Here is a 56,807-nt window from a genome sequence, read left to right on the forward strand (position 1 = left end):
TCAAGAAAAGGCCTTCCGCCTGCTCAACGTCAGCCCCGTCGCCTGTACCCAGTAATCGACTCGCTCGCGCGCACATAACCGTGCGAAATCAAAGCATTAGCGCGCCACGAGCTCAAAGTTCGGACTAGACTGGACGTGGTCTTCGTCTGGCTGACCGGTCCCTCGCGACGGTGCAGCGCCAGGAAACAAAAAGGGCCGCCCGAAGGCAGCCCTGATTGTTTGCGGCGCAATCGCCGGAACGTAAGACTCAGCCGTCGATACCCTGCGACTGCAGGTACTCGTCATACGTACCCAGGTAGTCGCTCAGCGTGCCGTCCGTGCGCACTTCGATCACGCGCGTGGCCAGGCCACTGACGAACTCGCGGTCGTGCGAGACGAAGATCAGCGTGCCCTGGAACTTGTCCAGCGCAATCTGCATCGACTCGATCGACTCCATGTCCATGTGGTTGGTCGGCTCGTCCAGCGCCAGCACGTTATGGCGGCCCAGCATCAGCTTGCCCCAGATCATGCGGCCCTTCTCGCCGCCGGACAGCACCTTGACCGACTTCCGGATGTCGTCGGCCGAGAACAGCAGCCGGCCCAGCGTGCCGCGCAGCGAGGTCTCGTCGTCGCCCGCCTGCGTCCACTGGCTCATCCAGTCCATCACGTCGCGATCTGCCGGGAATTCCTCGTACGTGTCCTGCGGCATGTAGCCGACGTTGGCGTTCTCGGCCCACTTGACCGTGCCGCGGTCCACTTCCACGCCGCGCTGCACGCCGGTCTGCACCGCCCCGTTGAGCAGGCTGCGCAGCAGCGTGGTCTTGCCCGCGCCGTTTTCGCCGATGATCGCCACGCGCTCGCCAGCCTGGATCGCCAGCGACAGGCTGTCGATGATCTTGCGGTCGTAGGTCTTGGTGATGTTCTCCACTTCCACGGCCAGGTTGTGCAGCTTCTTCTCGAACTCGAAGCGGATGAACGGGTTCTGGCGCGACGACGGCTTGATGTCCTCGACCTTGATCTTCTCGATCTGCTTGGCGCGCGAGGTGGCCTGGCGCGCCTTGGACTTGTTGGCCGAGAAGCGGCGCACGAAGTCCTGCAGCTCGGTGATGCGCTCCTTGGCGCGCGCGTTGGCGGCCATCTGGCGCTCGCGGGCCTGCATCGACGCTTCCATGTAGTCGTCGTAGTTGCCCGGGTAGACCTTGAGCGTGCCGTAGTCCATGTCGGCCATGTGGGTGCAGACCGAGTTCAGGAAGTGGCGATCGTGGGAAATGATGATCATGGTGGAGTTGCGCTCGTTGAGCACGGTCTCCAGCCAGCGGATCGTGTTGATGTCCAGGTTGTTGGTCGGTTCGTCCAGCAGCAGCACGTCCGGGTTCGAGAACAGTGCCTGCGCCAGCAGCACGCGCAGCTTCCAGCCAGGGGCGACGTCGCTCATATTGCCCTGGTGCTGGCTGGTGGGGATGCCCACGCCCAGCAGCAGTTCACCGGCGCGCGACTCGGCGGTGTAGCCGTCGTACTCGGCGTACTTGGCCTCCAGCTCGGCGGCCTTCATGTAGTCTTCGTCGGTAGCCTCGGGGTTGGCGTAGATGGCGTCCCGCTCCTGCGCGGCGCCCCACATCTCGGTGTGGCCCATCATCACCACGTCCAGCACGCGCATGTCTTCATAGGCGAACTGGTCCTGGCGCAGCTTGCCCAGGCGGATACCCGGCTCCAGCATGACGTTGCCCGACGACGGCTCGAGGTCGCTGCCGAGGATCTTCATGAAGGTGGACTTGCCGCAGCCGTTCGCGCCGATCAGGCCGTAGCGGTTGCCCTCGCCGAACTTGACCGAGATATTCTCGAACAACGGCTTGGGGCCGAACTGCATGGTGATGTTTGCGGTAGAAAGCACGTCTGGAACCTTGTCTGGAGATTGTGGCGCCGCGGCGCTGGCCGCGGCTTGCCGGTTTTGCACACGAGGCGCACCCCATGCCGCTCAGGGGCGGGCCTTGCCGGAGATGCATCGCGCTGGCCCGGAGTATTCCGGCGGCCATGGCTGGCGATGCGGCACGGGCCGCGCCCGGTTCATGTGTGAACCCGGCAGGAAGTCAGGAAATAACCCTACATTCTATCATCCGGACGCATTCCTTGCGACCCGGACGCGCGGTATCGGGCCAACCGCCGCTCAGGCCAGCGGCGGCAGCACCGGATAGCCCGAGAAAGCCATGCTGAAGCCGTCGGCACGTGCCGCCAGCCGCACCTGGGCACCGACTGGCAGCGTCAGCTTGCGCGCGCAATGGCCGAACGGCAGCCCGGTCAGCACCGGCACCGGCAGCTGGTCGCGCAGGTAGGCCACCACGGCGTCCATGTCGTAGCCGTTGTCATAGTCGGTGACGCGGTAGTTGGAGAAGTCGCCCAGCACGATGGCGCGCTGCGCGCCCAGCACGCCGGCCTGCTGCAACTGGATCAGCATGCGCTCCACCCGGTACGGCGGCTCGTTGATGTCCTCCAGGAACAGCACCCCGCCCTCTACCTGCGGCATGAAGGGCGTGCCCAGCAGTGTGCACAGCATGGCCAGGTTGCCGCCCCAGAGCGTGCCTTCCACGGTGCCGGAGAACGGCTGGCCGCCCGACTGCGAAGCGGCGATGTCGACGCTGTAGGCAGGGTTGCGCAGGATGCCTTCGAAATGCTCCCACATGAAGGTATCGACCAGATCGGCGCCAAAGTCGGCCAGCAGCATCGGCCCGGCAAAGGTGACGCCGCCCGTGGCCGCCAGGTAGGCCAGTTGGAATGCGGTGAAGTCGCTGTGGCCGACGATGGGCGTGCCGCTGGCGCGGGCCTGTTCGGCGATGCGGGCAAAGTCCAGTTGCGCCAGCAGACGCGCAATGCCATAGCCGCCGCGCACCGCCAGGGTCAGTTCGTGCTGCGCGCCCGTGCCGATGGCGTGCAGGTCGGCCAGCCGCTCCGCATCCGTGCCGCCGAAGCGCAGGTAGCGCCGTGCCAGCACGTCCGGGTTGGTCATGTGGTAGCCATGGTGCTTGAGCCAGGCACACCCGCGCGCGGCGATGGCGATGTCGTGCGGATACCCGGACGAGGCGATCAGTCGGACTTCGGTATGCGGCGGCCTGCTGTTCGGCGTACTCATGCTTCAGTGTCGGTGTCGTTGTCGTTGTTCGTGCCGGAATCGGTGACTGGCGCGGCGGCGCCTTGCTGTGCGGCCTTCTGCGCCGCCTTCTGGGCGCGGCGCCGGGCGCCGAAGAAATCCTTCAGCATCTGGCCGCAGGTATCGGCCAGCACCCCGCCGGCGATGGTGGTCTGGTGGTTGAGCTGCGCCTGCTCGAACAGGTTGAGCACGCTGCCGGCGGCGCCGGTCTTGGGGTCGGTCGCGCCGAACACCACGTGGCGCAGCCGCGCGTGCAGGATCGCGCCGCTGCACATGGCGCACGGCTCCAGCGTCACGTACAGCTCGCACTCGGGCATGCGGTAATTGCCGATGACCTGGGCGGCGGCGCGCAGTGCCTGCATCTCGGCATGCGCGGACGGGTCCATCGAGCGGATCGGCAGGTTGTGGCCGCGCGCGATGATGGTGTCGTTCCACACCACCACGGCGCCCACCGGCACTTCGCCGGCGGCTTCGGCCAGGCGGGCTTCTTCCAGCGCGGCGCGCATGTAGCGCGCATCGCGCTCGGCGGCTTCGGCCGGGTCATCAGGCAGTGCGCGCGGCGCGCGCACGGGCAGAGGCGGCGTCTCTGTCATCGTCCCCGCTCAGTCCTGCGCCGGCAGCACGGCTGGTGCGCTGACTTCCGCCCAGCAATTGGGCGTTTCGAACAGCACCAGCCTGGTCAGCTGCAGGTGATGGCCGAAGCAGTCCTTGAACACCGGCGCCAGGATGTCGAATGCGACCTGTGCCAGGTTCTCGACCGTCGGGATCGCATCCAGCACCACGGTCTTGTGTCCTTCCATCGATTGCAGGAAGTTCAGCAGCGCGGTGTCGCCACGATAGATCAGGAAGGCATGGTCCCACTTGTTGACCAGGTGCTCGTTGGCGAGCGCCTTGATGTCGCCGAAGTCCAGGATCATGCCGTCATCCGACGCGCCTTCGCGATGCAGGACCTCGCCCGACAGCGTCAGGTCCAGCCGATAGCGGTGGCCGTGGATGTTGCGGCACTGGCCGCAGTGGTTCGGGATGCGGTGGCCGGAGTCGAACTCCAGCCGGCGGGTAATGGAAACTTGTTTGCTCATGTGTACCGGCGCCATGCCAGCCGCCTGCGTTGGAACGGACGCTGCGCGCGCATCCGATGCCTGTATTGTGTACGTTTTGCCGCCCGTTGGGCGAGCGATGGATACCTGCCGCTCAGCGGATGCCCAGCAGCTTGTGGGTCTGCAGCGACAGCCGCCAGCGCGGATGGCGCTGGCAGAACGCCACCGCGGCGGCGGTATTCTCCCTCGCCAGCGGGCCATCCATGGCTTGCACCAGGAAATGGCGGAAATCAAGTTTCTCGTATGCGGCAAAGTCCTGCCCGTCCTGCGGGATCACCACCTTCAGCTCGTCGCCGCGCGTGACCACCAGTTCCGAGCCCATCTTCGGGCTGACACAGACCCAGTCGATACCCGGCGGCACGGCAATGGTGCCGTTGGTCTCGATCGCGATCTCGAAGCCTTGCGCATGCAGCGCGTCGATCAGTGGCGCATCGAGCTGCAGCAGCGGCTCGCCCCCGGTGCAGACCACCAGCGGCTTGCCGCCGGCGCCCTGCGGCCATTCCGAGGCGACCACCGCGGCCAGCTCTTCGGCGGTGCGGTACTTGCCGCCGCGAGTGCCATCGGTGCCGACGAAATCCGTATCGCAGAACTGGCACACCGCGCTGGCACGGTCTTCCTCACGGCCAGTCCACAGGTTGCAGCCGGCAAAGCGGCAGAACACCGCGGCGCGGCCGGCGTTGGCGCCTTCGCCCTGCAGCGTATAGAAGATTTCCTTGACGGCGTAAGTCATGCGTGGGGGTCTCTCTGGGACCGTAAACGGACAATCGGCAGCGCTTTGCTGGCCGGGGTTCAGTAAAGGGTGGGCAGGGCCGGTGCCGGATCTCGCGTCTCGATGTGGACCGCAGGGTATCGATCGGGCGGCATTGCTGACGGCACGCACGGATCTCATCCGTGCAAGGCTCCGGGCGCTGCCGGAGGGGCCGTCCTGGCCTGTCGCTGGCTGCGTCCGGCGCTGGACCGGACGTACTGCAAGTATACCAGAGGGCTCAGGGTTTTCGCTTAGCCGCCGCCGGGGCGCGGCCGGGCTCGCCTGCCAGGTTGGCGGCGAGGAAGTCCAGGAAACAGGCAATCCGTGCCGACAGCTGCGTATTCAGGTAATACACCGCGTGGATCGATTGCCGCACCTCCACGGTGTGGTCCACCAGCACCTGCACCAGGTCGCCCGCGCGGCGGTCGGCCTCGGTCATGAAATCGGCCAGGCACACCAGCCCCTGGCCCGCCAGCGCCAGGTGGCGCAGGGTTTCGCCGCTAGAAGCCGCCAGATGTGGCTGAATCGGCAGCTCCATGCCCGCTTCGGTCCGCAGGGGCCAGCGGTTCAGCGCCTCTGGCTGGGTGAAGCCCAGCAGCGTATGCCCGCCCAGGTCGGCCACGCCGCGCGGCCGACCGTGCGCTTTCAGGTAAGCCGGGCTGGCCAGCACCCGCAGCCGCGAGGTGCCCAGCGCACGCGCATGCAGCGTCGAATCGCGCAGCGCGCCGATGCGGATGGCCACGTCGGTGCGGTGCTCGATCAGGTCGATGATCTGGTCGTTGGTGTTCAGTTCCAGCTCGATGTCGGGATACAGGCGCCGGAACTCTCCGACCAGCGGCACCACCGCATGCAGCATGAACGGCGATGCCGCATTGACACGCAGCTTGCCGGCCGGCCGCTGGCGGCGCAGCGCCATCTGCTCCTCGGCAGTGTCGGCCGCGGCCAGGATGCCGCGCGCATGGGCCAGCATGGCGCCGCCCTCTTCGGTCAGTTCCAGCCGGCGCGTGGTCCGGCGCAGCAGCGTGGTTTCCAGCTTGTCTTCCAGGCGGCTCAGCGCGCGGCTGATGCCCGACACGGTCTGCCCGAGCTGGTCGGCAGCGGCCGTGATCGAGCCGCTATCGACCACGGCGACAAAGGCGGCGAGTTCTTCCAGGGTCAGCTTCATTCTTGAATTTTAGTCAAATATCTTCTGCAGATCACCGGGTTTTTCTGCAAAAGCATCCACGGCACACTCCGCCCTGTTCCTGGTTCCTTTTGCCGTTGTTGCCCTTACCGGAGGCTGCATCATGCCCATTGCCCTGTTCGCGCTGACCATCAGCGCCTTTGCCATCGGCACGACCGAGTTCGTGATCGTTGGCCTGATCCCCACCATTGCCGCCGACCTGCACGTTTCCCTGCCGTCGGCCGGGCTGCTGGTCAGCCTGTATGCGCTCGGCGTCGCTGTCGGCGCGCCCGTGCTGACCGCACTGACCGGGCGCATTCCGCGCAAGCTGCTGTTGTTGTCGCTGATGGCGCTGTTCACGCTTGGCAACCTGCTGGCATGGAAGGCGCCCGGCTATGAATCGCTGGTGCTGGCACGCGTGCTGACCGGCCTGGCGCACGGCGTGTTCTTCTCGATCGGCTCGACCATTGCCACCGGGCTGGTGCCGCGCGAGAAGGCCGCCAGCGCGATCGCCATCATGTTCACCGGCCTGACCGTGGCACTGGTGACCGGCGTGCCGCTGGGCACCTTCATCGGCCAGCACTTCGGCTGGCGCGAGACCTTCCTGGCCGTCTCGGCGCTGGGCGCGGTGGCCTTTGTCGGCAGCCTGCTGTTCGTGCCGCGCACCATCGCGCACACCCCGCCGGCGTCGCTGATGCAGCAGGCCCGCGTGCTGGCCGAGCCGCGGCTGCTGCTGGTGTATGCCAAGACCGCGATCGGCTACGGCGGTTCGTTCATCCCCTTCACCTTCCTCGCCCCGATCCTGCAGGATGTGTCCGGCTTTGACGCCGGCGCGGTCGGCCTGGTGATGCTGGTGTATGGTGTCTCGGTTGCCGCCGGCAATATCTGGGGCGGCCGCCTGGCCGACCGCCACGGCCCGATCCCGGCGCTGAAGCTGGTGTTCCTGCTGCTGGCCCTGGTGCTGTTCGTGCTGACCTTCACCGCGCCGCACCGCTGGCTGGTGGTAGGGACCGTGCTGGCCTGGGGTGCCGTGGCCTTTGGCAACGTGCCCGGACTGCAGGTCTACGTGGTCAAGCAGGCGGAACGCTTCACGCCTGACGCCGTGGATGTGGCCTCGGGCCTGAACATCGCCGCCTTCAACCTCGGCATTGCCGGCGCGGCCTGGGCCGGCGGGCTGATCGTGACCCACCTGGGCCTGATGCAGACTCCGTGGATCGGCGCGCTGGTGGTGCTGGTGGCGCTTGCCCTGACCGAACTGAGCGGGCGCCTGGACCGCGCCGCTGGCTTCGATGCCCGCAGCGGCGGTGTGCCGGCCAGCGCCATGACGCACTGACCCGCACCTGGTACTGAAACTTCCCGAACACCCTGCAAGCTTAGGAGAACATCATGCAGATTCCCGCCATCGGCCTCGGCACGTTCCGACTCAAGGGCCAGCAGGTCGTCGACTCGGTGCGCACCGGCCTGGAACTGGGCTACCGCCATGTCGACACCGCCCAGATCTACGACAACGAGGCCGAAGTCGGCCAGGCCATCGCCGCCAGCCGCGTGCCGCGCCAGGACCTGTTCGTCACCACCAAGATCTGGACCGAAGCGCTGGGCCGCGACCGCCTGCGCGCCAGCCTGGAGCAGAGCCTGGAAAAGCTGCAACTGGACCAGGTCGACCTGACGCTGATCCACTGGCCATCGCCCGGCGATGCGATCCCCGTGCAGGAATACATGGAGGCACTGGCCGAGGCGCGCGCCGCCGGGCTCACCCGCGCGATCGGCGTGTCGAACTTCACCATCGGCCACCTCAGGCAAGCCATCGATGCCGTTGGCGCCGACCAGATCGCCACGCAGCAGATCGAGATGCACCCGTTCCTGCAGAACCGCAAGCTGGCCGACTACACCCGCGCGCAGGGCATCCACATCACGGCCTATATGCCACTGGCCTACGGCAAGGTGATGCAGGACCCGGTGCTGCAGCGGATCGCGCAGGCGCACAGCGCATCGCCCGCGCAGGTGGCGCTGGCATGGCTGCTGCAGCAGGGCTACGCGGTGATCCCGTCGTCGACCAAACGCACCAACCAGGAGAGCAACCTGGCGGCGGCATCGCTGCGGCTGTCGGAACAGGAGCTGGCAGCCATTGCCGGACTGGACCGCGGCGAGCGGCTGGCCAACCCAGGCTTTGCGCCGAAGTGGGACTGAACGCTGGCCCAGCCTGATGAAAAAGCCGGGCGCGAAGCCCGGCTTTGCCTTGTCTGACCTGCTCGGCTTACTTCAGCCCCAGGTAATCACGCTTGCCGATCTGCACACCTTTGTGGCGCAAGAGGTCGTAGGCCGTGGTCACATGGAAGTAGAAGTTGGGCAAGGCAAAGCCCAGCAGGTAGGACTTGCCGTCGAACCGCACCGGCCCCTGGCGCAGCTTCAGCTCGATCACGCGCTGTTCGCTGCCTTCCAGCTGCTCGGGCGTAATCTGCTCCAGAAATACGATGGTGCGGGCGATGCGGTCCTCGAGCTCGGCAAACGTGGTTTCGGTATCGGCAAAGGAAGGTACCTCGATGCCCGCCAGCCGCGCGGCGCAGCTCTTGGCGGCATCGCTGGCGCGCTGCACCTGCGACGACAGCGGGTCCATATCGGCAATCAGCCGGGTCTGGATCAGGTCGGCCGGATCCATCCCCTGTGCCTGCGCATATGCGGCGCCCTTGGCGAGGATCGCGTCGAGGTTGCCGAGCGCGCGGATAAACGGGGGAATCGAAACGTCGTACATCGAGATTGCCATGGGGGTCTCCTGTGCAGGGCTTGGCTGGCTTGTCTTGGTGGCTCAGGCATTCGAGCCGTACCGCAGCCGCGAGCATAGACCGGATCGGCATTCGCTGCCTGACCATGCCGGCATACCCACGGCGGGCAGCGGGATATCCCGCGACACCTCACCCACCGACGCCCGGAAGCGGCGCGCCGGCAGCGGGCAACCGACAACCGGCAACCTGATTTAACATATCCGGCCATCGCCCCGCCATCTTGCGGCCTTGTGGCCGCGCCCCACATGAACGCGCCGTTCCCTCTTCGCACGGAATGCCCGCCCGGCGCCTGCATCTGCGGGCGCGAAGCGCTGCTGAGTGACCCCAACGCCGACTTGCGCGTGCTGCGGCTCACCCGTGCCGAGGAAAAGCGGCTGGTCGAGCGGCTGGAAAGCCTGACCAGCCTGGCCGAACTGCAACGGATGGAAAGCCTGATGCAGACCCAGCTGGGCATCGTGCTGACCATTACCCCCAGCGCCCGCGGCGTGCGGACGGTGCGCGGCATCAGCATCCAGGTGCAGGAGCAGCCCGGCCTGTGCCGCAAGATCCGCCAGTCGATCCCGGCCGCCATCCGCCGCAGCATGGAAGAACATCCCGAGATCGCCTACGCGATCGTGGATGCCCACGACCTGCTGGGCGGAATCTGATCTGAACGGGACCGCGGGTCGGTTCAGGCGTTGCTGTCCGCAAGGCGCAACGCATGCTCGCGGACATCTACCGGCCATACCGCAATCTGCTGCGCAAAGCCCGCCACATCGCCCGCGAACAGCGCCCGCGTGGCTGCCTCGAAGCCGGGCAAATCCCCCGCTATCGCCATCATGAAGTGATAGGCCCGCTCGCTCGCAAGGCGGCTGCGGTCCTTGTCGGCATTGTCGCGGCGCGCCTGCTCGACCAGCTTGCGCAGGGCGACGGACGCCCCGCCCGGCTGGGCTGCCAGCCATTCCCAATGGCGCGGCAGCAGCGTCACCTCGCGCGATACCACGCCCAGCTTCGGGCGCCCGCGGCCTCGGGGCTCGGCCACATCCGCGGCGTCGTCGTTTTCGCCGTCCGGCTGCCGCCGGGATTCAAGCTGCGCCGCGCGTTCGGCGGTCCGCTCAAGGACTGCGGCTTCCGTCCCGCTGGTATCCAGGTCGATCGAGCGCCCGGTGCTGTCGTCGAACACCAGCACGGGGCCGCCCGCGCCAGCTTCTAGCGCGCGCTTGAGTGCCAGCGCATTGGCTGGCAGCGAGCCTGTGGCGATACGCCGGTGGCCGTCAAAGGTCGTGTAGTTGTGCAGCGTTGTGTTGGTCATGGGAATGCCCAGGGAAGATGACCCCAAAATATTACCCGGATAAAATAAAATATCAATATCATCCGGGTATAAATCGCATGCCGCTTCGCCTTCCGTTCACCTGGGCTCCAGTTACCACCCATCCGACGTTGCCGCCAGGCGATCGGGCAGCCCAGGCCTGATCGCGCCGAACGTCGCTTGAGCACCAGAAGCATCCAATGCAACACTTTCATCCAGCGACGTTCTCGCTGGATGTCAGAAATTAATATAGAATTCTGACATTCGATATCGATTTACACAGAAGGCGATGAACACGCTCCCCGAAGCCGTGCTGCTACATGCTCATTCCCTGCCAGAGGGAGGCATTGTCTCGCCCAAGGAATTCCTTCATTTGGGAACCCGCGCCGCGGTCGATCAGGCTATGTCGCGCCTGACCAAGGCTGGCAAACTGCTGAGAGTGGCCCGCGGCAGCTATGTGGTGCCCGTTTCCAGCCGCTTCGGAACCCGTGCGCCTGCCCCGGAAAAGGTCGTGGAGGCGCTTTCCGCTCACAGCGGTGAAGTCGTCGTTGCGCATGGGGCCACAGCGGCGAATGCCCTTGGCTTGACGCAGCAGGTGCCGATTCGCGAGATCTACCTGACCTCCGGGCGCAGCCGCACGCTGCAGTTCGGGCGCTCCGAAATCATGGTGAAGCACGCCCCCCGCTGGATGTTGGCATTGGGCGCAGGACCTGCCGGTGCAGCGGTTCGTGCCCTGGCCTGGCTGGGACCACTGCACGCCCGTCGGTCACTGGCAACATTGCATCGCTCCCTTCCCCCGTCGGAATGGCAGACGCTCGCAGCCACCCGTGCGGCGCTGCCATCCTGGATGGCACGCGCCATCGGCGAGGAAGCGGCGCATGGCTGATGCCTTCCTGCGCCTCAGCGCCGATGACCAGCGCGAAGTATTGGAGATCGTCCGGGAACGGACCCAGCGTCCCACGCTACTGCTCGAAAAGGACGTTTGGGTCGTCTGGGCACTCAATGCCCTCTTCAACTCCATCCTCGCCGGCGACCTGACCTTCAAAGGTGGGACATCATTGTCCAAAGCGTATAAGGTCATCGATCGCTTTTCCGAAGACATCGACCTCACGCTCGATATCCGCAAGCTGCTTCCGGATCTGACTGGCGGCGCCGGTTTCCTGCCGCCAAGTCGAAGCCAGGCTTCGAAATGGACCCGCGCGGTCCGAGCCCGGCTACCCGGGTGGCTCGCGACAGCGGTACTGCCCGTCCTGGAAGCTGCGCTGGCACGTGACCAGTTGCACGCTACCCTGGAGATCGGCGGCGAGGACAAGGACAAGCTCCTGCTGCACTACCCAGCGGTCAAACCCAGCAGTGGCTACGTGCGAACGGTGGTAACCCTGGAGTTCGGTGGGCGCGCCACGGGCGAACCGCACCAGGCGCTGCCGGTGACATGCGACATGGCCGGGTATGTCCAGGGCATCCTCTTTCCGACCGCCACCCCAGTCGTAATGAGCGTCGCCCGGACCTTCTGGGAAAAGGCCACCGCAGCACACGTCTACTGCGCGCAAGGTCGAATCCGCGGCGAGCGATACGCACGCCATTGGCATGACCTGGCAGCGATCGCAAGAAGCGGGCATTTCGCGGATGCCCTGTCAAACCGGCAAGTGGCGATGGCCGTGGCCGAGCACAAGTCCTTCTTCTTCCCTGAAAAGGATGCTGAGGGTGGCACCCTCGACTACAGGACAACAGTAAGCGGTGGGATATGCATCGTTCCTGAAGGCGCTGCCAGGGAAGCGCTGCGGGAAGACTACGCGGCCATGATCGGGGATGCCATGATGCTTGGCGATCCACTGGATTTCGATCAGCTCATGCACGCGTGCGCTGAAATTCAGCATCAAGCAAACAAATTGGCCACGATTGGTTAAGACACCCGAAATGGCATAAACCAAGGAGTGCGCAACTGGCGGCGAGCCCCCCCCCCCGGGGTCCGCCGGTCTGGCTGAACTCGACCATGGCCACGATATCGAAGCGCCGGGTACTTGCCATGTCAGCCACCCTGGCCAAAGTCGAGCAGTACCTTGCAGCAATCGCGCGGATTGCGCTCGGCCAGCGCGAAGGCGTCGGCGACATCGCGGAAACCGACGTGGTGGGTGACAATTTTCCCGGGATTGACCAGGCCTTTCGCGATCCAGTCAATCACCGTCGGGAACATCGCGCAATTCAGCCTCGAGGCATACAGCGTCAATTCCTTCTTGGTGAGTTCCTGCTGCGGGATCGCCGATGGGGTTGACGAAAAGCCCAACACGCCGATGCGCCCGGCCGGCGCCGCAATGCGCACCGCCTCCTCCAGGATGGCCGGATGGCATACGGCATCGAAGATCAGCGTCGGCCCGCCTTCCACGCCTCGCGCCGCCAGCGCCTGTTCGACGGGTTCGCGCGCGGTGAGCGTTTCGAATGCTTCATTCGGTATCTACTTTCCGAGATTCACGGGAACGATTTACGAACTACTGTCGGCGCCCATCTCCTCTCTGGAGATCGTAGCCGGATACGTTGGGGCAGCCGCTACCAAATCCGTGCTGCTTGGCATCAAGCATGCTCGTTACGGCCGGACTCTTCGTTCCGCTGCAGCTCGCTCATCCATGGTGGACGATAATTTTCCTGTTGCTGATGTCCCTCACATTCAGCCTTCTGGGCTTCATTATCGGCATCTGGGCTGACGGTTTCGAAAAGCTGCAAATGATTCCGCTGCTGATCATCACCCCGCTGGGTTTTTTAGGTGGCAGCTTCTATTCGATCGATATCCTGCCACCCTTCTGGCGAGCCGTAGCCCTGTTCAATCCAGTGGTCTATCTGATCAACGGTTTTCGCTAGAGCTTTTATGGGATAACAGACGTAAGTGTCGGCCTGAGTCTGGCGATGATCCTGGTCTTTCTGATGATATTGGCTGCGATCGTGGCGTGGATTTTCAAGACCGGGTATCGCCTGAAGGCGTGACTGGTTTGTCGCCGCCGCCCCCGTCTACCAGGCGAACTATCGACTTCAACAGCCGCCCGGACAATGACTGGATACGGCGCCGTAACCTGGCTAGCGCAGCGGAGTAATTGAGTACCGATCATGGACCTGCGTAGACTTCGATATTTCGCCGCTGTCGCTGAGGAATTGCATTTTGGCCGGGCCGCTGAGCGTATGCATGTCGTCCAGTCAGCGGTGAGCCATCAGGTAAAACTTCTGGAAGAGGAGCTGGGATTTCCGCTCCTGGAGCGCTCACGCCACAAGGTTCGGCTGACGGTCCCCGGCGAAATCTTCTTGCCCGAGGCGCTTGATCTGCTTCGTCGGACTGATGAAGCGGTGCATCGTGCGCGTTCGTCGGCTGAAGGTGCGGTCGGCCGTCTGGCCATCGGCTTCGTGGACAACGTGCTCTGGTCGATATTGCCGCCGATGCTTCGGGACTTCCGCAAGCAGTGGCCGAGCATCAAGTTGACATTGCATCCGCTCGACCGGGCGGAACAGATCGAGGCACTCCGCACATCAGTCATTGATATCGGAATCATCCCGTCTCCCTCGCCCGGTCATCCGCTCAAGACCGTCGCACTCGAAGCGGCCCCCTTGATCGCGGCAATCCCGGACGGCCATCCGCTCGCCTCACGGTCCGCGCTGTCCATCGCCGACCTCGCCAACGAGCCGTTTGTTCTGTTTCCCCTGAGGATGAACAGCCGGATTCTGGAAGTCATCATCGCGTGCTGTGCTTCTGCCGGGTTTACGCCACGCGTCACGCAAGAGGCCGGACAGCTCCAGACCCTGCTTGCGTTCGTCAGCGCGGGCCTTGGGGTCACGCTGGTGCCGCAGTGGGTAGCACGCGTCCAGCAGCCAGGGGTCACCTACATGACCGTCAATGACCTGTCGACGCCTTATGAGTTGATCGCTGCATGGAATCCCGGCACGGACAATCCGGCGGTTGCGCACTTTCGAGAGATTGCGACCTCAATCGCCGGCCAGGCGCTTCACCAGTCGCCAGGCTGATCGCGCGCGTCACGCCTTCCTGGCAAAAAATAAGGCGCCTCGAAGGCGCCCTAATTGGTCGATCGGAAATGACCGTCAAGTCACTCCCACTCGATCGTCGCCGGCGGTTTCCCCGACACGTCATACACCACCCGGTTCAGCCCACGGACTTCGTTGATGATCCGGTTCGAGCAACGCCCCAGCAGCGCATACGGCAGGTGCGCCCAGTGCGCGGTCATGAAGTCGGTGGTCTGCACCGCGCGCAGCGCGACGACGTAGTCGTAGGTGCGGCCGTCGCCCATCACGCCCACGGACTTGACCGGCAGGAACACGGCGAAGGCCTGGCTGGTCAGGTCGTACCAGCTCTTGCCGACCTGGTCCGGCTCGCACAGGCCCGCGGCGGCGTCCTGTTCGGTGGCGATGGTCTTGCGCAGTTCCTCGATGAAGATGGCATCGGCGCGGCGCAGCAGGTCGGCGTAGTCGCGCTTGACCTCGCCCAGGATGCGCACGCCCAGGCCCGGGCCCGGGAACGGGTGGCGGTAGACCATTTCCGGCGGCAGGCCCAGGGCCACGCCGAGCTCGCGCACTTCGTCCTTGAACAGGTCGCGCAGCGGCTCCAGCAGCTTCAGGCCCAGCGTTTCGGGCAGGCCGCCGACATTGTGGTGGCTCTTGATGGTGGTGGCCTTCTTGGTCTTGGTGCCACCCGATTCCACCACGTCCGGGTAGATGGTGCCCTGCGCCAGCCACTTGGCGTTGGTCAGCTTCTTGGCCTCGGCCTGGAACACTTCAACAAACTCGCGACCGATGATCTTGCGCTTCTGCTCGGGGTCGGTGACGCCGGCCAGGTGGCCGAGGAACTGGTCCGAGGCGTCGACATGCACGACCTTGGCGTGCAGGCGGCCGACGAACATTTCCATCACCAGCTTGCCTTCGTCCTGGCGCAGCAGGCCGTGGTCGACGAACACGCAGGTGAGCTGGTCGCCGATGGCGCGGTGGATCAGCGCTGCGGCCACGGACGAATCGACGCCGCCGGACAGGCCCAGGATGACCTCTTCATCGCCGACCTGTTCACGGATCCTGGCAACTGCTTCCTCGATATGGTCGTGCATGACCCAGTCAGGCTTGCAGCCGGCGATCTGCAGCACGAAGCGCTCCAGCATCTGGCGGCCCTTGACGGTATGCGTGACCTCCGGGTGGAACTGCACGGCATAGTAGTGGCGCGCCTCGTCGGCCATGCCGGCGATCGGGCAGCTCGGCGTGGAAGCCATCAGCTTGAAGCCCGGCGGCAGGCCGGTGACCTTGTCGCCGTGGCTCATCCAGACCTTGAGCATGCCGTGGCCTTCCGGCGTGCGGAAATCCTCGATGTCCTTGAGCAGATCGGTATGGCCGTGGGCGCGCATCTCGGCATAGCCGAACTCGCGCTGGTCGCTCCACTCGACCTTGCCGCCCAGCTGCACGGCCATGGTCTGCATGCCGTAGCAGATGCCCAGCACCGGCACGCCCAGGTCCCACACGGCCTGCGGCGCGCGCAGCTGGTGGTCTTCATAGGTGCTGGCGTGGCTGCCCGACAGGATGATGGCCTTGGGGGCGAACTCGCGCACGAACGCGTCGGTGACGTCGTTCGGGTGGATCTCGCAATAGACGTGCGCCTCGCGGACGCGGCGGGCGATCAGCTGCGTGACCTGCGAGCCGAAATCAAGAATGAGGATTTTGTCGTGCATGATGGGCCGATGGCGTGTCTTCCGGGACGGGCTCGGTCACGACTTCCGTGCCGGGGCCATAGCCCGGCGGCGGCGTGATGACCGGCTCGCGCCGGTATTCTGGGGTATTTGTTTGGCGCGCCACGGGGGCGACGCCGGGTTCCTTGCGGACTTCCTTCCTGTTTTCCAGTTCCTGCAGTGCGCGTTCGGCCTTCAGTTGCCGTTCGCGGTCGCGCACGCGCCTGGAAGCGGGGATCTGCACCAGCGCGAAAAACGCCAGCACCACTGCCATCACCGGTAGCCAGATCTTGCCCGCGCCGACCAGCGGCAGTTCCATGAACACCATCCAGGCAATGATCAGGATGGCACTGGCCAGGTTCACATAGCCGGCCGTGCGCGCAACCGGCACGGTCAGCTGGCCATTGAACGTTGCCTGCCACAGCAGCACTGCCAGGCCGACCAGCGCCACGCCCAGCAACTGCCCGAACAGGGCCGGCTGCGGCTGCGGCAATTGCAGCGCCGCATACAGCGTGGTAAACGGGGACATCAACAGCAGGATGCCCAGCAGCAGGTCCACCAGGGCATCGAAAAACAGCACGGCTCGCAGCAATACCTTCATTGGCGCTCCTCGTCATGGGCCCGGCCAATGGTGCGGCTGGCTGGTGCGGCCCACTGCAGGCAACCCACTGTCAGGCAACACCGGCTTGGCGAGCGGCCGGCCCGGATGGCATTCCGGTCAGGCGAAGGCGCCGCCCGCGGCAGTGCGCCCTCGCCCCGACGATCTCGCGGCCGCGCACCGCCGCCAGGCGACGGGCGCAACCACTGCGCGTCAGTCGATATGGTAGTTCGGCGCTTCCTTGGTGATCTGCACGTCGTGCACGTGCGATTCACGCATGCCGGCTGCCGTGATCTGGACGAACTGGGCGCTCTCGTGCCAGTCGGCAATCGACTGGCTGCCGCAATAGCCCATCGAGGCACGCACACCACCGGTCAGCTGGTGAATGATCGCCATCACCGAGCCCTTGTACGGCACGCGCCCTTCAATCCCTTCGGGAACCAGCTTGTCGACGTTGGCGGTGTTGTCTTCCTGGAAGTAGCGGTCTGCCGCGCCATCCTTCATCGCACCCACCGAACCCATGCCGCGGTAGCTCTTGAACGAACGGCCCTGGAACAGGAACGTTTCGCCCGGCGCTTCCTCGGTACCCGAGAACATGCCGCCCATCATCACGGTGTGGGCGCCGGCCGCCAGGGCCTTGGCCACATCGCCGGAGTAGCGCACGCCGCCGTCAGCGATCAGCGGCACGCCGGTGCCCTTGAGCGCTTCGGCGACGTTCGAAACCGCCGTGATCTGGGGCACGCCCACGCCGGCAACGATACGGGTGGTGCAGATCGAGCCCGGGCCGATACCGACCTTGACGCCGTCGGCGCCATGCTCGACCAGCGCACGCGCGGCATCGCCGGTGGCGATATTGCCGCCAACTACCTGCACCTGCGGGAAGTTCTGCTTGACCCAGCGGACGCGGTCCAGCACGCCCTGGCTGTGGCCGTGCGCAGTATCAACCACAATCACATCGACGCCGGCCTTGACCAGCAGTTCCACGCGCTCGTCGTTGTCCGGGCCCACGCCGACTGCGGCGCCCACGCGCAGCTGGCCGCGGTCGTCCTTGCTGGCCAGCGGATTGTCCACTGCCTTCTGGATGTCCTTCACCGTGATCAGGCCGCGCAGCTCGAAGGCCTGGTTGACCACTAGCACGCGCTCAAGGCGGTGGCGGTTCATCAGGCGCTTGGCTTCTTCCAGCGTCGCGCCTTCGGCCACGGTCACCAGCTTTTCGCGGGGCGTCATCTTGGCGCGCACCGGGGCGTCGAGCTCTTCCTCGAAGCGCAGGTCGCGGTTGGTGATGATGCCGACCACGGCCTTGCCTTCCAGCACCGGAAAGCCGGAAATGCCATGTTGCTGCGACAGGGCGATCACATCGCGGATCTTCATGTCCGGCGAAATGGTGATCGGATCACGCAGCACGCCCGACTCATAGCGCTTCACGCGCGCGACTTCGCGAGCCTGGTCAGCGGGCTTCAGGTTCTTGTGGACGATGCCGATACCGCCGGCCTGCGCCATGGAAATCGCCAGGCGGGCTTCCGTCACTGTGTCCATCGCCGCGGATACCAGCGGGATGTTCAGTTCAATGGAGCGGGTCAGGCTGGTGCGGAGGGAGACATCCCGGGGAAGGACGGCCGAATAGGCCGGGACGAGCAGCACGTCATCGAATGTGAGTGCTTTCTGGACAAGACGCATAGCAAATCCTCTAGGCGCAAAACCGAATTATACAGGAATGCGCGCTTTGCTGATGCACTGCAATGGGCTTCAGAACCCGTTCCACAATGAAGAAGGGGCGCGAAGGCTGCTGCCGGGCCGCAGGGCTAGGCGTGGCCGACGCGGCGTGGTTATTCCACGCAATCCAGCCGCAACAACGCCATGCGGCCCGGCAGCAGCCTTCCCTTCGGGTTCAAGCCAGGCGCGGCGCACGCGTTGTTACGGGCCTTGACCTTGGAATGACCAAGGCCGGCGGCCCGCCGCCTAGCCTGCGCCGCGCCTGGCTTGAACGCGCTCCCTTCTTCATTGTGGAACGGGTTCTCCAAGCGGTCTGCTATGCTCGTCGTCCTTTTATCCGGGCGAAGCGAAGCATGGGAATCGGCGTATTGTGCGGGCTGCTGGCAGGCGCCTTCTGGGGCATGGTCTTTATCGCCCCCAAGCTGCTGCCCGTGTTTTCGCCGTGGGAACTGGCCATCGGCCGCTACCTGGCCTACGGGCTGGTTGCCTTCGTGGCCGCCCTGCCACTGATGAAGCGCATCGCCCGCAAGCTGACCCGGGCCGACTGCGTGGCGCTGCTGCGCCAGGCCTTTACCGGCAACCTGCTCTACTACGTGCTGCTGGCCTTCGGCGTGCAGCTTGCCGGGGTGGGCCCGACCTCGCTGATCATCGGCATCCTGCCGATCTCGGTCACCATCATGGGCCGGCGCGACCAGGGCGCGGTGCCGCTGGCGCGGCTGGTGTGGCCACTGCTGGTGGTGGCCGCGGGTATCGCCTGCATCAATATCGACCTGTTCGGCGGCGCCCAGAGCGCGCATGCGGCGGCGGCCGGCGCGGCAGTGCGGCCGGTCTGGCAGAAGCTCGCCGGGGTCTGCTGCGCGGCGGGTGCGCTGGTCTGCTGGACGCTCTACGCGGTGGACAACGCGCGCTACCTGCAGCGCAACCCGCACTACAGCGGCAATGAATGGTCGGCGCTGTACGGCTTGTCGACCGGCGCGGTATCGGCGGTGCTGGCCGTGATCGGCTGGCTGCTGGCAGGCGACACGCTGAGCGCGGCCGACAACGGCCGCGACTGGCAGTGGTTCTGGATAGTCAATGCCGCGGTGGCGCTGGGTGCGTCGCTGATCGGCAACAACCTGTGGAATATCGCCAGCCGGCGCCTGCCCCTGACGCTGTCGGGCCAGATGATCGTGTTCGAGACGCTGTTCGCGCTGGCGTATGGCTTTGTCTTCGACCACCGCTGGCCCCGGCCGCTGGAAATCGCCGCCATTGTGTTGCTGATTGCCGGCGTGGCCTGGTCCGTGCGCTTGCACGCCACCGACAAGTCTGCGTAGACTAGCGAACGATGGCGCGGGGGTCACACGCGCCACGAAAAACAGCATCACCCGGGGTCAAACCGGCGCTACGCACCTGATACCGGGCGGGCGCCAAGCCATCGCCGCGGCTGTCCTGCCGCGGCATTGCCATGCGCGCAGCCGGCGGCCCAGCACGATTCCAGCCGCACCAGTAACTTCCGAGTCACTTTAAGACGCCTCGCCATGAAACGATCGTCCGCGCTGTGCCTGCTTGCCGCCGCCACCGTCGCCGTTCCCGTCCAGGCCCTTGCCTACTGGCAATGGCGCGACGCCAACGGCCACATGGTCTACAGCGACGTGCCGCCGTCGGCGGAGGCAGCCAGGGTGCTGCGCGCTCCAGGCCGCAATGCCGGCGAGTTCCAGCCGGTGCAAGCCGCCAGCGCCCCGACCGCAGCCCCTGCCGCCCCGGCCCCGGCAAAAGCCTCGGCAAAGCCCGCAGCAGCCCCGGCGCCGACAGCCGAAGAAGCCTTCCGGAAGCGCCGCGAGGCCAGCCTGAAAGCCGCCGCCGAAGAGGCCCAAAAGGAAAGTGAGGCGGCTGAACGCGAGGCCCGCTGCGTCCAGTTGCGCAACCACGCCAATGGCCTGCAGCAAGGCATGCGCGCGGCTGTTGCTGGCCCGGACGGTTCGCTGCAGCGCCTGACCAGCGAACAGCGCGAGGCCGAGATCCTCAAGACCAACGCCAGTCTCGAGCAGAACTGCAACTGAAGCCAAAGAAAAGCGGGGCGCATGCGCCCCGCTTTCCATGGCGGGCAGTCCCGGCTCAGCCGCTGCCGCGCAACCATTTCTGGCCTTCGCGGGTGCCGCCCGCGCGCTGCTTCTGCACCCGCCTGCGGCGCGCCTGCTTGGGATCGGCCGTCAGCGGCCGGTAAACCTCCACGCGGTCGCCTTCACGCACCACCGTCTCCGGCGTCTTGAGCTTGCCGAAAATGCCAACCCGCATGGTGGACGGATCCACCTCCGGACAGGCCTGCTGCAGCCCGGAACCGACGATGGCCGCTGCAATCGTGGTTCCCGCCGGCACGTCGATCTCTTTCAGGAAGACGGCATCCGGCCGCGCATAGCAGACCGCAACATGCACTGTCCCCGCGCCGGCTTCAGTTGGTGCCATACACCACCTCGGCCCGCTTGACGAAGGCATCGACGAAGGTATTGGCGATCATGCTGAAGACCGGGCCGATGATCTTTTCCAGCAGCAGGCTGGAAAATTCATAGTGCAGATGGAATTCGATCTTGCAGGCGTCTTCGCGCAGCGGCGTGAAGCGCCACGCGCCGTTGAAGGTCTTGAACGGGCCATCGGCAAAGGTCATGTCGATGCGCGTGGGGCGTTCCTGCGTATTGCGCGTGTGGAAGAACTGCTGGATGCCTTTGAAGTGGATATGGATCTTGGCGTCGAGCATGGTATCGGTCTGCTCGAACACCTCCACGCCACCGCACCATGGAAGGAACTTGGGATAGTCCTCCACGCGCGTGACCAGGTCGTACATCTGCGCGGCGGAGTGGCCGAGCAGCACGGATTTATGGACGTCTGCCATGTATGGGAAAATCTGGCTTGCGGCCATGCCGCACGCGATGCGCGGCAGGCATGCGCCTGTGCCGGGGCTGGTTTGCTAGAATCCCGATTTTAGCCGACACGCGCGCCGCGCGGCATCCTGCCATGCGGCGCTGCAGCGAATCGGCCGAATTCCACCCTACCGCACCCCACCCGCACGCATGACCATTGCAGATAACAAAAAGGCCTTCTTCGACTACTTCATCGAGGAGCGCTATGAAGCCGGGATCGTGCTGGAAGGCTGGGAGGTCAAGGCAATCCGCGCCGGGCGGGTGCAGATCAAGGAAGGCTACGTGGTGGTGCGCGACGCCGAGATGTTCCTGATCGGCGCCCATATCAGCCCGCTGCAAAGCGCCTCCACCCACGTCAATCCCGACCCGGTGCGCACCCGCAAGCTGCTGCTCAAGGCCGACGAGATCAAGAAACTGATCGGCAAGGTCGAGCAGCGCGGCTACACGCTGGTCCCGCTGAACCTGCACTACACGCGCGGCCGCGTCAAATGCGAGATCGGCCTGGCCAAGGGCAAGAAGCAGTTCGACAAGCGCGAGACCGAGAAGCAGCGCGACTGGCAGCGCGAAAAGGCCCGCATCATGAAGGGCGACGCCAAGGACTGAGCCCCGGCGCCGCGCTGGCCGCGGCGTACCCGGCCAGTCCATTCAGAAAGCCCGTTCAGGCAGCCTTCTGCTGCCCCTTCACGATCTGCAGGGCAGACGCGATCATGCTGCTCATCTCGCCCAGATTGCCCGGCACGATCAGCGTATTGCCCTGCTTGGCCAGGTTGCCGAACGCGGCCACGTACTCCTCGGCCACCTTCAGGTTGACCGCGTCCATGCCACCTTCGGTGCGGATCGCATTGCCGATCTTCTGGATCGCCTGTGCATTGGCCTCGGCCACCGCCAGGATCGCGCTCGCTTCGCCCTGCGCCCTGTTGATGGCGGCCTGCCGCTCACCCTCTGACTTCTGGATCGCCGCCTCGCGCGCGCCCGTGGCCAGGTTGATCTGCTCCTGGCGCTTGCCCTCCGATGCGGCGATCAGCGCGCGCTTTTCGCGCTCGGCGGTGATCTGCGCCTGCATCGCATGCAGGATCTCCTTGGGCGGAGTCAGGTCCTTGATCTCGTAGCGCAGCACCTTCACGCCCCAGTTGGAGGCCGCTTCATCCAGGGCGTTGACCACGCTGTGGTTGATGAACGCGCGCTCCTCGAAGGTCTTGTCGAGCTCCAGCTTGCCGATCACCGAGCGCAGCGTGGTCTGCGACAGCTGCGTGATGGCCACCACGAAGTTGCTGGAGCCATACGATGCCTTCATCGGGTCCGTGACCTGGAAGTACAGCACGCCGTCCACCTGCAGCTGGGTGTTGTCCTTGGTGATGCAGACCTGGCTGGGCACATCCAGCGGGATTTCCTTGAGCACATGCTTGTAGGCGACGCGGTCCACGAACGGCACCACGATCGACAGCCCCGGCGTCAGCGTTGCATGGTAGCGGCCCAGGCGCTCCAGCACCCAGGCATGCTGCTGCGGCACGATCTTGATGCCCTTGGCAATCAGCACGATAACGGCAATGAGGATGATCAGCGGCAACAAACCAAGCTGAAATGCGAGCATGTAACGACCCTCCAGGCAGAACACAGCAGTACGGAGCCGCCAGACGGCGGCAGGCGGATCGCAGCGCGGCAATTGCCGCGCTGCGCAATAAGAACCTGCTTCAGCGGGGAGACACCACCAGCGTGCTGCCGCGCACCGCAACGATGCGGTAGCGGCCCGGCGCGGCGGCGCAATCGGGCGCCAGCTCGACGTTCCAGTCCGCGCCACGGTATGGCACGCGGGCACACCGGTTGGCGTCCCAGGCCGGCACGTCGAGCTCCTGGCCGATATCGAGATTGACGTTGGGATCGGAGGCGGCATTGCCGCGCCGCAGCGTGCCGAAGCGTGTGCGGCGCAGCGCGGCGATCAGCACCGCCGCGACCAGGGCCGCGACCAGCGTCTGCGCGGCCGGCGACAGGCCCAGCAAGGCCCCCACCCCGCCGGCGGCCAACCCCACTGCCACCATCAGCAGGTAAAAGGTGCCGGTGTTCAGCTCGACGATCACCAGCACGACCGCTGCCACGAACCAGATGTAGTAGGCCATCCAAGCTCCCGTTCGTCCAGGACTTCCCGAAAAGTAAAAACCCCGCAGCGCCTTGTAGCGTCTGCGGGGCAGTAGCAACACCTGACGCAGGGCCGGTGCCTGCCGGCTGCCAGAAGGCGCCGGCAATTTCGTTATTGTGACGTCAAATGCTTCAGGAAGCCAGCTTTTGCCAGGTCTCGACCACCGAGTCCGGGTTCAGCGAGATCGATTTGATGCCTTCCTTGGCCAGCCACTCGGCAAAGTCCGGATGATCCGAAGGACCCTGGCCGCAGATGCCGACATACTTGTCCAGGCGGATGCACGCCTCGATGGCGCGCGACAGCATGAAGCGCACTGCCGGGTCGCGTTCGTCGAAGTCCTTGGCCAGCAATTCCATGCCGGAGTCGCGGTCCAGGCCCAGCGTCAGCTGGGTCAGGTCGTTCGAGCCGATCGAGAAGCCGTCGAAGTACTGCAGGAACTCTTCAGCCAGGATCGCGTTGGAGGGCACTTCGCACATCATGATGATGCGCAGGCCGTTCTCGCCGCGCTTCAGGCCGTGCTTGGCCAGCAGTTCGATGACCTTGGCAGCCTGGCCGAGCGTACGCACGAACGGCACCATGATCTCGACGTTGGTCAGGCCCATTTCGTCGCGCACGCGCTTCATGGCCTTGCATTCCATCTCGAACGCTTCGGCGAAGTCGTCGGCGATGTAGCGCGAGGCGCCGCGGAAGCCCAGCATCGGGTTTTCCTCGTCCGGCTCGTAGCGCGAACCGCCGATCAGCTTCTTGTACTCGTTGGACTTGAAGTCCGACAGGCGCACGATCACGGGCTTCGGGTAGAAGGCCGCGCCGATGGTGGCGATGCCCTCGGCCAGCTTGTCGACGTAGAACGCGCGCGGGCTGGCATGGCCGCGGGCCACGCTTTCCACGGCCTTCTTCAGGTCGGCATCGACTTGCGGGTAGTCGAGGATGGCCTTCGGGTGCACGCCGATGTTGTTGTTGATGATGAATTCCAGGCGGGCCAGGCCGACGCCGCAGTTCGGGATCTGCGCAAAGTCGAACGCCAGCTGCGGGTTGCCGACGTTCATCATCAGCTTGACGTCGATTTCCGGCATGTCGCCACGCTGGACTTCGGTCACTTCAGTTTCGAGCAGGCCGTCGTAGATGCGGCCTTCGTCGCCCTCGGCGCACGACACCGTCACCAGGGTGCCGTCCTTCAGCATGTCGGTGGCGTCGCCGCAGCCGACCACGGCCGGCACGCCCAGTTCACGCGCGATGATGGCCGCGTGGCAGGTACGGCCGCCACGGTTGGTGACGATGGCCGCGGCACGCTTCATCACCGGCTCCCAGTTCGGGTCGGTCATGTCGGCCACCAGCACGTCGCCGGGCTGCACGCGTTCCATCTCGGACGGGTCGTTGATCACGCGCACGGGGCCGGTACCGATCTTCTGGCCGATGGCGCGGCCGCTGGTCAGCACGGGGGCGGTGCCCTTGAGCTTGAAGCGCAGTTCGGCCTTGCCGGCGGACTGGCTCTTCACCGTTTCCGGGCGGGCCTGCAGGATGTAGATCTTGCCGTCCTTGCCGTCCTTGCCCCACTCGATGTCCATCGGGCGGCCATAGTGCTTCTCGATGATCATCGCGTACTTGGCCAGCTCGGTCACGTCGGCGTCGGTGATCGAGTAGCGGTTGCGCAGTTCGCCCGGCACGTCGACGGTCTTCACGCGGCCGGCTTCGCCCGGCTTGGTGAATTCCATCTTGATCAGCTTGGAGCCGATCGAGCGGCGGATGATGGGGTACTGGCCGGCTTGCAGCGTCGGCTTGAAGACGTAGAACTCGTCCGGGTTGACCGCGCCCTGCACCACCGTTTCGCCCAGGCCGTAGCTGGAGGTGATGAAGACTACGTCGGGGAAGCCGGATTCGGTGTCGATGGTGAACATCACGCCCGAAGCGGCCAGGTCCGAACGGACCATGCGCTGGATACCGGCCGACAGCGCCACCACGTCGTGGGCAAAGCCCTTGTGCACGCGGTAGGAAATGGCGCGGTCGTTGTACAGCGACGCGAACACGTGCTTGATCTTGTCGAGCACGTCGTCGATGCCGCTGACGTTGAGGTAGGACTCCTGCTGGCCGGCGAACGAGGCGTCGGGCAGGTCTTCGGCAGTAGCCGACGAACGCACCGCGAACGAGGCTTCGGCGCCTTCGCGCTCGGCCACGCGGGCGTAGGATTCGCGGATTTCCTGTTCCAGGCGCGGCTGGAACGGCGCGCTGGCGACCCAGCCGCGGATCTCGGCACCGGCCTCGGCCAGGGCCTTGACGTCGTCGACGTTCAGGGTCTTCAGGCGCTGGGAAATGCGCTCGGTCAGGTTGTTGTGGGCAAGGAAGTCGCGGAAGGCGAGCGCGGTGGTGGCAAAGCCGCCGGGAACCCGGACGCCGGCTTCCGCCAGCTGGGAGATCATCTCGCCCAGCGACGAATTCTTGCCGCCGACGATTTCCACGTCAGCCATGCGCAACTGCTCGAACGGCAGCACATAGGCGCCGTTATCTGCCTGGTTAGTCATGAGAGCCTCAAAACAAAGTAGAAAACTTGTCGCGCATGTCCGGTATGTTCTTGGTGTTCTGTTCCCGGACTGATCGCTTGGCTAAGCAACCCCGAACTGGCGCTGCGGACCTGGCGCTACGGCTCTCATCGCGTAGCGCACATTGTCGACAATTCCGGGCGCGGTTTGTTGCACCGGCGGGCACCCTGCGGAATTGCTTAGCGAAAAGATCGCCGCTATTCTACCGTGCTGCGCCGCACTTTTCTGCGGAAGATTGAATCTATTTAATAAATGCGCCATCCCTGTGTGCGCCATCCCCATGTCCCTGCCAGAAGCGCCCGGAACGGCGACACCCGGGCCTCAGCCTGGAACGCAGCCTGAATCCCCCTCCGCTCCCGCGCCACATGCCAACGAGCGCCCCGCGATCCGCACCGTGTTCATCGTCTCGGATGGCACCGGCATCACGGCGGAGACCTTCAGCCACTCCATCCTGGCCCAGTTCGAAATGCGCTTCCGCAAGGTGCGCATGCCCTTCGTCGATACCCCGGAAAAGGCACATATCGCCGTCGGCAAGATCAACGAAGCGTTCCACAACGAAGGCGTGCCGCCCATCGTCTTCACCACCCTGGTCAACCAGGAAGCGAACAAGGCACTGCGCCGCGCCAAGGCGATGATCCTGGACATGTTCCAGACCTTCATCGAGCCGCTCGAGAAGGAACTGGGCCTGAAGTCCACCCATGCCATCGGCCGCTTCCACCAGAATGCGGACACCGAGGCCTACAAGAACCGGATCGAGGCCATCAACTTCTCGCTGGCCCATGATGACGGCCAGTCACACAAGAACCTGGAAGAAGCGGATGTGATCCTGGTGGGCGTGTCGCGCAGCGGCAAGACCCCGACCAGCCTCTACCTGGCCATGCAATACGGGCTCAAGGCAGCCAATTACCCGCTGATTCCCGACGATTTCGAACGCGGCAAGCTGCCATCGGCGCTGTACGCGTTCAAGACCAAGATCTTCGGCCTGTCGATCGACCCCCAGCGCCTGAGCGAGATCCGCAACGAGCGCCGTCCCGGCAGCAAATACGCCGCGCTGGAGAACTGCCGCTACGAGGTCAACGAGGCCGAGGCGATGATGCGGCGCGAAGGCATCAAGTGGCTGTCTTCGACGCACAAGTCGATCGAAGAGATCGCGACCACGATCCTGCAGGAGATCAAGGTCGATCGCGACAACTACTAAAAAAAAGAAGCGGCCGCCGGGTAGGGCCGCTCACAAGACGTGTTGAGAGCGAGTGCGCTCCTACCGGGAATCTGCAACGATCGTGCCTGCCGGGCGTAGGCGCAGCATTGCGCACGGTGTCGGGCTGGCGTGACGCCAACGCCGCCGTGCAAGGTATGTGGTGTTGGCCGGCGCCGCTCACCCGCCCCCAAAGGGATGGCGCCGGACCAACACCGGCGCCCAGCTTGTCCGCCGGCGCCGCTTCAGCCGGCGCGCCGTTGGCGCACAGCCTCGAACATGCAGATCGCGGTGGCCGCGGCCACATTCAGCGATTCCAGCCCGCCGGGTTGCGGGATGCCGACCTTGCGCGTGACATGCGCCATCCAGGCGTCGCTGACCCCTGCCCCTTCATTGCCGACCACCCAGGCCACCGGCGCGCGCAGATCGGTATCGAACACCGCGGCGTCGGCGTGCGACGACGTCGCCAGCAGCGGCACTGCCAGACGCGGCGCCAGCGACTCCAGCGTGCAATGCTCGACGATATTCAGGTGGAAGTTCGCGCCCATGCCGGCGCGCAGCGTCTTGACCGACCAGGCAAAGGCGCACCCCGTGGCCAGGAAAGCGTGCCGGATGCCCGCCGCGGCAGCGCTGCGCAGGATCGAGCCGACATTGCCCGCGTCCTGCACACCGTCCAGGATGATGCAGTCTTCGTCGATTCGCGCCGGCAGGTGGCCAACCGGGGTCTCGATCACCAGCATCAGGTCGATGCCATTGACCACGCCGCTGATCTGCGTGAACAGCATATCGGCCAGCACCACCACGCGCGCGGCATCGACCTGCGCCAGCAGCGGCGCCACTTCGGCGTGGTCGTAGTGGCGCTCCGACACCACGCAGGTGACGGGCTGGCCGCGCGCGGCGACGTAGGCCTGCGCCAGGTGCACACCGTCGAGCAGCGACTGGCCGGCCTTGCGGCGCTGGTGCGTGGAACCGGCAAGCGCCTTCAGGTGCTTGAACAGCGCGTTGTCGCGCGAGGTGACGTGCTTCACGATGCGGAGAGGATCAGGGTGCGCTTCACTGCGCGGCCGCGGCAGTGACCGTGGCCGGCAAGGACGCGGGGGACTGGGTGGTTTCGGCGGCCGTGGTCATGGCGATGAACATGGGCCGCTGGGCCAGTGCCTCGCGCACGGGCGCAAACGACCGGCGATGGTGCGGCGAGGCGCCGAACTGCGCCAGCGCGGCGAGGTGCTGCGGGGTGGGATAACCGGCGTGCGAGTCAAAGCCGTACTGCGGGTAGGTCTCGTGCAGCACCATCAGCTCGCGGTCGCGCGCCACTTTGGCGAGGATCGATGCCGCGGAAATCGCCTTGACCAGGGCATCACCCTTGACGATGGCTTCCACCGGAAACGCCACCTGCGGGCAACGGTTGCCGTCGACCTGCACCAGGTCCGGCGCGAGGCCGCTGGCGGCCAGGCCCTGCACGGCGCGCTGCATCGCCAGCATGCTGGCGTGCAGGATGTTCAGCGTATCGATCTCCTCGACCGTGGCAAAGGCGATATGCCAGCCCAGCGCACGCTCGCAGATCTTCTCGTACAGGGCCTCGCGCTTCGCGGCGGTCAGGATCTTGGAATCGGCCAGGCCGCGGATCGGGCGTTTCGGGTCCAACACCACGGCAGCGGCATAGACCGGTCCCGCCAGCGGGCCCCGCCCGGCTTCATCGACGCCGCACAGGCGTTGCACTGAGGATGCGGCCGGCGCCAGGTCCAGGCCCATCTGCGGCGAAGCTGCATTGCGGCGCGCCATCAGACGATCCCCCGGCTGTGCATCAGGTCCACCACCACATCGGCTGCCAGTTGCGCGGTATTGCACTTGAGCGTCTCGTGCATGCGGGTGAAGTGCTCGTACAGGAAGGCCGTGTTGCCCTCGTCATTGAGCTGCAGCAGCGTTTCGCGGGCCAGCGCCTCGGGCGTGGCATCGTCCTGCAGCAACTCGGGCACGACAAAGCGCCCTGAAAGGATATTAGGCAATCCCACGTAGGGCAGATAACCCTGGCGTTTCATGATCTGCGCGGTCAGCCAGGGCACCTTGTAAGAAATCACCATTGGCTTCTTGTACAACGCCGCTTCCAGCGTGGCGGTGCCGCTGGCCAGCAGCACCACGTCGGCCGCTTCCATGGCCTGGTGGGATTTGCCGTCGACGATGGTCAGGCGCAGTTCCGGATACTGCGCATGCAGTTCCTCGACAATGGCGCGCAGCGGCGCGCTCGCCGCCGGCAGCACAAAAGCCAGGTTCGGGTCCATGCGCTGCATGCGTGCCATCGCCGCAAAAAAGGTCGCGCCGAGATTGCGCACCTCGGACTGGCGGCTGCCTGGCAGCACCGCCACCACCCGATGCCCGGCAGGCAGGCCAAGTTCGGCGCGCGCACCGGCCACGTCAGGCACCATCGGGATGACGTCGGCCAGCGGATGGCCCACGTAGGTGGCAGGGATGCCGGCCTTGGCGTAGATCTCGGGCTCGAACGGGAACAGGCACAGGATGTGGTCCACCGCGCGCGCGATGGTGCGGATGCGCCCGCCGCGCCAGGCCCAGATCGACGGGCTGACAAAGTGCACCACCGGAATGCCGGCGCGGCGCAGCGGCACTTCCAGGCCGAAATTGAAATCCGGAGCATCAACCCCGATAAAGCACAGGGGCGGGTTGGCCAGCAGCCATTCGCGCACCGCGCGCCGCGTCGCCAGGATCTCGCGCAGCGAGCCCAGGACCTCGACATAGCCGTTGACCGACAGCGTTTCCATCGGCCAGCGCGAGGTGAAGCCCTGCGCCATCATGCGCTTGCCACCGATGCCGGCGTACTCGACCGTATCGCCCAGGCGGGACTGCAGCCCGCCCATCATCAACGATGCCAGCAGGTCCCCCGAGGCCTCGCCGGCCACCATGGCGATGGTGCCGCGCTTGCCCGCGGCGCTACCGTTGCCCGTGGGCAAGCCACCCCGAATCGCGGCGTCCACCATGTGCGTCCGGTCTCAGCGCACGATGCCGCGCTGCGTGGCGGCAAGGAAGTCGACAAACGCCTGCAGCGGCGTCGCGGTGCCGGCATCGACCTGGGCCAGCAAGGCGGCGATCTCGTTGCGCGCCTCGTCGAAGCTGAGGTCGGACTTGTAAAGCAGCTTGTAGGCCTGCCGCAGTGCGGCGATCTGGCCGGCGTCGAAGCCACGGCGGCGCAGCCCTTCGACGTTGACGCCGTGCGGCGTGGCCTTGTTGCCGTTCTTGTCGCTGGCCGCGATCACGAACGGCGGCACGTCCTGCACCAGCGCCGAAGCGCCGCCCAGCATCGCATGGGCGCCGATGCGCACGAACTGGTGCACCCCGCTCATGCCGCCCAGGATGGCCCAGTCGCCCACTTCAACGTGGCCGGCGATCTGCGCGTTGCTGGAAAACACGGTGTGGTTGCCGACCATGCAGTCATGCGCGATATGCACATAGGCCATGATCCAGTTGTCGTTGCCGATGCTGGTCAGGCCACGGTCCTGCACCGTGCCGGTGTGGATCGTGGTGAATTCACGGATGGTATTGCGGTCGCCGATCTCGAGCCGGGTCGGCTCGTTGCGGTACTTCATGTCCTGCGGCATGCCGCCAACCGACGCATAGGGACCGATCTGGTTGCCCTCGCCGATCGTGGTATGACCCTCGACCGTCGTATGCGAGCCGATCCGGGTGCCGCTGCCGATCCGCACATCGGGGCCGACGATGGAGAACGGGCCGACGCTCACGTCGGCTGCCAGTTCTGCCTTCGGGTCGACCAGTGCGGTGGGGTGGATTTGCGTCATGCGTCCTGTCCTGTGGTGTGTCTGGTGAAGGATGGGCCAATGCGCGGGGCAAAGGTTCCCGTCCGGGCCGTCAGCCCCCGTCGCACGGGGGCGCGGCAGTCAGCCGGCGGCGTTGCCGCCGGCCGCTGGCGGCCTCACTCGGCCTGCTTCACGGTGCACATCAGCTCCGCCTCGCAGGCGACCTTGTCGTCGACCGTGGCAAACGCCTTGAACTTCCAGATGCCGCGGATATAGCGCTCGACCGTCACGTTCATGTGCAGCTGGTCGCCCGGGTACACCACCTGCTTGAAGCGGGCGCCGTCGATGCCGACGAAGTAGTACAGCGCGCCTTCCTTGCGCTCCATATCGGCGCCGAAGGTCAGCAGGCCAGCCGACTGCGCCAGCGCTTCCAGGATCATCACGCCAGGCATTACCGGCTGTTCCGGGAAATGGCCCTGGAAGTACGGTTCGTTGATGGTGACGTTCTTCAGCGTCTTGATCCGCTTCTGCGCCTCGAACTCCAGCACGCGGTCCACCAGCAGGAACGGGTACCGGTGCGGCAGCAGTTTGAGGATCTTGCGGATATCGATTTCGGCCGCGCTCATGATGATTTCTCTTTAGTCTTGTGAGGTTTGGGACCCGGCGGCCTGGCCGCGCAGGCGGCGTTCCAGCGCCACCACCCGTTCGCGCAGCTTGCTCAGGCCGCGCACGATGGCTGCATTGCGTTCCCACTCGCCGTGCGGCAGGAACGGGAAGACGCTGGTGAAATGCCCCCCGGGCTTGGTAATGGATTTGGTGATCGAGGTGCCGCCCGACACCGTGGTGCGGTCGGCAATGTTCAGGTGGCCGGCAAAATTGGCCGCACCGCCGATCACGCAGAAGCGCCCGATGCGCGTGCTGCCCGATACCGCCGCACAACCGGCAATGACCGTATGGGCCCCGACATGCACGTTGTGCGCGATCTGGACCTGGTTGTCGATCTTGCAGCCGTCCTCGATCACGGTGTCGGCCATGGCGCCGCGGTCGATCGCGGTATTCGCGCCGACCTCCACGTCATTGCCCAGCACCGCGCGTCCCGTTTGCGGGATCTTTACGTATTCCACGCCGGTCGCGCTGATGTCCGGCGCAAAGCCGAAACCATCCGCGCCGATCACCACGCCGCTGTGCAGGATGGCGCGAGCGCCAACCACGCAGTGGTGGTAGACCGAAACATTGGCATAGAGCAGCGAATCGTCGCCGATCTCCGCCCGCGCGCCGACATAGCCGTTGGCCAAGATGCGCACGCGCTCGCCCAGGCGCGCGCCGGCTTCGATGACCACGTTGGGGCCGATGTAGCACGAAGCCGGCACTACCGCGTCAGGCGCCACGGTGGCGCGCGCATCGATGCCGGTACGGGGATCGGTGTTGGCCGCGCGGTCGAAACGCTGCGCCACGCGGGCAAAGCATACGTAGGGGTTGCGCGCCACCAGCCAGTTGCGGCCGTCGGCCCTGCCCTCGGCGCGCACGCGCTCGAGGTCGGCGGCCGAGACGATCACGGCGCCGGCCTGCGAGTCCAGCGCCTGCTGCAGATAGAGCGGATTGGACAGGAACGAGAGCTCGCCCGGCCCGGCCTGGTCCAGGGGGGCCAGGCCAGCGATCGCCAGGTCGGGGTCACCCACAACCTGCGCGCCGTTCTCGGTGGCGAGCTGACCCAGTGTGGGTGTCTGCATGGCAGTACTTCCTGATGAAAAAACTGGAATGAAGGAACAGCGGCGGCTTACTTGCTGCCGGCGTTCAGCGCCTTCATCACGTCGTCGGTGATATCGATGCGCGGGTTCACGTACACCGCCTCCTGCACGATCAGGTCGTACTTGCGCTGTTCGGCCAGCTGGCGGATCACGCGGTTGGCGCGCTCGAGCACCTGGGCCAGTTCCTCATTACGACGCTGGTTCAAGTCCTCGCGGAACTCGCGTTGCTTGCGCTGGAACTCGCGGTCCTGGTCAGCCACTTCGCGCTGGCGGCGCTGGCGGTCGGCGTCGGCCAGCACGGCCGTGTCCTTGTCCAGCTTGTCGGCCATGGCCTTGATCTTCTGGGCCAAGTCCTGCAACTCACGGTCGCGCTTGGAGAATTCCTGCTCGAGCTTGACCTGGGCCGCCTTGGCCGGCTGCGAATCGCGCAGGATGCGCTCGGAGTTCACGGCGGCAATGCGCGCCTCCTGGGCCGAAGCCGGCACCGCGGCGCAGATGGCAGCGGCAGCGAGCGTGGCGGCGCCCAGGGATTTGACCAGTTTGAATTTTGTAGTCATGAAAACAGATCCTTTTTCAGAATCAGAATGCCGTGCCGATCTGGAACTGGAAGCGCTGAACCTTATCGTTCACGTCCTTCTTCAGCGGGAAGCCCATGCTGATCTTCAGCGGGCCGATTGGCGACAGCCACGACATGCCGAAGCCAGTCGAGTACTTCAGCTCGCTGAAGAGCAGCGGCTGACCTTCCTGATAGACGTTACCAAAGTCAAAGAACGTAAACAGGCGCAGCGTACGGTCCACGCCCGAGCCCGGCAGCGGGAAGATGAATTCGACGTTGCCGATCATCTTGGAGGCGCCGCCCACCGGGTTGCCGTTCTGGTCCTTCGGACCCAGCGTGCTGGTCTGGTAGCCGCGCACCGAGCCGATACCGCCGGCGTAGAAGTACTTGAACACCGGGAACGGCGTATTGCCGTAGCCGTGGCCGTAAGCGACTTCACCATTCAGTGCCAGCGTGAAGGCCTTCGAGATCGGGTAGAAGTACTGCTGCTGCACGCTGGCGCGGTAGTACTGCGTATCGCCGCCCGGAACGCCGATTTCCAGGTTGGCCTGGGTGTACGGGCCCTTGGTCGGGACCAGCGCGCTGTCGCGGCGGTCACGTGCCCAGCCGATCGTGAACGGGAAGTTGTTGATGCCGTCGCCGCTGTTCTTGCCGATCTTCCTGAGCCAGTCTGTGTACTGGCTCGGCGTATTGACCGACGTAAACACCTGGGTCCGTTCGTAGCCGATGCCGAAGAACACCGTATCGACTTCCGAGAACGGCACGCCGAACTTGAAGCCGCCGCCCATCGACACGATCTTGTAGTCCTGGTCGCCCGTGTAGTACAGCGGGCGGGAGGTACGGTAGTAGACGTCGGTCGAGCGGCTGATGCCGTCGACCGTGAAATACGGGTCATACTGCGTCAGCGCGATGGTACGGAACGACTTGGCGGTGTTCACGTCCAGGCCCAGGCTGGTGCCTGAGCCGAACACGTTGTCCTGGCGCAGGCCAGCCTGCAGCACCAGCTTGTCGGTGGACGAGAAGCCCACGCCCAGGCTGATCTGGCCGGTCGGCTTTTCAGTCACGTTGACGTTCACATCGACCTGATCGGGCGCGCCCGGCACGTCCTCGGTGGTGATGTTGGTGTCGGTGAAGTAGCCGGTACGGTTGATACGCGCCTGCGACTGCGTCAGCTTCTCGCTGTCGAACCACGAGCTTTCCATCTGGCGCATTTCGCGGCGCACCACTTCGTCGCGGGTCTTGCTGTTGCCCACCACGTTGACGCGGCGCACGTAGACGCGGCGACCCGGGTCGACCATCAGGGTCAGCGCGACTTCACGCTTTTCCTTGTCGATCTGCGGTTGCGGGTTGATGGTGGTGAACGCGTAGCCGTAGGTGCCCAGCAGGTCGGTGACGGCCTTGGTGCTCTGTGTCAGCTTCTCGGACGAGAAAATATCGCCCTTCTTCAGCTGCAGCAGTTTTTCCATTTCCTCCTGCTTGCCCAGCAGTTCGCCCGCCAGGCGCACGTCGGACACCTTGTACTGGTCGCCTTCCTTGATGTTCAGCGTCAGGAAGATGTCCTTCTTGTCCGGCGTGATCGACACCTGGGTCGACTCGATCGCGAACTCCAGGTAGCCGTGGTTCAGGTAGAACGAGCGCAGCGCTTCCAGGTCGGCGGTCAGCTTCTGCTTCGAGTACAGGTCGTTCTTGGTGTACCAGGACAGCCAGTTCGGCGTGGACAGCTGCATCTCGTCGCGCAGCGTGCCTTCCTTGAAGGCCTTGTTGCCGACGATATTGATCTGGCGGATCTTGGCGACCGGGCCCTCGTCCACGTTGAACACAACCGAGACGCGGTTGCGGTCCACCGGCGTGATCGTGGTCTGCACGTCGGCGGCGTAGTAGCCGCGCGCGACGTACTGGCGCTTGAGCTCCTGCTCGGCCTTGTCGATCAGTGCCTTGTCGTAGTAACGGGCTTCGGCCACGCCGACGGCACGCAGCGAACGGCGCAGCGTGTCCTTGTCGAATTCCTTGATGCCGACGAATTCGAGCTGCGAGATCGCCGGCCGCTCTTCGACCTGGACCACCAGCACGCCTTCCTCGGCGCGGATCTGCACGTCCTTGAAGAAGCCGGTATTGTAGAGGGCACGGATGGCGTCGGCGCCCTTGTCGTCGGTGAAGGTTTCACCGACGCGCACTGGCAGGTAGCCAAACACGGTACCCGGCTCGACGCGTTGCAGTCCCTCAACGCGGATGTCCCTGACGACAAACGGATCGGCAGCCCAGCCCGCCGGGCTCCAGGCTGCAATAACGGCACTCGCCAGCAAGCCCAGCGAAATGCGCTTATGTCTGATCAATGTTGATCCCCTCTTTGATTCCATCCAGGATTGCGCTCCGATGCCTCATTGGACTGCGCCTGGCAAATGGCGTCCCTGGCGACGGTGTCCGACGACACCACCGCACCCTTGCCGACATGCGTTTCTAGCCGTTCGCCAGAAACATTCGGCTGACGTCATTGAACAAAGCGAGCGAAGTCAGGAGCAAGATGCAGGCGATGCCGACCTTTTGCAGCATTGCCTGCCAGTGGTCTGGGACGGGCCGGCCAGTCAAAAATTCCACGCAATAATACAGCAAATGCCCCCCATCCAGAACCGGAATGGGTAACAAATTGAGTACGCCAAGGCTTACGCTGACCAGGGCCAGGAAGCTGACAAAGGCCTGCAGGCCAAGGTTCGCGGCGCGCCCGGCGTAGTCCGCCACGGTCAGCGGCCCGCTCAGGTTCTGCAGCGAAGCCTGCCCCACCAGCATCTTGCCCAGCAGCTTGAGCGACAGCGCGCTGGTGTCCCAGACCTGGCCGGCCGCGCGTGCCAGCGCCTCGTCCGGCCGGTAGCGCACGGTTTCCATCTGGACCGCCTGGCTGAGCGCCGCGCCCAGCTTGCCTGACGGCGCCGGGCTGGCGCCGCTTGCATCCCTGGCGCCCTCGCGCGGCGCGGCGGTATCAAGGGTGACCGGCACGTCCAGGCGCTTGCCGTCGCGCTCGATGCCCAGTGTCACGGCCTGGCCCGGCTGGCTGCGCACCGCCTTGATCAGGGCGCCGGCCTGCGTGAGCGGGCTGCCCTGCCAGGCCACGATGCGGTCGTCCTTCTTCAGTCCGGCGCGCTCGGCGGCCGAGTCCGGCAGCACTTCGGTAATTGTCACCGGCCCGCCTTTCAGGTTCAGGCCGAGCGTGGCCAGCGGATCCTGTTCCGGATTGCCGCCGGTATTGGGCAGGCGCGGCAGCGTCACGTCGCGCTCGGCCCCGTCGGCGCCGCGCACGCGCAACACCGCGCGCGTATCGCCAAAACCTTCGGCAAAGACAGCCATGCGCAGGTCATTCCAGGAACGCACCGCCTCGGTGTGCCCGTTGGCGGTCAGCGACAACACCCGGTCACCTTCGCGCACGCCGGCCTGCGCGGCCATGGTGCCGGCCGCGGGCGCGGCCACCACCGGCACCGGCTCGCGCATGCCGCCGGCGAACAAGGCGAAATACAGCACGATCGCCAGCGCAAAATTGGCCAGCGGGCCGGCCGCCACGATCACGAAGCGCTTGCCCACCGGCTGGCGATTGAAGGCACGCGGCAGTTCGGCCGGATCGATCGGCGCGTCGCGCTCGGGATCGATCTCGCGCTCGTCCAGCATCTTGACGTAGCCACCCAGCGGAATGGCCGCCACCGTCCACTCGGTCCGGTCGCGGCTTTTCGAGATCCAGCGCAAGAGGGGCCGTCCGAAGCCGATGGAGAAACGCAGCACCTTCACGCCGCAGGCGCGCGCGGCGAGATAGTGCCCCATTTCGTGCACATAAATGAGCACGCACAGGGCAACGACGAAAGCGAGTACGGTTTGCATGAGGCGTCGGGACGTCGGTAACGATGGCTGGGCTGGCAGGCTGGCACCCCGGGGTCCGAAGGGACCGGGGCCGGCGTAACCGCTATTGTCGCAGATGCGGCAGGCCGCCCCGTCGCATCAGCGGACCGTTGCCCGCGAAGCCACGCCGGCGCGGGCTGCCTCGCGCGCCCGTGAATCGGCCGCCAGCACGGCTTCAAGCGTATCCGCGGAGCCGCCAGGTGATCCCTCAAGCACCTCACGGACGATGCCGGCAATGTCGGTAAAGCGCACCCGGCCGTCCAGGAATGCCTCGACCGCCACTTCATTGGCGGCATTGAGCACCGCGGGCGCCACGCCTGCGGCACGCAGCGCGTCAAAGGCCAGTCCCAGGCACGGGAACCGGACCAGGTCCGGCTTCTCGAAGTGCAGGCCGCCGGCCACCGTCAGGTCAAGCGGCGTCACGCCCGCATCGATCCGTTCCGGGTACGCCAGGCCGTAGGCAATCGGCGTGCGCATGTCCGGGTTGCCCAGCTGTGCCAGCACCGAGCCGTCGGTGTAGGCCACCATCGAATGCACGATGCTCTGCGGGTGGATCAGCACCTCGATGCGCTCGGCGGGAGCGGCGAACAGCCAGTGCGCCTCGATGACCTCGAGGCCCTTGTTCATCATCGTGGCCGAGTCGACCGAGATCTTGCGGCCCATAACCCAGTTGGGATGGGCACAGGCCTGGTCGGGGGAGATATCGTGCAGCGTGGCCGGGTCGCGCGTGCGGAACGGCCCGCCCGACGCGGTCAGCAGCACCTTGGCCACGCCGCGGCCGTAGCGCGGATCGTCGGCCGGCAGGCACTGGAAGATGGCATTGTGTTCGCTGTCGATCGGCAGCAGCGAGGCACCGTGCTCGCGCACCGCATCCATGAAGATGCGGCCGGACATCACCAGCGCTTCCTTGTTGGCCAGCAGCACGCGCTTGCCTGCGCGCGCGGCCGCCAGCGTCGGGCGCAGGCCGGCGGCGCCGACGATGGCGGCCATCACCGCGTCGGTCTGCGCATCGGCCGCGACGGATTCCAGCGCGGCTTCGCCGTAGCTGACCTCGGTCTTCACGCCGGCGTCGCGCAGCAGCATTTCCAGTTCGCGCGCCGCCTCGGCCGTTCCCACCACGGCGCGCGCCGGGCGGAACTCGATGCACTGGTCGGCCAGCTTGCGTACCTGCCGGTGGGCGGTCAGCGCATGCGCCGCGTAGCGGTCAGGATGGCGCCTGATCACGTCCAGTGTGCTTTCGCCGATGGAGCCGGTGGCGCCCAGGATGGTAATGCGATGCATAGCAGACGGCTTCAGAGAAAAATTAGCATCAGGGCGGCCAGCGGGAACACCGGCAGCAAGGCGTCAATACGGTCCAGCACGCCGCCATGGCCGGGCAGCAGCCGGCTGCTGTCCTTCATGCCGACCTGGCGCTTGAGCAGCGATTCGAACAGGTCGCCGACCACGCTCGCCGCGACCAGCAGCGTGGCCAGCACGGCCACGTAGGCCAGGCCGCCACGGTCGCCCATCACGGAGAACCACGTCGGTGCAAAGGCATGGGTGGCGGCCAGCGCCAGGCCGATCACCAGCGCCAGCAGCCAGCCGCCGATGGCGCCCTCCCAGGACTTGCCCGGGCTGATGCCAGGCGCCAGCTTGCGCCGGCCGATGGCCTTGCCGGTGAAATACGCGCCGATATCGGCCGCCCACACCAGCACCGCCGCGGTCAGCAGCACGCCGATGCCGGCGCCGCGCAGGATCATGGTGGCATGGGCGAACGCGGGCAGCATCACCAGGCCCAGCACCGCGCCCAGCGCCGTAAACGCCGGCGTCGCGGTACGCACGCCGCGCGCCAGCAGCACCACCGCCACGCCCCAGCACACCACCGCGGCTTCCAGCAGCCAGGTCGTGGCGTGGCGCAGCGGCACGTCATGCCAGGCAATGGCGGCGATCAGGCAGGCCAGCGCATAGACATAGGGCCACGGCCCGCGCAGCCCGATCAGGCGGCCGAATTCCCAGCCGCCCAGCAGCACGATCACGCCAACCAGCCCGGCCAGCGCCGCGGGTGGCGCCAGGAACAGGATCGGCAGGATCAGCAGCAACAGGCACAGGGCGGTGATGACGCGGGTGAGGAGCATGCGCTGCAGTCCCGTGAGAGGTTGGAGTAGCCAGGCTCAGGCCGTACCCGAAAGTCCCGGAGCGACCAGCTGCGCGCTGGTGCGGCCAAATCGGCGTTCGCGATGACGGTACGAGGCAAAGGCCTTGTCGAGTTCCGCGGCGTCGAAGTCCGGCCAGAAAACGTCGGTGAAATACAGCTCGGAATAGGCAAGCTGCCACAGCAGGAAATTGCTGATGCGCTGTTCGCCGCCGGTGCGGATGAACAGGTCCGGCTCCGGCGCGTAGGCCATTGCCAGGTGCGGCGCCAGCATCGACTCGTCGATCGATGCCGGGTCCAGCATGGGCGAGCGCGCCAGCATCTTGCGCATCGCCTGCAGCAGGTCCCAGCGCCCGCCGTAGTTGGCGGCGATGGTCACGGTCAGGCCGGTGTTGCCGGCCGTGCGCGCCTCGGCATCGCTGATCAGCTTCTGGATGCGCGGGCTGAAGCGGCTCAGGTCGCCCACCACCCGCAGGCGGATGTTGTTGGCGTGCATCTTCACCACTTCGCGCCGCAGGGCCATCATGAACAGCCGCATCAGGAACGAGACCTCGTCGGCCGGACGGCGCCAGTTCTCGGAGCTGAACGCGAACAGCGTCAGGTACTGCACGCCCCGGGCGGCACTGGCTTCCACCACCGCGCGCACCGCGTCCAGCCCACGGGTATGCCCGGCAACGCGCGGCAGGTGCCGCTGGGTCGCCCAGCGGCCGTTGCCATCCATGATGATGGCAACGTGGCGGGGCACGTAGGAGGTATCGGGGACGTCGAGCGTTGAACTGATGTGCTGCATGATGGCAGACGGTCACTGACTGTCCCGGCTATGCCGGGACGGGGTCAGACCGTCATGATCTCCTTCTCTTTCTCGGCGACCATCTTGTCGATCTCGGCCACGTACCTGTCGGTCAGCTTCTGCACTTCATCCTGGCCGCGGCGCTCGTCGTCCTCGGAGATGGTCTTGTCCTTGACCAGCTTCTTGAACTGCTCGTTGGCATCGCGACGCAGGTTGCGCACGGCAATCTTGGCGCCTTCAGCCTCGCCCTTGACGACCTTGATCAGCTCCTTGCGGCGCTCTTCGGTCAGTGCAGGCATCGGCACGCGGATCACTTCGCCCATGGTGGCCGGGTTCAGGCCCAGGTCGCAGTCGCGGATCGCCTTCTCGACCGCGCCCACCATCTTCTTTTCCCAGGGCTGCACCGTGATGGTACGCGCATCGGCCAGGCCGACAGCCGCAACCTGGCTGATCGGCACCATCGAGCCGTAGTAGTCCACCTGGACATGGTCGAGCAGCCCGGTGTGGGCACGGCCAGTGCGGATCTTCGCCAGATCGGCCTTGAAGGCTTCGATCGACTTCTGCATTTTCTGCTCGACGCTCTTCTTTGTGTCGGCGACGCTCATTTTTACCTCCGGAAATCAGCCAACCATGATCCCCCTGGCGGGGATCGAAAATGAATCATTCTACTCTTTGCCCGGCCGGATACCAGCGCTGCGGCGCGGTATCCGTTCCCGGACTCACACATGCACCAGGGTACCCTCGTCCTCGCCCAGGATCACCCGCTTGAGCGCACCCGGCTTGACGATCGAGAACACCTTGATCGGCAGCTTCTGGTCGCGGCACAGCGCGAAGGCGGTGGCATCCATCACCTGCAGGTTGCGCGAGATGGCCTCGTCGAAGCTGATGGTGGTGTAGCGCGTGGCGCTGGGGTCCTTCTTCGGGTCGGCGGTGTACACGCCGTCCACCTTGGTGGCCTTCAGCACGATCTCGGCCCCGATCTCCGCGCCACGCAGCGCGGCGGCGGTATCGGTGGTGAAGAACGGGTTGCCGGTGCCGGCGGCGAAGATCACCACCTTGCCCTCTTCCAGCTGGCGGATCGCGCGCGGGCGGATATACGGTTCGACCACCTGGTCCATGCGCAGCGCGGACTGCACGCGGCCTTCGATACTGGCATGGCGCATCGCGTCCTGCAGCGCCAGTGCGTTCATCATGGTGGCCAGCATGCCCATGTAATCGGCAGTGGCGCGGTCCATGCCGGCGGCGCCGCCCGCGACGCCACGGAAGATGTTGCCACCGCCGATGACCACCGCCACCTGCACGCCGAGCTTCACGATCTCGGCAATGTCGTTCACCATCGCTTCGATGGTGGAGCGGTTGATGCCGAAGGCATCGTCGCCCATCAGGGCTTCACCGGACAGTTTCAGAAGGACGCGCTTGTAGGCTGGCATATTTACCCTCGGACAGGAGCAAATCGCTCGGTTGAGACGATCTTGAGACGTATGTTTTGGCACCGGCGGCACGGATCATCGCGCCGCCGGCGGAAGAAAGCCGGTTTTCGTGGTGCCCCGGCCTGCGCCTGGACCACCACGAAAACAGACTGTTGCGGCGCAGCGCGACTTTCGCCGCGCGCCACCACTTATGCAGAGGGGCACCTTACGGCGCCCCTGCGGCATTATAGGCGCCTGGACCAGCCCGAACGGGCAGTCCACGGCACCCCGGACATCAGCCCTTCTGGGCAGCGGCCACCTGGGCGGCCACTTCAGCGGCGAAGTCGTCCTGCTTCTTCTCGATGCCTTCGCCCACCACGAACAGGGTGAAGCCCTTCACGGTCGTGTTGGCCGCCTTCAGCATCTGCTCAACCGTCTGCTTGTCGTTCTTCACGAACGGCTGGTTGAACAGCGAGACTTCCTTCAGGTACTTCTGCACCGAACCCTCGACCATCTTGGCAACGATCTCGGCCGGCTTGCCCGACTCGGCAGCCTTCTGCTCGGCGATGCTGCGCTCCTTGGCGATCAGGTCGGCGGGGACCTGCTCGGCGGACAGCGACACCGGCTTCATGGCGGCCACGTGCATGGCCACGTCCTTGGCGGCGGCTTCGTCGCCGTCGAACTCGACCATCACGCCGATGCGGGTGCCGTGCAGGTACGAAACCAGCTTGCCGCCGTTGGCGTAGCGGGCAAAGCGGCGGACCGTCAGGTTCTCGCCGATCTTGCCGATCAGGGCGGTACGGGTGGCTTCAACGCTTACGCCGTCGATTTCCAGCACGGCCAGGGCAGCCACGTCAGCCGGGTTCTGCTTGGCGATCAGTTCAGCAATCTTGGCCGAGAAGGCCAGGAAGTCGTCGTTCTTGGAGACGAAATCGGTCTCGCAGTTCAGTTCGACCAGCACGCCGGTGGTGCCGTCGATGAACGATGCGACCACGCCTTCGGCGGTCACGCGCGATGCGGCCTTGCTGGCCTTGTTGCCCAGCTTGACGCGCAGCAGCTCTTCGGCCTTGTTCAGGTCGCCGTCGGCCTCGGTCAGGGCCTTCTTGCATTCCATCATCGGCGCGTCGGTCTTCGCGCGCAGTTCTGCAACCATGCTTGCGGTAATTGCCGCCATTTGTCACTCCTTGAATGGTTCGCGCCGGCTGCCGTCAGTCGCCCGCGGCACCCGGTCGGTGGGTCTACAGCACACCCGCGGCAGATGCTGCCTGCGGCGGATGACAACAATTCAATATTCAAAAAAAGGGGGCGCCAGATGTGCCCCCTTTTTTATTGCCCTTCCTGCCGGCTGCCGGCGTACCCCGGCTTTCGCCTTGCGCGCAGCCCGTGGTGTCGGGCGGCAAGCGTTGCTTGTCTGTCTGGTGACGATGCGCGCTAGCGGTTCCTTTCCGGCAACGGGGCGGCGGGCAATCAGCCTTCCTGCACTTCGACGAATTCGTCGTCGCCGCGGGCGGCTTCAACCACTTCCTGCACGGCGTTGGCACGGCCTTCCAGGATCGCGTCAGCCACGCCGCGCACGTACAGGGCCACGGCCTTGCTCGAGTCGTCGTTGCCCGGGATCACGTAGTCGATGCCTTCCGGCGAGTGGTTGGTATCCACCACGCCGATCACCGGCACGCCCAGCTTGTTGGCTTCGGTCACGGCAATCTTGTGGTAGCCGACGTCGACCACGAAGATCGCGTCCGGCACGCCGCCCATGTCCTTGATGCCGCCGATCGACTTTTCCAGCTTCAGCATCTCGCGCTCGAACATCAGCGCTTCCTTCTTGCTCATGGTTTCCAGCGCGCCGGCTTCCTTGGCGGCTTCCATGTCCTTCAGGCGCTTGATCGAGATCTTGACCGTCTTGAAGTTGGTCAGCATGCCGCCGAGCCAGCGGGCGTCGACGTAGGGCATACCGGCGCGGCCAGCTTCTTCAGCCAGGATTTCGCGCGACTGGCGCTTGGTGCCCACGAAAAGGATGGTGCCGCGATTGGCTGCCAGCTGACGCACGTACTTCATTGCGTCCTGAAACATCGGCAACGTCTTTTCGAGGTTGATGATGTGAATCTTGTTGCGATGGCCGAAGATGAAGGGGGCCATCTTCGGGTTCCAGAAGCGGGTCTGGTGGCCAAAGTGGCAACCGGCTTCCAGCATTTCGCGCATGGTAACGGACATGTAAATTCTCCAAAGGGTTAGGTCTGAAGCCCGCCCCGACATTCCTGAAAAGGAACACCCCGGATAGGCGGGCCAGCGATTTCAAACAACCGCAGGAAAAATCCTGCAAAATACCTGAACTGGTGGATGCAATGCTGCGCCGCAACCAGACAGCCCGCTATTGTAGCAACAAAAGTGCCGCCCGCTCAAGCCGCCCCTGAGGCCGCGCGGCGCCCCGCCACCTCGCGAACCCGGCTGAATGCGGCCCCGCATAAGCTGCGATCTGGTCCCGATGGTGCGATAATCCCACATTGATCTTTCGATTCCGGCGCGGCCAGTGGCCTCGCCATCACTTTCTGGCGACGCAGCATGAGCATTTACCTGAACACCGCCGAAGACATCGCCCAGATGCGCGTGGCTTGCCGCCTTGCCTCCGAAGTCCTCGACTACATCACGCCCTTCGTGCAGCCGGGCGTCACCACCGGCGAACTGGACCGCCTGTGCCACGCCTATATGCGTGACGTGCAAGGCACCGTGCCGGCGCCCCTGAACTATGCGCCGCCGGGCTACCCGCCCTTCCCCGGCGCGATCTGCACCTCCGTCAACGACGTGATCTGCCACGGCATCCCGGGCGAGCGCGTGCTCAAGAGCGGCGATGCCATCAACCTGGACATCACCGTTATCACCAAGGAAGGTTACTACGGCGACACCAGCCGCATGTTCATCGCCGGCGAGGGCTCGATCCTGGCCAAGCGCCTGGCGCAGGTGACGTATGAATGCATGTGGAAGGGCATCGCCCAGGTTCGCAACGGCGCCCGCCTGGGCGACATCGGCCATGCCATCCAGGTGCACGCCGAAGCCGCCGGCTACAGCGTGGTGCGCGAGTACTGCGGCCACGGCATCGGCAAGAACTTCCACGAAGATCCGCAGATCCTGCACTATGGCCGCCCGGGCACCGGCGCCGAGATCAAGGCCGGCATGATCTTCACGGTGGAGCCGATGATCAACGCCGGCAAGCGCGATATCCGCACCATGCCCGACCAGTGGACGGTGAAGACCCGCGACCGCAGCCTGTCGGCGCAGTGGGAGCATACGGTGCTGGTCACCGAGACCGGCTTCGAAGTGCTGACAGTGTCCGCCGGCACGCCGGCCCCGCCGGCCTTCATCACCGATTCCGTGGCGGCCTGAAGCCGCACTGAAGCCAGGGGGCGCCTGACCGGGCGCCCTTCTTTTTCCAGCCGTGCCCACGAACCTTTCCGCTACCTCCATGGACACCACGCCGGAACTGCTGCTGGCCGCGCGCGTGCGCGACAAGCTCAAAGCCGACAAGCAGGCGCTGTTTGCCGACTTCAACGCGAGTGCCAACGTCGGCACGCTGATCACGCGGCTGCGCCGCGCGGTCGACGCCGCGTTGGTCGAGGCGTGGCGCGGGCTGGAAATGCCAGCGGGGGCGGCACTGGTGGCGGTGGGCGGCTACGGCCGCGGCGAACTGTTCCCGTATTCGGACGTCGACGTGCTGCTATTGCTGCCCGCCGAACCCGACCGTGACACCGCCAGCCGGCTGGAACGCTTTATCAGCCTGTGCTGGGACCTGGGCCTGGAGATCGGCTCAGCCGTGCGCACGGTGGACGATTGCGTGCGCGAATCGCGCCAGGACGTCACCATCCAGACCTCCCTGCTGGAAGCGCGGCTGCTGACCGGCAACCGCAAGCTGTTCGAAGCGCTGCGCACTCGCTACCAGGCCGACCTGGACCCGGCCGCCTTCTTCCAGGCCAAGCTGCTGGAAATGCGCCAGCGCCACGCCAAGTACCAGGACACGCCCTACTCGCTCGAGCCCAACTGCAAGGAAAGCCCCGGCGGCCTGCGCGACCTGCAGGTGATCCTGTGGATGACCAAGGCCGCTGGCCTGGGCGACAGCTGGAAAGAATTGTTCGAGAAGGACCTGCTCACGCGCCGCGAAGCCCAGGAACTGGCCCGCAACGAGCGCCTGCTGAAGACCATTCGCGCGCGCCTGCACCTGGTGGCCGGGCGCCGCCAGGACGTGCTGGTGTTCGACCTGCAGACCGCGCTGGCCGAATCCTTCGGCTACCGGCAGAACGCCAACAAGCGCGCCAGCGAACAGCTGATGCGCCGGTACTACTGGGCCGCCAAGGCGGTCACGCAGCTCAACAGCGTGCTGCTGCTCAATATCGAGGCGATGCTGTTCCCGAGCGAGTCGCAGGTGACGCGCGTGCTCAACGAGCGCTTCGTCGAGCGCCAGGGCATGCTGGAAATTACCAGCGACGACGTGTACGAGCGCGATCCCCACGCCATCCTGGAAACCTTCCTGCTGTACGAGCGCACCCCCGGCGTGAAGGGCCTGTCGCCGCGCACGCTGCGCGGGCTCTACAACGCGCGCACGGTGATGAACGCGAACTGGCGCAAAGATCCCGAGAACCGGCGCCTGTTCCTGGCGATCGTGCAGGAGCCCCAGGGCATCACCCACGCGCTGCGCCTGATGAACCAGACCAGCGTGCTGGGCCGCTACCTGATCAACTTCCGGCACATCGTCGGCCAGATGCAGCACGACCTGTTCCACGTCTACACCGTGGACCAGCACATCCTGATGGTGGTGCGCAACATGCGCCGCTTCGCCATCGTCGAGCACACCCACGAGTTCCCGTTCTGCAGCCAGCTGATGGCCAGCTTCGACAAGCCGTGGGTGCTGTCGGTGGCGGCGCTGTTCCATGACATCGCCAAAGGCCGCGGCGGCGACCATTCGAAGCTCGGCACCGTCGATGCGCGCCGCTTCTGCAGACAGCACGGCATTGCGCGCGAGGACGCCGACCTGATCTGCTGGCTGGTCGAGAACCATCTCACCATGAGCCACGTGGCGCAGAAGCAGGACCTGACCGACCCCGAAGTGGTCCACGCCTTCGCGCGCGTGGTCGGCAATGAACGCTACCTGACCGCGCTCTACCTGCTGACCGTGGCCGATATCCGCGGCACCAGCCCCAAGGTGTGGAATGCCTGGAAGGGCAAGCTGCTGGAAGACCTGTACCACATCACGCTGCGCGTGCTGGGCGGCGCGCGCGTGGACTCGCATTCGCTGTGGTCGCAGCGCAAGGAGGACACCATCTCCGAACTGCGCCTGAAAGCCTTCGACCCGGCGCTGGGCAAGTCCTTGTGGGCGCAGCTCGACGTGGCCTTCTTCCTGCGCCACGATTCGCACGATATCGCCTGGCTCACGCGTCACCTGTACAACAAGGTCGACAGCCCCACGCCGGTGGTCAAGGCGCGCGTCTCCCCCGCCGGCGAAGGCCTGCAGGTGGCGGTCTACGTCAAGGACCAGCCCGACCTGTTCGCGCGCATCTGCGGCTACTTCGAGCGCAAGGCGTTCTCGATCCAGGACGCCAAGATCCACACCACACGGCATGGCTACGCGCTGGACACGTTCCAGGTCACCGACCCGGGCATGGCCGGCGACGGCGGCAACTACCGCGACATCATCGCGCTGGTCGAGCACGAACTGTGCGACCGGCTGCATCAGCAGGGCGCCCTGCCCGAGCCCACGCAGGGACGGCTGTCGCGCCAGTCGCGCAGCTTCCCGATCAAGCCGCGCGTGGACCTGCGCCCGGACGAGCGCGGCCAGTATTACCTGCTGTCGCTGTCCGCCAACGACCGCACCGGCCTGCTGTACGCCATCGCCCGCGTACTGGCACGGCATCGCGTGTCCGTGCACACGGCACGCATCAACACCCTGGGCGAACGCGTCGAAGACGTGTTCCTGGTCGACGGCAGCCGCCTGGCCGCCGACAACCGATTGCAGATTCAGCTTGAACAGGACTTGCTCGCCGCCCTCGCCATCTGAGGCGGGCGGGCAGCATCAACATATGACCGACAGCAATTCGCCGAAGCGCAAGACGCTAGGCATCAAGGCCGCCAGCGACACCGGCACGGCCGCGCGCAAGACTGGCACCCGCCCCGTGCGCGTGTCCGACCTGAACCGCAAGCGCGTGCAGGCCGTCTCCGAAGGCATCAAGCGCGCCCAGCAGCGCTCGGGCGGCAAGTCCGGCGGCCGTCCGGCCCAGGGCGAAGCGCAGGCCGGCGCAGGCGAGCCGCGCAAGCCCCGCGCGCCGCGCCCTGCTGACGGCGAACGCCAGGCCCGGCCGCGCCGCCCGGAAGGTGGCGAGGCGCGTCCGCGCCGCTTCGGCGACGACGACAACCGTCCCCGCCGCACTGGCGACGATCGCGGCGAAGCACGTCCGCGCCGCTTTGAAGGCGGCGAATCGCGTCCGCCGCGCCGCATTGGCGACGACGACAACCGTCCCCGCCGCACTGGTGACGATCGCGGCGAAGCACGTCCACGCCGCTTCGAAGGCGGCGAATCACGTCCGCCGCGCCGCTTTGGCGACGACGACAACCGTCCCCGCCGCACTGGCGACGATCGCGGCGAGGCACGCCCGCGCCGCTTCGAAGGCAGTGAATCGCGCCCGCCGCGCCGCTTCGGCGACGACGACAACCGTCCCCGCCGCACTGGCGACGATCGCGGCGAGGCACGCCCGCGCCGCTTCGAAGGCAGTGAATCGCGCCCGCCGCGCCGCTTCGGCGACGACGACAACCGCCCGCGCCGCACTGGCGACGATCGCGGCGAAGCACGTCCGCGCCGTTTCGAGGGCGGCGATGCACGCCCGCCACGCCGTTTTGGCGACGACGACAACCGTCCGCGCCGTTTCGAAGGTGGCGACGCCCGCCCGCGCCGCTATGGCGACGACGACAAGCGCCCGCGCCCCGCGCCCTCGGGCGAGCGCCGCCGCGAAGGCACCGCTCCGGCACGTCGTTTCAGCGACGCCGCCGACCGCACCCGCTCCGCCGGCCCGGCACGCCAGCAGGCACCGGCGGCGCGCCAGGAAAGGCCCGCGCCCGCCCGCGCCGAGTCCAGCCACGACGACGGCCTGGTGCGCCTGTCCAAGCGCATGTCCGAACTGGGCCTGTGCTCGCGCCGCGAGGCTGACGAATGGATCCCGCACGGCTGGGTGCTGGTCGACGGCAAGCCCGTGACCGAACTCGGCAGCCGCATCCGCCCGGACGCCGAAATCGAGATCATGCAGGAAGCGCGCTCCGAACAAGGCGAGCGCGTCACGGTGCTGATGAACAAGCCCGTGGGCTACGTCTCCGGCCAGGCCGAAGACGGCTACGAGCCGGCCGCGGTGCTGTTCACCGCCGAGAACCAGTGGGAAGACGACCCCACGCGCAAGCGCTTTGCCCCGTGGCAACGCAAGAGCCTGGCACCCGCCGGCCGCCTCGATATCGACTCGACCGGCCTGCTGGTGCTGACGCAGGACGGCCGCGTCGCCCGCGCGCTGATCGGCGAAGATTCGACCGTCGAGAAGGAATATCTGGTGCGCGTGGTCTGGCACTCGCCGCAGGGCCCAGTCGAGCGCAACATCAGCGCGGAATTCCCGGCCGACGATCTCGAACTGCTGCGCCACGGCCTGTCGCTGGACGGCGTGCCGCTCAAGCCGGCCAAGGTGAGCTGGCAGAACGAGGAGCAACTGCGCTTCGTGCTGCGCGAAGGCCGCAAGCGCCAGATCCGTCGGATGTGCGAACAGGTCGGGCTGCAGGTGGTGGGCCTCAAGCGCGTGCGTATGGGACGCGTGGTGCTGGGGGATCTGCCGCCGGGTAAATGGCGGTTCCTGGGGCAGTTTGAGAAGTTTTGATGTGGAGGGCGGCCGGAGTGGCCGCCCTTTTTGGTTTACCGCTGCTGTGGCGCCGAATTGCCCGAACGGGGCACGGCAAGCGCCGAACTCGAATGGGCCATGCCTCGCGACTCCTGTTTCATCTGCCGAGGGTTGTTGCGCCGGATTCAGCGCTGGCACCAGTCGGCGTCGGGCTGTCGAGAAACCGGACAGACTCCAGAATCGCCTGGATCCGGTCAAGATCACTGCGCGTCTTGCGATCTGCCAGCCATTTAACCGGCGTGTTTCCACACAACGCGCGGGCATTATGGATCAGGCAGAAGTGGAAAACGCGAGCCCGGCGCCGCTCGTCACCGGTCGTGTCATCCTCGGTGTATGCCATCCCGGTCCAGTTTGCCCCCTTCAACGGGACTGTCCGAACGTTCGCCAGCTTCTCGAATGGAACAAACTCGGGGCCGTTAACCGGCCCGTACCTCTGCCAGTGACCACCAACGTACTTCGCGTTCAGGGCGGAAGTAATCCGTTCTTCGGTGGCATCTACACAGAATACGCCGAAGCCACCAGCCAGAAAGGCCATCGGACCGGTTATGGGAAGGTAGTACGCCCCCTGTTGTGGTGGCGAGCTATCAGGGCGAGGCACCCGAAACTCCCCACCAAACATGCTCGCGATGCTGAAGCGACATGGACCGAGAACGTGTTCTGCCGTCGCCATTGTCCGCTCGGTCAAATCCTGATTGGGGTCCCGCGCTGCGGCGATACTAATGGATTGTGCGGCCGCAAAACCTGTTATGCAGAGACCAAGGATTAAATTCTTGCATGCCTGAGCGCGCCCTTCACTTTTCATCGAACAGGGCACTCTTGCGTCGAGAAACCAACTTTGTCTCCCGGGGTCAACATTTTTGATGCCTTGTGAGCCAGATCCAATACATCAACTCCAAATTGATTTTCTACGGAAACGAAATTCTGATCCAAGCTGAATGAAGCATCATAAACCCCGCCACCATACAACTGCCGCATAATGACTAAGGGACGCCGTTTTATCCTGATAATTGAAAGACGAGTCACCTGAGGGACGTTCGGATCAATAGCTATTGGTGCGCCGAACAAAATCAATAGCGAGTTATCAAGACTAAACACCCCGCCCGAGACGTTATGATCCATTCGCCTCGAAACGAAACGTCGCGAGCTGCGATCGATTACCAATACCCCTGCGCCATCAACTTTGGCCACGTATAGACCATCACACGATACGATGGAGGGCGCGGCTTGCGCAAGCCCGAAACAAAGAAAGAGGATTGCAGCAACGAGACGCGTCATTTCGAGTCCCCTAGTATCCCATACGCCTTCTTGGTCTCCTCCCATCGTAAGGGGCGACTTTTTGCGTCATACGGGTTCACAATTCTTGATACGGCGCGGGAGGCCAACTCATTTACCCCCGCATCAGCCGCTTTTGCTACATTTCTATATGCGCAGTAGAAACCGGCAGTATCGACACAAGTGAAGGGGTCGTTGCCAGCGATCTCCGGATGATCTATTACGGGGCCAGGTTTTTTTATTCTCAAACCATTTATGATCATAGGACTTTCCGTCCAGCCACCCTCGGAATAGCCAGTATTGAGAATAGTTATATTTTCCCGTGAGCTACTTGAAACCCCTTCCCCTAAACTTCACGCCATCCCCGGAATCAGTGTTACCAAGTACAGTCATACCTTCGTAAGAAAATATGCAATATCCGATGGTGCCGCAGGCGGAGATTTTAGATATCCTTCCGTCTCCGTCGCTATGGATGCATGGTTAGTTTTGACAGCTTTGGCAATCGCCATGGAGCTCTCACGCACAATCATCATGTAAAATGATTCTATCGCGCATTGTCCAAAAAAATGGGACGACCTGATTTTGGTATTCAATGAATATTTTCGCAAGATGAGATTTATTGAATGCCTATAGCGCTCCTTATACTCAGCACCCGCCTTCCCAACCGAAATATAGTTTTTCTCATCGTAGATCTTCTTGAGATCATTCTTGGCAAACCATCCGCATCTCCTGAAATGTCGAATAAAGGCAAGCGGATGAAAGAACCAAAACTTCTTACCACCTCCTAGCGGAGTCTTCTCCAGAAACTGAAACTCCTCCAGGAACTTGATGAAATTGTCATACCCATTTGGATCAAATTCCTTGCGCTTCCCGAAGAAGCCATCCGGGTCCTTCAGCCTCTTGTAACGCGCCTCGTTGCCGCTCGCATCCCACTCGCTTGGCGCATGGCAGACGAAGCCCCGGAACCTCTCCCGCACCTCTGCGTGGTTTGCTATGTATGACGCCAGCCTGGCTTCCTGTTCATGGGCGGGGCACATTCTTTCGGCAGGGGTTTCATCGTCCTCGACCACGGCAACAATCTTGCGCAACTCGTCGCAATCACAAATACCATGCTCACTGAATGGCGTATTGCCCTCTTCGATCTTCTGCCAGCCCATAAAGAACGGGAAGTCCGCGTCGGACAGCTTCTGGATTACCGGCTGGCTGATGTCGATATAGCCCTGCTCGCCCGTCTCGAAGGTCACCGCCACCCAGGTCTTTTGGGCAGCTGCCGGCAGCGTTGGGTGGTCGTTCAGGATCCGGCCGAACCGGAGCAGCTCGTAGCCATCGCTTGGGCATTGCGGATAGAGTGCGGTGGCCCGCTCGTACATCTTGTACTCGTAGTCGGCGTAGGCATCCCGTACAGGCGCGGGAGTCAGAGGCGTGAGGGTTCCGTCCTTTTCAACCCAGGAGCGCGTGTAACGTTGCCCCTTGTGGAAATAGGCTTCAACGTACAGCTTGCTGCCGGTATCCAGCGTGCCCGACTGTAGTGATGGGAAATAGGCTGCTGCTGCGCCTGTCGCAAGCGGTGGTGTGCTGACGAATGTCTGGCCACCCGGGATCACAAAGTAACTATGACCCCAATAATCCTTTGACACTGGCGTAGTGGGATTCTTGTTTCCGAGTTGCACGGCGTGGCCCGACTGCTCGAACCATGCGGTGAAGTCACCCTCGGTCATGAAGATCTCGAAATGCAGGTGCCGATGAGCGTGGCGCACACCTGCGTAGCCCAACATGTCCTTGCGATAGACCTTCAGATTCTTGGGCACTTGCACGCCGTCGGTCGAACAGGACAACCATTTCGGCAGGATGGTGGACGTTCCTGTCTCGGGTGGATTGCTCGACAATGGTCCGAGTGCCTCTCGAATGCCGTCAAGGTCACGTAGCTGCATGTACAGCGAATAGAAGGTGATGGTCCGGTCTTCTCCGGTGTCGGTGGTATGCCTGAGCAGCACAAAGCCGGTGTTCGAGTTCAGGCTGTCGCTGCCGTCGCTATTCTTTTTCCCATCACCAATGGGCCACTGGCTGACCCGATAGGCAACAACCTCCCCGTCAGCAATCGCGCGCACGGGTTCGTTCTGAAACGACGGCGCGAGATGTGCGCCACAATGCCAGCGCCGGTCAAACGCAATCGGATAGACGCCGTGATGGCCCAGTTCGTACTGGTCAACGAAATCCATCATCGGATCGGAGCTGACTGGGTTCTCCGATGTGAGGCCATCGGCCGGCAGGAAGGGAGGGCTGATGATCATGATTCAGCGGGACGATGGACAATGGTTGCCAATTTGCAGACTGCCACGCCGATGAAATTCATCGGCGCCACAATACGCCCTCGAGTAGCTCTACCGCAAATTTCGATTCCTTCTACCAGATCCGCCATTGTTCACCCCATTGTCAGCGCAATTGGGTGTGATGCGGAACGACAACTCTCTCGCGACCATGCCCTTCGCGCCGCACGGTAACCGCTATCCGTTAGGCCTAAGTTTGAATCAGTGACCAAACTAACCCATTGAAACGCCGGGAGATTTTCAAGCGGCAGGGGCTGGCTACTGGGAACAGGCGGGGTCGATGCCGAGCAGCGCAAAGGCTTTGCGCTGCAGCGGCGTGGGACGGGTCGTGATGACGATCTTGGCCTGGGGATTGACCGAGGTGGAGGTGATGTTATAGGTCAGCGTGGCGAGGTCCTGCAGCAGCGTCTGCAAGCTGTGCACGGGCAGGTCATCGTCGGTGCGGTGGCGCGCGGCTTTGGCGTCGGCCCCTTCCGAGCGCGGCGTCGGCATGACCGGATTGGCGCGCTGATCGCGCAGCGTCGCCAGCTCCTCATCGTCATGGAGCAGCGGCTTGAGCGCTGCGCGCAGATGCCATTCGACGTAGTAAGCCAGCATGCACAGAAACACGTGTGCGCGCACGCGTGACTCGCTGAAGTGATAGATCGGACGTACCTGCAAATCGACCGTCTTCATCGAGCGGAAGGCCCGCTCGACTTGCGCCAGGCTCTTGTAGGCCAGCACCGTCTGGGTGTCGGAGAGCCGCTCACTCGGCACGTTGGTGCGCAGGACGTAGAGCCCATCGAGCGCGGCCTCGGCATCGATCTGCTCTTGCTTGCGGGTGAAGGTAAAACCCGTCTCGGTGATGTTCAGGTCAAAGTGCTTGGCCATCCGATAGCGCTCGATCACCCGACCCACGCGCAAGCCAATCTTGTCCTGGCCGCGCAGGCGATTACGGGGGCGTTCGGTAGCCTGCTCGATCGCGGCCAGCTCCACCTCGGTGGCCGCCAGCAGCTCGGCGCGCTTTCTGGTGCGCTCCTCGGCCAACGCCGGGTTGCGGCAGACCAGCAGCCGCTCACCCGGATAGCGCGCGCTATCCACTGCGATTAGGCCGCGCTCATCGAACAGCGAAGGCTGCCAGGGGCCGCGCTCCTCGATCAGCTCGGCAATCTGCGGCGAACGCAGCGCGGTGATCCAGCCCATGCCGGCCGGGCGCAGCACCTGCTCGATGCGCGCGGCGGTAATCATGCCGCGATCGCCCACCCAGACCACCTGTGACAGGCCAAAGCGCTCCTTGAGCTTGCTGATCTGCGCCGCCAGCGTGGCCGGATCGGCGGTGTTGCCGGCAAACACCTCGACCGCCACCGGACAGCCATCGGCGGCGCACAGCAAGCCATACACGATCTGCGGGTCATCGCGTTTGCCGTCGCGCGAATAACCATAGCGGGCCAGCGCGCAGTGCCGGCCGGTGACCCAGGTCGAGGTGAGGTCATAGAGCACCAGAACGCCTTCACTCAGATGCTGGCGGGCGAGGCTGCGCTCGATGCGCGGCTGCGCCGCGCCGAGCCAGTCCAGCGCGGCGTAGAGCCGCTCGACTTCGAACGCGCCCAGTCCCAGCACCTGCGACAGCGAATGGGTGGCGCACTCGGGCTGCAACATGCGCCAGGTGGCCAGCTTGGAGCCTGGCGCCAGCACGCGCGCCACCACCAGGGCCAGCACCAGTGAGCGCACCGGGGCAGGCGCCGCGTCAATCAGCTTGGCCAGGCCGCAGCGCCGGGCGATGCCCAGCACGGCGGCCACATGGCCATGCGGCAGTGACCGCTCGATGTTCATCATCGCCTGGGGTGACTCCACGGCGATGCCGCCCTTGAGCAGGATGCGCAAGTGTTCGATGAGTTGCGGATCCCAGTGGGACAGATTGGCGAGGGTGCGTTTGACGACCTTGCCGCCCTCACGATATCCCTCACGCAGGAGGATCGCGGGCGGGGAGTTCCGATTGGGGACGGTCTCGATATACATGGGTTAAATCATAGGCACTCAACCCTAAGAATCAAGGCAAATGTCGTCAAAAATAGATTATTTACATGGGAACAAATGAAGCGATAGAAATGGCGCAAAGGCGCGCCACCTCTGGCTTGGCCGCGTTTCGGGGTTTCAAACGTCGGGTTAGGGCCGGAATCCCCCTTCGTCAAATATCGCAATCTATTGCAGTCAATAGAAATTTCCCAAAGAAATTCAGGAAATGCCTATATCCTGGGCTTATCAAATATGATTGAAAATCGCACCCAGGTGGTTTATAGAGGCCAAAATGAAACGGGCCGGTTCGCTGAACCGGCCCGTTTCATTTCCGCTGCTGCGGCAGCCTTCAATCGTCACTATTCGGCGGCAAATCCGGAAACAACACCTCGGTAAACCCAAACTGCCTGAAGTCCTTGATCCGCATCGGATACAGGATCCCCAGCAAGTGGTCGCACTCATGCTGCACCACGCGCGCATGGAAGCCCTCAGCCACGCGCTCGATGTGGTTGCCCATCAGGTCGTAGCCGCTGTACTTCAGCCGCAGGTGGCGCGGCACCACGCCGCGCAGGCCGGGGACGGACAGGCAGCCTTCCCAGCCGTCCTCCATTTCGTCGGAGTGCATTTCCAGCACCGGGTTGATCAGCACCGTCTTGGGCACGGTGGGGGCGTCCGGGTAACGCGGATTGCGGTCGAAGCCGAAGATCACCGCCTGCAGGTCTACGCCGATCTGCGGGGCGGCAAGGCCGGCGCCGTTGGCGTGGTCCATGGTGTCGAACATGTCTTCGATCAGCGTGCGCAGCTCCGGCGTATTGAAGCGCTCCACCGGACGCGCCACCTGCAGCAGGCGCGGATCGCCCATCTTGAGAATCTCGCGGATCATGGTTGTTTCCCCGGAGTTAGTCCTGTGCCGGCGCGGCGCCGGCTTCTGCCAGCAGCGCCAGCATGCCGGCCTCGTCCAGCACCGGCACGCCCAGCGCCTCGGCCTTGTCGAGCTTGCTGCCGGCTTCAGCGCCCGCGACGACGTAGTCGGTCTTCTTCGATACCGAACCCGCCACTTTGGCGCCGGCGGCTTCCAGCAGCTCCTTGGCATCTTCGCGCGACAGGGTGGGCAGCGTGCCGGTCAGCACGAAAGTCTTGCCCGACAGCGGCGCCGGGGCCTTGGCCGCCGGCTCGCTTTCCGTCCAGTGTACGCCCGCGGCGCGCAGTTGTTCGATGACCTCGACGTTGTGCGGCTCGGCAAAGAAGTGCGCGATCGACTGCGCCACCACCGGGCCGACGTCGTTCACCTCCAGCAGCGCCGCTTCATCAGCCGCCATCAGCGCATCCATCTTGCCGAAATGCTTGGCCAGGTCCTTGGCGGTGGCTTCACCCACATGTCGGATGCCGAGTGCGAAGATAAAGCGGTTCATGGTGGTCTCGCGCGACGTGTCGATCGCCGCCACCAGGTTGGCCGCCGACTTGTCGGCCATGCGCTCCAGCGCAGCCAGCTTGGCCACGCCCAGCTTGAACAGATCAGCCGGCGTGCGCACGATGCCCTGGTCGACCAGTTGTTCGACCAGCTTGTCGCCCAGGCCTTCGATATCCATGGCGCGCCGCTGCGCGAAATGCAGCAGCGACTGCTTGCGCTGTGCCGCGCAGATCAGGCCGCCGGTGCAGCGGGCGATGGCTTCGTCCTCGAGCTTCTCGATATGCGAGCCGCACACCGGGCAGGCGGTCGGCATCACGAAGGCGCGTGCGTCGGCCGGGCGGCGCTCGGTCACCACGCCGACCACCTCCGGGATCACGTCGCCGGCGCGGCGCACGATCACGGTGTCGCCGATATGCACGTCCTTGCGGCGGATCTCGTCCTCGTTGTGCAGCGTGGCGTTGGTCACGGTCACGCCGCCGACGAAGACGGGCTTGAGCCGCGCCACCGGCGTGATCGCGCCGGTGCGGCCGACCTGCACCTCGATGTCCTCGACGATGGTGGTCATTTCCTGCGCCGGGAACTTGTGCGCCAGCGCAAAGCGCGGTGCGCGCGAGACAAAGCCCAGGCGCTCCTGGTCGGCCAGCGCATTGAC

The 56,807-nt window shown here is 64.9% G+C and carries 52 protein-coding genes and 2 pseudogenes (1 of these 54 running past the window's edge); 14 read left to right on the forward strand and 40 right to left on the reverse strand.

Features of this window, described 5'->3' with window-relative positions:
* Positions 1–247: 247 nt before the first annotated feature.
* From DN412_RS18395 to DN412_RS18420, 6 genes are all read right to left on the reverse strand, one after another.
* A complete protein-coding gene (locus tag DN412_RS18395) occupies positions 248–1,870 on the reverse strand; it encodes an ABC-F family ATPase (RefSeq protein ID WP_078196508.1) in 1,623 nt (540 codons plus the stop codon).
* Positions 1,871–2,143: 273 nt separating this feature from the next.
* The gene (gene ldcA / locus DN412_RS18400; protein ID WP_115212918.1) at positions 2,144–3,103 is read right to left on the reverse strand and encodes a muramoyltetrapeptide carboxypeptidase; all 960 of its coding nucleotides are present in this window, start codon (positions 3,101–3,103) and stop codon (positions 2,144–2,146) included.
* Positions 3,100–3,714, reverse strand: coding sequence for a tRNA adenosine(34) deaminase TadA (gene tadA, locus DN412_RS18405; protein WP_115212919.1), 615 nt, complete (start codon positions 3,712–3,714; stop codon positions 3,100–3,102). Before tadA ends, ldcA begins: the two co-directional genes overlap by 4 nt.
* A gap of 9 nt (positions 3,715–3,723) precedes the next feature.
* Complete coding sequence (locus tag DN412_RS18410; RefSeq protein WP_010809539.1) at positions 3,724–4,200, reverse strand: 6-pyruvoyl trahydropterin synthase family protein; 477 nt, start codon at positions 4,198–4,200, stop codon at positions 3,724–3,726.
* 112 nt (positions 4,201–4,312) lie between these two features.
* Positions 4,313–4,948: a 7-carboxy-7-deazaguanine synthase gene (gene queE, locus DN412_RS18415; RefSeq protein ID WP_078196511.1), complete on the reverse strand. Its 636-nt coding sequence runs from the start codon at positions 4,946–4,948 to the stop codon at positions 4,313–4,315.
* A 256-nt stretch (positions 4,949–5,204) separates the two neighbouring features.
* Positions 5,205–6,131, reverse strand: a complete 927-nt coding sequence (locus DN412_RS18420) for a LysR family transcriptional regulator (protein ID WP_115212920.1) — start codon at positions 6,129–6,131, stop codon at positions 5,205–5,207.
* 121 nt (positions 6,132–6,252) lie between these two features.
* Between DN412_RS18420 and DN412_RS18425 the strand changes: the two genes are divergently transcribed.
* The gene (locus tag DN412_RS18425) at positions 6,253–7,461 is read left to right on the forward strand and encodes an MFS transporter (protein WP_115212921.1); all 1,209 of its coding nucleotides are present in this window, start codon (positions 6,253–6,255) and stop codon (positions 7,459–7,461) included.
* Between the two features lie 53 nt (positions 7,462–7,514).
* The gene (dkgB, locus tag DN412_RS18430) at positions 7,515–8,315 is read left to right on the forward strand and encodes a 2,5-didehydrogluconate reductase DkgB (RefSeq protein WP_208647616.1); all 801 of its coding nucleotides are present in this window, start codon (positions 7,515–7,517) and stop codon (positions 8,313–8,315) included.
* Positions 8,316–8,382: 67 nt separating this feature from the next.
* On the opposite strand, the gene DN412_RS18435 is transcribed toward dkgB, so the two are convergent.
* A complete protein-coding gene (locus DN412_RS18435; protein WP_115212923.1) occupies positions 8,383–8,889 on the reverse strand; it encodes a DUF1993 domain-containing protein in 507 nt (168 codons plus the stop codon).
* Between the two features lie 264 nt (positions 8,890–9,153).
* Here DN412_RS18435 and DN412_RS18440 point away from each other — a divergent pair, with 264 nt between their 5' ends.
* Complete coding sequence (locus DN412_RS18440; protein WP_115212924.1) at positions 9,154–9,555, forward strand: hypothetical protein; 402 nt, start codon at positions 9,154–9,156, stop codon at positions 9,553–9,555.
* A 23-nt stretch (positions 9,556–9,578) separates the two neighbouring features.
* Here DN412_RS18440 and DN412_RS18445 read toward each other — a convergent pair whose 3' ends face one another.
* The gene (locus DN412_RS18445) at positions 9,579–10,199 is read right to left on the reverse strand and encodes a DUF2239 family protein (protein WP_115212925.1); all 621 of its coding nucleotides are present in this window, start codon (positions 10,197–10,199) and stop codon (positions 9,579–9,581) included.
* A 286-nt stretch (positions 10,200–10,485) separates the two neighbouring features.
* On the opposite strand from DN412_RS18445, the gene DN412_RS18450 reads away from it, so the two are divergent.
* Complete coding sequence (locus DN412_RS18450) at positions 10,486–11,082, forward strand: DUF6088 family protein (RefSeq protein WP_115212926.1); 597 nt, start codon at positions 10,486–10,488, stop codon at positions 11,080–11,082.
* Entirely contained in the window at positions 11,075–12,103 is a 1,029-nt protein-coding gene (locus tag DN412_RS18455) for a nucleotidyl transferase AbiEii/AbiGii toxin family protein (protein WP_115212927.1), read from the forward strand. Before DN412_RS18450 ends, DN412_RS18455 begins: the two co-directional genes overlap by 8 nt.
* 122 nt (positions 12,104–12,225) lie before the next feature.
* Here DN412_RS18455 and DN412_RS18460 read toward each other — a convergent pair.
* A pseudogene (locus tag DN412_RS18460) lies at positions 12,226–12,618 on the reverse strand (zinc-binding dehydrogenase); the annotation flags it as partial.
* A gap of 4 nt (positions 12,619–12,622) precedes the next feature.
* Here DN412_RS18460 and DN412_RS18465 point away from each other — a divergent pair.
* Positions 12,623–13,172: pseudogene (locus DN412_RS18465) on the forward strand (ABC transporter permease); the annotation flags it as partial.
* A 120-nt stretch (positions 13,173–13,292) separates the two neighbouring features.
* Entirely contained in the window at positions 13,293–14,198 is a 906-nt protein-coding gene (locus tag DN412_RS18470; RefSeq protein ID WP_115212928.1) for a LysR substrate-binding domain-containing protein, read from the forward strand.
* An 80-nt stretch (positions 14,199–14,278) separates the two neighbouring features.
* On the opposite strand, the gene guaA is transcribed toward DN412_RS18470, so the two are convergent.
* From guaA to DN412_RS43030, 4 genes are all read right to left on the reverse strand, one after another.
* Positions 14,279–15,898, reverse strand: coding sequence for a glutamine-hydrolyzing GMP synthase (gene guaA / locus DN412_RS18475; protein ID WP_115212929.1), 1,620 nt, complete (start codon positions 15,896–15,898; stop codon positions 14,279–14,281).
* Positions 15,873–16,496 (reverse strand): hypothetical protein, encoded by a 624-nt coding sequence (locus DN412_RS18480; RefSeq protein ID WP_115212930.1) that lies wholly within the window; start codon positions 16,494–16,496, stop codon positions 15,873–15,875. The genes guaA and DN412_RS18480 overlap by 26 nt, the downstream gene beginning before the upstream one ends.
* A 210-nt stretch (positions 16,497–16,706) precedes the next feature.
* Positions 16,707–18,170, reverse strand: coding sequence for an IMP dehydrogenase (guaB, locus tag DN412_RS18485; RefSeq protein ID WP_115212931.1), 1,464 nt, complete (start codon positions 18,168–18,170; stop codon positions 16,707–16,709).
* A gap of 149 nt (positions 18,171–18,319) precedes the next feature.
* The gene (locus tag DN412_RS43030; RefSeq protein ID WP_133303058.1) at positions 18,320–18,514 is read right to left on the reverse strand and encodes a hypothetical protein; all 195 of its coding nucleotides are present in this window, start codon (positions 18,512–18,514) and stop codon (positions 18,320–18,322) included.
* 45 nt (positions 18,515–18,559) lie between these two features.
* Here DN412_RS43030 and DN412_RS18490 point away from each other — a divergent pair, with 45 nt between their 5' ends.
* Both DN412_RS18490 and DN412_RS18495 read left to right on the forward strand, forming a co-directional pair.
* Positions 18,560–19,519, forward strand: coding sequence for a DMT family transporter (locus DN412_RS18490; protein WP_115212932.1), 960 nt, complete (start codon positions 18,560–18,562; stop codon positions 19,517–19,519).
* A gap of 204 nt (positions 19,520–19,723) precedes the next feature.
* The gene (locus tag DN412_RS18495; protein ID WP_115212933.1) at positions 19,724–20,245 is read left to right on the forward strand and encodes a DUF4124 domain-containing protein; all 522 of its coding nucleotides are present in this window, start codon (positions 19,724–19,726) and stop codon (positions 20,243–20,245) included.
* A gap of 55 nt (positions 20,246–20,300) precedes the next feature.
* Here DN412_RS18495 and DN412_RS18500 read toward each other — a convergent pair whose 3' ends face one another.
* Complete coding sequence (locus DN412_RS18500) at positions 20,301–20,648, reverse strand: RnfH family protein (protein WP_115212934.1); 348 nt, start codon at positions 20,646–20,648, stop codon at positions 20,301–20,303.
* Positions 20,635–21,072 (reverse strand): type II toxin-antitoxin system RatA family toxin, encoded by a 438-nt coding sequence (locus DN412_RS18505; RefSeq protein ID WP_115213002.1) that lies wholly within the window; start codon positions 21,070–21,072, stop codon positions 20,635–20,637. The genes DN412_RS18500 and DN412_RS18505 overlap by 14 nt, the downstream gene beginning before the upstream one ends.
* Before the next feature lie 178 nt (positions 21,073–21,250).
* Between DN412_RS18505 and smpB the strand changes: the two genes are divergently transcribed.
* Positions 21,251–21,703 (forward strand): SsrA-binding protein SmpB, encoded by a 453-nt coding sequence (gene smpB / locus DN412_RS18510; protein WP_010809581.1) that lies wholly within the window; start codon positions 21,251–21,253, stop codon positions 21,701–21,703.
* A gap of 55 nt (positions 21,704–21,758) precedes the next feature.
* Here the strand turns inward: smpB and DN412_RS18515 are convergent, their stop codons facing one another.
* From DN412_RS18515 to ppsA, 3 genes are all read right to left on the reverse strand, one after another.
* Positions 21,759–22,691: an SPFH domain-containing protein gene (locus DN412_RS18515; protein WP_115212935.1), complete on the reverse strand. Its 933-nt coding sequence runs from the start codon at positions 22,689–22,691 to the stop codon at positions 21,759–21,761.
* Between the two features lie 100 nt (positions 22,692–22,791).
* Complete coding sequence (locus DN412_RS18520) at positions 22,792–23,214, reverse strand: NfeD family protein (protein WP_115212936.1); 423 nt, start codon at positions 23,212–23,214, stop codon at positions 22,792–22,794.
* A 151-nt stretch (positions 23,215–23,365) separates the two neighbouring features.
* Positions 23,366–25,750, reverse strand: a complete 2,385-nt coding sequence (gene ppsA / locus DN412_RS18525) for a phosphoenolpyruvate synthase (RefSeq protein ID WP_115212937.1) — start codon at positions 25,748–25,750, stop codon at positions 23,366–23,368.
* A gap of 412 nt (positions 25,751–26,162) precedes the next feature.
* On the opposite strand from ppsA, the gene ppsR reads away from it, so the two are divergent.
* Entirely contained in the window at positions 26,163–26,966 is an 804-nt protein-coding gene (gene ppsR / locus DN412_RS18530) for a posphoenolpyruvate synthetase regulatory kinase/phosphorylase PpsR (RefSeq protein ID WP_208647617.1), read from the forward strand.
* A 242-nt stretch (positions 26,967–27,208) separates the two neighbouring features.
* Here the strand turns inward: ppsR and DN412_RS18535 are convergent, their stop codons facing one another.
* The 16 genes from DN412_RS18535 to rpsB all read right to left on the reverse strand — a co-directional run bounded on the left by DN412_RS18535 (position 27,209) and on the right by rpsB (position 43,451).
* A complete protein-coding gene (locus tag DN412_RS18535; RefSeq protein ID WP_115212938.1) occupies positions 27,209–27,991 on the reverse strand; it encodes a TrmH family RNA methyltransferase in 783 nt (260 codons plus the stop codon).
* Positions 27,992–28,016: 25 nt separating this feature from the next.
* Positions 28,017–28,715, reverse strand: coding sequence for a ribonuclease HII (rnhB, locus tag DN412_RS18540; RefSeq protein ID WP_244222693.1), 699 nt, complete (start codon positions 28,713–28,715; stop codon positions 28,017–28,019).
* Between the two features lie 29 nt (positions 28,716–28,744).
* The gene (gene lpxB / locus DN412_RS18545) at positions 28,745–29,953 is read right to left on the reverse strand and encodes a lipid-A-disaccharide synthase (RefSeq protein WP_115212940.1); all 1,209 of its coding nucleotides are present in this window, start codon (positions 29,951–29,953) and stop codon (positions 28,745–28,747) included.
* Positions 29,954–29,965: 12 nt separating this feature from the next.
* Entirely contained in the window at positions 29,966–30,769 is an 804-nt protein-coding gene (gene lpxA / locus DN412_RS18550) for an acyl-ACP--UDP-N-acetylglucosamine O-acyltransferase (RefSeq protein WP_078196550.1), read from the reverse strand.
* A 134-nt stretch (positions 30,770–30,903) separates the two neighbouring features.
* Positions 30,904–31,353, reverse strand: coding sequence for a 3-hydroxyacyl-ACP dehydratase FabZ (gene fabZ, locus DN412_RS18555; protein ID WP_010809590.1), 450 nt, complete (start codon positions 31,351–31,353; stop codon positions 30,904–30,906).
* 12 nt (positions 31,354–31,365) lie between these two features.
* Positions 31,366–32,457, reverse strand: a complete 1,092-nt coding sequence (gene lpxD, locus DN412_RS18560; RefSeq protein ID WP_115212941.1) for a UDP-3-O-(3-hydroxymyristoyl)glucosamine N-acyltransferase — start codon at positions 32,455–32,457, stop codon at positions 31,366–31,368.
* A 47-nt stretch (positions 32,458–32,504) separates the two neighbouring features.
* A complete protein-coding gene (locus DN412_RS18565) occupies positions 32,505–33,032 on the reverse strand; it encodes an OmpH/Skp family outer membrane protein (RefSeq protein WP_115212942.1) in 528 nt (175 codons plus the stop codon).
* Between the two features lie 22 nt (positions 33,033–33,054).
* A complete protein-coding gene (gene bamA, locus DN412_RS18570) occupies positions 33,055–35,388 on the reverse strand; it encodes an outer membrane protein assembly factor BamA (protein WP_208647618.1) in 2,334 nt (777 codons plus the stop codon).
* Positions 35,389–35,488: 100 nt separating this feature from the next.
* Entirely contained in the window at positions 35,489–36,892 is a 1,404-nt protein-coding gene (rseP, locus tag DN412_RS18575; protein ID WP_115212944.1) for an RIP metalloprotease RseP, read from the reverse strand.
* A gap of 117 nt (positions 36,893–37,009) precedes the next feature.
* Positions 37,010–38,191: a 1-deoxy-D-xylulose-5-phosphate reductoisomerase gene (gene ispC / locus DN412_RS18580; protein WP_115212945.1), complete on the reverse strand. Its 1,182-nt coding sequence runs from the start codon at positions 38,189–38,191 to the stop codon at positions 37,010–37,012.
* An 11-nt stretch (positions 38,192–38,202) separates the two neighbouring features.
* Complete coding sequence (locus DN412_RS18585; RefSeq protein WP_115212946.1) at positions 38,203–39,024, reverse strand: phosphatidate cytidylyltransferase; 822 nt, start codon at positions 39,022–39,024, stop codon at positions 38,203–38,205.
* 36 nt (positions 39,025–39,060) lie between these two features.
* Complete coding sequence (locus tag DN412_RS18590; protein WP_115212947.1) at positions 39,061–39,831, reverse strand: isoprenyl transferase; 771 nt, start codon at positions 39,829–39,831, stop codon at positions 39,061–39,063.
* 44 nt (positions 39,832–39,875) lie between these two features.
* Positions 39,876–40,436 (reverse strand): ribosome recycling factor, encoded by a 561-nt coding sequence (gene frr, locus DN412_RS18595; protein WP_115212948.1) that lies wholly within the window; start codon positions 40,434–40,436, stop codon positions 39,876–39,878.
* A 114-nt stretch (positions 40,437–40,550) separates the two neighbouring features.
* Positions 40,551–41,261 (reverse strand): UMP kinase, encoded by a 711-nt coding sequence (gene pyrH / locus DN412_RS18600; protein WP_078196559.1) that lies wholly within the window; start codon positions 41,259–41,261, stop codon positions 40,551–40,553.
* Between the two features lie 274 nt (positions 41,262–41,535).
* The gene (tsf, locus tag DN412_RS18605; protein WP_115212949.1) at positions 41,536–42,414 is read right to left on the reverse strand and encodes a translation elongation factor Ts; all 879 of its coding nucleotides are present in this window, start codon (positions 42,412–42,414) and stop codon (positions 41,536–41,538) included.
* A gap of 293 nt (positions 42,415–42,707) precedes the next feature.
* The gene (gene rpsB, locus DN412_RS18610; protein ID WP_078196561.1) at positions 42,708–43,451 is read right to left on the reverse strand and encodes a 30S ribosomal protein S2; all 744 of its coding nucleotides are present in this window, start codon (positions 43,449–43,451) and stop codon (positions 42,708–42,710) included.
* Between the two features lie 348 nt (positions 43,452–43,799).
* On the opposite strand from rpsB, the gene map reads away from it, so the two are divergent.
* From map to DN412_RS18625, 3 genes are all read left to right on the forward strand, one after another.
* A complete protein-coding gene (gene map / locus DN412_RS18615; protein WP_115212950.1) occupies positions 43,800–44,618 on the forward strand; it encodes a type I methionyl aminopeptidase in 819 nt (272 codons plus the stop codon).
* A gap of 79 nt (positions 44,619–44,697) precedes the next feature.
* Positions 44,698–47,280, forward strand: a complete 2,583-nt coding sequence (locus DN412_RS18620; protein WP_115212951.1) for a [protein-PII] uridylyltransferase — start codon at positions 44,698–44,700, stop codon at positions 47,278–47,280.
* Between the two features lie 22 nt (positions 47,281–47,302).
* Entirely contained in the window at positions 47,303–49,129 is a 1,827-nt protein-coding gene (locus DN412_RS18625; RefSeq protein ID WP_115212952.1) for a pseudouridine synthase, read from the forward strand.
* A 118-nt stretch (positions 49,130–49,247) separates the two neighbouring features.
* Here DN412_RS18625 and DN412_RS18630 read toward each other — a convergent pair whose 3' ends face one another.
* From DN412_RS18630 to ligA, 6 genes are all read right to left on the reverse strand, one after another.
* Positions 49,248–49,952, reverse strand: coding sequence for a hypothetical protein (locus tag DN412_RS18630; RefSeq protein ID WP_133303059.1), 705 nt, complete (start codon positions 49,950–49,952; stop codon positions 49,248–49,250).
* The gene (locus DN412_RS43035; protein WP_133303060.1) at positions 49,949–50,425 is read right to left on the reverse strand and encodes a hypothetical protein; all 477 of its coding nucleotides are present in this window, start codon (positions 50,423–50,425) and stop codon (positions 49,949–49,951) included. The genes DN412_RS18630 and DN412_RS43035 overlap by 4 nt, the downstream gene beginning before the upstream one ends.
* A 386-nt stretch (positions 50,426–50,811) precedes the next feature.
* Positions 50,812–52,713 carry a hypothetical protein gene (locus DN412_RS18635; RefSeq protein WP_115212954.1) on the reverse strand — a complete coding sequence of 634 codons (1,902 nt, stop codon included), beginning with the start codon at positions 52,711–52,713 and terminating at the stop codon, positions 50,812–50,814.
* A gap of 294 nt (positions 52,714–53,007) precedes the next feature.
* Positions 53,008–54,747 (reverse strand): IS1634 family transposase, encoded by a 1,740-nt coding sequence (locus tag DN412_RS18640; protein WP_115212955.1) that lies wholly within the window; start codon positions 54,745–54,747, stop codon positions 53,008–53,010.
* A gap of 346 nt (positions 54,748–55,093) precedes the next feature.
* A complete protein-coding gene (gene def, locus DN412_RS18645) occupies positions 55,094–55,627 on the reverse strand; it encodes a peptide deformylase (protein ID WP_078196566.1) in 534 nt (177 codons plus the stop codon).
* A gap of 16 nt (positions 55,628–55,643) precedes the next feature.
* A protein-coding gene (ligA, locus tag DN412_RS18650) for an NAD-dependent DNA ligase LigA (RefSeq protein ID WP_115212956.1) crosses the window boundary here: on the reverse strand, positions 55,644–56,807 show its 3' portion. The gene runs 966 nt beyond the window's last position; 1,164 of the gene's 2,130 nt are visible here — the last part of the coding sequence; its start codon lies off the right edge, out of view — the gene reads right to left on this strand; it ends in the stop codon at positions 55,644–55,646.

It is taken from the genome of Cupriavidus lacunae (assembly GCF_003353055.1).
Taxonomy (GTDB): Bacteria; Pseudomonadota; Gammaproteobacteria; order Burkholderiales; family Burkholderiaceae; genus Cupriavidus; species Cupriavidus lacunae.

Excerpts from the sequence above, each read along its gene's own strand:
- ldcA (WP_115212918.1), bottom strand. The coding sequence starts at position 3,103 with ATGAGTACGCCGAACAGCAGGCCGCCGCATACCGAAGTCCGACTGATC.
- tadA (WP_115212919.1), bottom strand. The coding sequence starts at position 3,714 with ATGACAGAGACGCCGCCTCTGCCCGTGCGCGCGCCGCGCGCACTGCCT.
- DN412_RS18410 (WP_010809539.1), bottom strand. The coding sequence starts at position 4,200 with ATGAGCAAACAAGTTTCCATTACCCGCCGGCTGGAGTTCGACTCCGGC.
- queE (WP_078196511.1), bottom strand. The coding sequence starts at position 4,948 with ATGACTTACGCCGTCAAGGAAATCTTCTATACGCTGCAGGGCGAAGGC.
- DN412_RS18420 (WP_115212920.1), bottom strand. The coding sequence starts at position 6,131 with ATGAAGCTGACCCTGGAAGAACTCGCCGCCTTTGTCGCCGTGGTCGAT.
- DN412_RS18425 (WP_115212921.1), top strand. The coding sequence starts at position 6,253 with ATGCCCATTGCCCTGTTCGCGCTGACCATCAGCGCCTTTGCCATCGGC.
- dkgB (WP_208647616.1), top strand. The coding sequence starts at position 7,515 with ATGCAGATTCCCGCCATCGGCCTCGGCACGTTCCGACTCAAGGGCCAG.
- DN412_RS18435 (WP_115212923.1), bottom strand. The coding sequence starts at position 8,889 with ATGGCAATCTCGATGTACGACGTTTCGATTCCCCCGTTTATCCGCGCG.
- DN412_RS18440 (WP_115212924.1), top strand. The coding sequence starts at position 9,154 with ATGAACGCGCCGTTCCCTCTTCGCACGGAATGCCCGCCCGGCGCCTGC.
- DN412_RS18445 (WP_115212925.1), bottom strand. The coding sequence starts at position 10,199 with ATGACCAACACAACGCTGCACAACTACACGACCTTTGACGGCCACCGG.
- DN412_RS18450 (WP_115212926.1), top strand. The coding sequence starts at position 10,486 with ATGAACACGCTCCCCGAAGCCGTGCTGCTACATGCTCATTCCCTGCCA.
- DN412_RS18455 (WP_115212927.1), top strand. The coding sequence starts at position 11,075 with ATGGCTGATGCCTTCCTGCGCCTCAGCGCCGATGACCAGCGCGAAGTA.
- DN412_RS18470 (WP_115212928.1), top strand. The coding sequence starts at position 13,293 with ATGGACCTGCGTAGACTTCGATATTTCGCCGCTGTCGCTGAGGAATTG.
- guaA (WP_115212929.1), bottom strand. The coding sequence starts at position 15,898 with ATGCACGACAAAATCCTCATTCTTGATTTCGGCTCGCAGGTCACGCAG.
- DN412_RS18480 (WP_115212930.1), bottom strand. The coding sequence starts at position 16,496 with ATGAAGGTATTGCTGCGAGCCGTGCTGTTTTTCGATGCCCTGGTGGAC.
- guaB (WP_115212931.1), bottom strand. The coding sequence starts at position 18,170 with ATGCGTCTTGTCCAGAAAGCACTCACATTCGATGACGTGCTGCTCGTC.
- DN412_RS18490 (WP_115212932.1), top strand. The coding sequence starts at position 18,560 with ATGGGAATCGGCGTATTGTGCGGGCTGCTGGCAGGCGCCTTCTGGGGC.
- DN412_RS18495 (WP_115212933.1), top strand. The coding sequence starts at position 19,724 with ATGAAACGATCGTCCGCGCTGTGCCTGCTTGCCGCCGCCACCGTCGCC.
- DN412_RS18500 (WP_115212934.1), bottom strand. The coding sequence starts at position 20,648 with ATGGCACCAACTGAAGCCGGCGCGGGGACAGTGCATGTTGCGGTCTGC.
- DN412_RS18505 (WP_115213002.1), bottom strand. The coding sequence starts at position 21,072 with ATGGCAGACGTCCATAAATCCGTGCTGCTCGGCCACTCCGCCGCGCAG.
- smpB (WP_010809581.1), top strand. The coding sequence starts at position 21,251 with ATGACCATTGCAGATAACAAAAAGGCCTTCTTCGACTACTTCATCGAG.
- DN412_RS18515 (WP_115212935.1), bottom strand. The coding sequence starts at position 22,691 with ATGCTCGCATTTCAGCTTGGTTTGTTGCCGCTGATCATCCTCATTGCC.
- DN412_RS18520 (WP_115212936.1), bottom strand. The coding sequence starts at position 23,214 with ATGGCCTACTACATCTGGTTCGTGGCAGCGGTCGTGCTGGTGATCGTC.
- ppsA (WP_115212937.1), bottom strand. The coding sequence starts at position 25,750 with ATGACTAACCAGGCAGATAACGGCGCCTATGTGCTGCCGTTCGAGCAG.
- rnhB (WP_244222693.1), bottom strand. The coding sequence starts at position 28,715 with ATGGGCCTGGACCTGGCGCCGGCCGCATCCTCAGTGCAACGCCTGTGC.
- lpxB (WP_115212940.1), bottom strand. The coding sequence starts at position 29,953 with ATGGTGGACGCCGCGATTCGGGGTGGCTTGCCCACGGGCAACGGTAGC.
- lpxA (WP_078196550.1), bottom strand. The coding sequence starts at position 30,769 with ATGACGCAAATCCACCCCACCGCACTGGTCGACCCGAAGGCAGAACTG.
- fabZ (WP_010809590.1), bottom strand. The coding sequence starts at position 31,353 with ATGAGCGCGGCCGAAATCGATATCCGCAAGATCCTCAAACTGCTGCCG.
- lpxD (WP_115212941.1), bottom strand. The coding sequence starts at position 32,457 with ATGCAGACACCCACACTGGGTCAGCTCGCCACCGAGAACGGCGCGCAG.
- DN412_RS18565 (WP_115212942.1), bottom strand. The coding sequence starts at position 33,032 with ATGACTACAAAATTCAAACTGGTCAAATCCCTGGGCGCCGCCACGCTC.
- bamA (WP_208647618.1), bottom strand. The coding sequence starts at position 35,388 with ATGGAATCAAAGAGGGGATCAACATTGATCAGACATAAGCGCATTTCG.
- rseP (WP_115212944.1), bottom strand. The coding sequence starts at position 36,892 with ATGCAAACCGTACTCGCTTTCGTCGTTGCCCTGTGCGTGCTCATTTAT.
- ispC (WP_115212945.1), bottom strand. The coding sequence starts at position 38,191 with ATGCATCGCATTACCATCCTGGGCGCCACCGGCTCCATCGGCGAAAGC.
- DN412_RS18585 (WP_115212946.1), bottom strand. The coding sequence starts at position 39,024 with ATGCTCCTCACCCGCGTCATCACCGCCCTGTGCCTGTTGCTGCTGATC.
- DN412_RS18590 (WP_115212947.1), bottom strand. The coding sequence starts at position 39,831 with ATGCAGCACATCAGTTCAACGCTCGACGTCCCCGATACCTCCTACGTG.
- frr (WP_115212948.1), bottom strand. The coding sequence starts at position 40,436 with ATGAGCGTCGCCGACACAAAGAAGAGCGTCGAGCAGAAAATGCAGAAG.
- pyrH (WP_078196559.1), bottom strand. The coding sequence starts at position 41,261 with ATGCCAGCCTACAAGCGCGTCCTTCTGAAACTGTCCGGTGAAGCCCTG.
- tsf (WP_115212949.1), bottom strand. The coding sequence starts at position 42,414 with ATGGCGGCAATTACCGCAAGCATGGTTGCAGAACTGCGCGCGAAGACC.
- rpsB (WP_078196561.1), bottom strand. The coding sequence starts at position 43,451 with ATGTCCGTTACCATGCGCGAAATGCTGGAAGCCGGTTGCCACTTTGGC.
- map (WP_115212950.1), top strand. The coding sequence starts at position 43,800 with ATGAGCATTTACCTGAACACCGCCGAAGACATCGCCCAGATGCGCGTG.
- DN412_RS18620 (WP_115212951.1), top strand. The coding sequence starts at position 44,698 with ATGGACACCACGCCGGAACTGCTGCTGGCCGCGCGCGTGCGCGACAAG.
- DN412_RS18625 (WP_115212952.1), top strand. The coding sequence starts at position 47,303 with ATGACCGACAGCAATTCGCCGAAGCGCAAGACGCTAGGCATCAAGGCC.
- DN412_RS18630 (WP_133303059.1), bottom strand. The coding sequence starts at position 49,952 with ATGAAAAGTGAAGGGCGCGCTCAGGCATGCAAGAATTTAATCCTTGGT.
- DN412_RS43035 (WP_133303060.1), bottom strand. The coding sequence starts at position 50,425 with ATGACGCGTCTCGTTGCTGCAATCCTCTTTCTTTGTTTCGGGCTTGCG.
- DN412_RS18635 (WP_115212954.1), bottom strand. The coding sequence starts at position 52,713 with ATGATCATCAGCCCTCCCTTCCTGCCGGCCGATGGCCTCACATCGGAG.
- DN412_RS18640 (WP_115212955.1), bottom strand. The coding sequence starts at position 54,747 with ATGTATATCGAGACCGTCCCCAATCGGAACTCCCCGCCCGCGATCCTC.
- def (WP_078196566.1), bottom strand. The coding sequence starts at position 55,627 with ATGATCCGCGAGATTCTCAAGATGGGCGATCCGCGCCTGCTGCAGGTG.